The organism is Nocardia sp. NPDC050630 (assembly GCF_044457245.1).
In the GTDB taxonomy this organism is placed as follows: domain Bacteria; phylum Actinomycetota; class Actinomycetes; order Mycobacteriales; family Mycobacteriaceae; genus Nocardia.
Genome location: NZ_JBITGN010000007.1, coordinates 334,686 through 391,744, shown reverse-complemented (window position 1 = coordinate 391,744; position 57,059 = coordinate 334,686). Strand labels below are relative to the sequence as shown.

50 protein-coding genes and 5 pseudogenes (1 of these 55 only partly in view) are annotated in these 57,059 nt (G+C 63.1%); 24 read left to right on the top strand and 31 right to left on the bottom strand.

Annotated features, from left to right (window positions below):
* Window positions 1-492: 492 nt before the first annotated feature.
* Complete coding sequence (locus ACIBG0_RS21090) at window positions 493-2,310, top strand: AAA family ATPase (RefSeq protein ID WP_397034628.1); 1,818 nt, start codon at window positions 493-495, stop codon at window positions 2,308-2,310.
* A 527-nt stretch (window positions 2,311-2,837) separates the two neighbouring features.
* On the opposite strand, the gene ACIBG0_RS21085 is transcribed toward ACIBG0_RS21090, so the two are convergent.
* From ACIBG0_RS21085 to ACIBG0_RS21045, 9 genes are all read right to left on the bottom strand, one after another.
* The gene (locus ACIBG0_RS21085) at window positions 2,838-3,422 is read right to left on the bottom strand and encodes a hypothetical protein (protein WP_397034627.1); all 585 of its coding nucleotides are present in this window, start codon (window positions 3,420-3,422) and stop codon (window positions 2,838-2,840) included.
* Window positions 3,413-3,721: a PadR family transcriptional regulator gene (locus ACIBG0_RS21080; protein ID WP_397034626.1), complete on the bottom strand. Its 309-nt coding sequence runs from the start codon at window positions 3,719-3,721 to the stop codon at window positions 3,413-3,415. Before ACIBG0_RS21080 ends, ACIBG0_RS21085 begins: the two co-directional genes overlap by 10 nt.
* A gap of 1,148 nt (window positions 3,722-4,869) precedes the next feature.
* Window positions 4,870-5,313: a hypothetical protein gene (locus ACIBG0_RS21075; RefSeq protein ID WP_397034625.1), complete on the bottom strand. Its 444-nt coding sequence runs from the start codon at window positions 5,311-5,313 to the stop codon at window positions 4,870-4,872.
* 1,121 nt (window positions 5,314-6,434) lie between these two features.
* Entirely contained in the window at window positions 6,435-8,024 is a 1,590-nt protein-coding gene (locus ACIBG0_RS21070) for an AMP-binding protein (protein ID WP_397034624.1), read from the bottom strand.
* An 83-nt stretch (window positions 8,025-8,107) separates the two neighbouring features.
* Window positions 8,108-9,286, bottom strand: a complete 1,179-nt coding sequence (locus ACIBG0_RS21065; protein WP_397034644.1) for an MFS transporter — start codon at window positions 9,284-9,286, stop codon at window positions 8,108-8,110.
* 92 nt (window positions 9,287-9,378) lie between these two features.
* Window positions 9,379-10,332 (bottom strand): alpha/beta hydrolase, encoded by a 954-nt coding sequence (locus tag ACIBG0_RS21060; protein WP_397034623.1) that lies wholly within the window; start codon window positions 10,330-10,332, stop codon window positions 9,379-9,381.
* Complete coding sequence (locus ACIBG0_RS21055) at window positions 10,329-11,231, bottom strand: SDR family NAD(P)-dependent oxidoreductase (RefSeq protein ID WP_397034622.1); 903 nt, start codon at window positions 11,229-11,231, stop codon at window positions 10,329-10,331. Before ACIBG0_RS21055 ends, ACIBG0_RS21060 begins: the two co-directional genes overlap by 4 nt.
* A complete protein-coding gene (locus ACIBG0_RS21050) occupies window positions 11,224-12,801 on the bottom strand; it encodes a flavin-containing monooxygenase (RefSeq protein WP_397034621.1) in 1,578 nt (525 codons plus the stop codon). Before ACIBG0_RS21050 ends, ACIBG0_RS21055 begins: the two co-directional genes overlap by 8 nt.
* 100 nt (window positions 12,802-12,901) lie before the next feature.
* Window positions 12,902-16,114, bottom strand: a complete 3,213-nt coding sequence (locus ACIBG0_RS21045) for a bifunctional cytochrome P450/NADPH--P450 reductase (protein WP_397034620.1) — start codon at window positions 16,112-16,114, stop codon at window positions 12,902-12,904.
* 155 nt (window positions 16,115-16,269) lie between these two features.
* Between ACIBG0_RS21045 and ACIBG0_RS21040 the strand changes: the two genes are divergently transcribed.
* Window positions 16,270-16,911, top strand: a complete 642-nt coding sequence (locus tag ACIBG0_RS21040; protein ID WP_397034619.1) for a TetR/AcrR family transcriptional regulator — start codon at window positions 16,270-16,272, stop codon at window positions 16,909-16,911.
* 86 nt (window positions 16,912-16,997) lie between these two features.
* On the opposite strand, the gene ACIBG0_RS21035 is transcribed toward ACIBG0_RS21040, so the two are convergent.
* Window positions 16,998-18,047 carry a LacI family DNA-binding transcriptional regulator gene (locus ACIBG0_RS21035; protein WP_397034618.1) on the bottom strand — a complete coding sequence of 350 codons (1,050 nt, stop codon included), beginning with the start codon at window positions 18,045-18,047 and terminating at the stop codon, window positions 16,998-17,000.
* Window positions 18,048-18,098: 51 nt separating this feature from the next.
* Here ACIBG0_RS21035 and ACIBG0_RS21030 point away from each other — a divergent pair, with 51 nt between their 5' ends.
* Both ACIBG0_RS21030 and ACIBG0_RS21025 read left to right on the top strand, forming a co-directional pair.
* Window positions 18,099-19,016, top strand: coding sequence for a dihydrodipicolinate synthase family protein (locus ACIBG0_RS21030; RefSeq protein ID WP_397034617.1), 918 nt, complete (start codon window positions 18,099-18,101; stop codon window positions 19,014-19,016).
* A 195-nt stretch (window positions 19,017-19,211) separates the two neighbouring features.
* Window positions 19,212-20,579 carry an MFS transporter gene (locus ACIBG0_RS21025; protein WP_397034616.1) on the top strand — a complete coding sequence of 456 codons (1,368 nt, stop codon included), beginning with the start codon at window positions 19,212-19,214 and terminating at the stop codon, window positions 20,577-20,579.
* A 280-nt stretch (window positions 20,580-20,859) separates the two neighbouring features.
* Here the strand turns inward: ACIBG0_RS21025 and ACIBG0_RS21020 are convergent, their stop codons facing one another.
* Window positions 20,860-21,537, bottom strand: a complete 678-nt coding sequence (locus tag ACIBG0_RS21020; RefSeq protein ID WP_397034615.1) for a TetR/AcrR family transcriptional regulator — start codon at window positions 21,535-21,537, stop codon at window positions 20,860-20,862.
* Window positions 21,538-21,696: 159 nt separating this feature from the next.
* Between ACIBG0_RS21020 and ACIBG0_RS21015 the strand changes: the two genes are divergently transcribed.
* From ACIBG0_RS21015 to ACIBG0_RS20990, 6 genes are read left to right on the top strand one after another with little or no spacing between them, the layout of a single operon-like run.
* Window positions 21,697-23,079: a flavin monoamine oxidase family protein gene (locus tag ACIBG0_RS21015; RefSeq protein ID WP_397034614.1), complete on the top strand. Its 1,383-nt coding sequence runs from the start codon at window positions 21,697-21,699 to the stop codon at window positions 23,077-23,079.
* Window positions 23,076-23,555 carry an SRPBCC family protein gene (locus tag ACIBG0_RS21010; protein WP_397034613.1) on the top strand — a complete coding sequence of 160 codons (480 nt, stop codon included), beginning with the start codon at window positions 23,076-23,078 and terminating at the stop codon, window positions 23,553-23,555. The genes ACIBG0_RS21015 and ACIBG0_RS21010 overlap by 4 nt, the downstream gene beginning before the upstream one ends.
* Window positions 23,542-24,351, top strand: coding sequence for an SDR family NAD(P)-dependent oxidoreductase (locus tag ACIBG0_RS21005; RefSeq protein ID WP_397034612.1), 810 nt, complete (start codon window positions 23,542-23,544; stop codon window positions 24,349-24,351). The genes ACIBG0_RS21010 and ACIBG0_RS21005 overlap by 14 nt, the downstream gene beginning before the upstream one ends.
* A complete protein-coding gene (locus ACIBG0_RS21000; RefSeq protein ID WP_397034611.1) occupies window positions 24,348-25,790 on the top strand; it encodes an aldehyde dehydrogenase family protein in 1,443 nt (480 codons plus the stop codon). Before ACIBG0_RS21005 ends, ACIBG0_RS21000 begins: the two co-directional genes overlap by 4 nt.
* Window positions 25,787-26,740: a carbohydrate kinase family protein gene (locus ACIBG0_RS20995; protein WP_397034610.1), complete on the top strand. Its 954-nt coding sequence runs from the start codon at window positions 25,787-25,789 to the stop codon at window positions 26,738-26,740. The genes ACIBG0_RS21000 and ACIBG0_RS20995 overlap by 4 nt, the downstream gene beginning before the upstream one ends.
* On the top strand, window positions 26,737-27,399 hold the full coding sequence (locus ACIBG0_RS20990; RefSeq protein WP_397034609.1) for a class II aldolase/adducin family protein: 663 nt from the start codon (window positions 26,737-26,739) through the stop codon (window positions 27,397-27,399). Before ACIBG0_RS20995 ends, ACIBG0_RS20990 begins: the two co-directional genes overlap by 4 nt.
* Window positions 27,400-27,464: 65 nt before the next feature.
* On the opposite strand, the gene ACIBG0_RS20985 is transcribed toward ACIBG0_RS20990, so the two are convergent.
* Together ACIBG0_RS20985 and ACIBG0_RS20980 are read right to left on the bottom strand one after the other, a co-directional pair.
* Window positions 27,465-27,692 (bottom strand): hypothetical protein, encoded by a 228-nt coding sequence (locus ACIBG0_RS20985; protein ID WP_397034608.1) that lies wholly within the window; start codon window positions 27,690-27,692, stop codon window positions 27,465-27,467.
* Between the two features lie 187 nt (window positions 27,693-27,879).
* A complete protein-coding gene (locus ACIBG0_RS20980; RefSeq protein ID WP_397034607.1) occupies window positions 27,880-28,947 on the bottom strand; it encodes an AraC family transcriptional regulator in 1,068 nt (355 codons plus the stop codon).
* Between the two features lie 394 nt (window positions 28,948-29,341).
* On the opposite strand from ACIBG0_RS20980, the gene ACIBG0_RS20975 reads away from it, so the two are divergent.
* Window positions 29,342-29,827: a hypothetical protein gene (locus ACIBG0_RS20975; protein WP_397034606.1), complete on the top strand. Its 486-nt coding sequence runs from the start codon at window positions 29,342-29,344 to the stop codon at window positions 29,825-29,827.
* Here ACIBG0_RS20975 and ACIBG0_RS20970 read toward each other — a convergent pair.
* Window positions 29,805-29,972 (bottom strand): annotated as a pseudogene (locus tag ACIBG0_RS20970) (transposase); the annotation flags it as partial. The gene ACIBG0_RS20975 and the pseudogene ACIBG0_RS20970 overlap by 23 nt on opposite strands.
* A 719-nt stretch (window positions 29,973-30,691) precedes the next feature.
* Between ACIBG0_RS20970 and ACIBG0_RS20965 the strand changes: the two are divergent.
* Window positions 30,692-31,006, top strand: a complete 315-nt coding sequence (locus tag ACIBG0_RS20965; RefSeq protein WP_397034605.1) for a hypothetical protein — start codon at window positions 30,692-30,694, stop codon at window positions 31,004-31,006.
* Window positions 31,007-31,158: 152 nt separating this feature from the next.
* Window positions 31,159-32,361, top strand: coding sequence for an MFS transporter (locus ACIBG0_RS20960; RefSeq protein ID WP_397034604.1), 1,203 nt, complete (start codon window positions 31,159-31,161; stop codon window positions 32,359-32,361).
* Between the two features lie 187 nt (window positions 32,362-32,548).
* Here the strand turns inward: ACIBG0_RS20960 and ACIBG0_RS20955 are convergent, their stop codons facing one another.
* Window positions 32,549-33,154 carry a TetR/AcrR family transcriptional regulator gene (locus ACIBG0_RS20955; RefSeq protein ID WP_397034603.1) on the bottom strand — a complete coding sequence of 202 codons (606 nt, stop codon included), beginning with the start codon at window positions 33,152-33,154 and terminating at the stop codon, window positions 32,549-32,551.
* 164 nt (window positions 33,155-33,318) lie between these two features.
* Here ACIBG0_RS20955 and ACIBG0_RS20950 point away from each other — a divergent pair, with 164 nt between their 5' ends.
* The 4 genes from ACIBG0_RS20950 (at window position 33,319) to ACIBG0_RS20935 (ending at window position 36,832) form a co-directional block, all read left to right on the top strand.
* On the top strand, window positions 33,319-33,519 hold the full coding sequence (locus ACIBG0_RS20950; protein ID WP_397034602.1) for a hypothetical protein: 201 nt from the start codon (window positions 33,319-33,321) through the stop codon (window positions 33,517-33,519).
* A 334-nt stretch (window positions 33,520-33,853) separates the two neighbouring features.
* Complete coding sequence (locus ACIBG0_RS20945) at window positions 33,854-34,594, top strand: lysophospholipid acyltransferase family protein (RefSeq protein WP_397034601.1); 741 nt, start codon at window positions 33,854-33,856, stop codon at window positions 34,592-34,594.
* The gene (locus ACIBG0_RS20940) at window positions 34,591-35,340 is read left to right on the top strand and encodes a PIG-L deacetylase family protein (RefSeq protein WP_397034600.1); all 750 of its coding nucleotides are present in this window, start codon (window positions 34,591-34,593) and stop codon (window positions 35,338-35,340) included. Before ACIBG0_RS20945 ends, ACIBG0_RS20940 begins: the two co-directional genes overlap by 4 nt.
* Window positions 35,333-36,832: a CocE/NonD family hydrolase gene (locus ACIBG0_RS20935; RefSeq protein WP_397034599.1), complete on the top strand. Its 1,500-nt coding sequence runs from the start codon at window positions 35,333-35,335 to the stop codon at window positions 36,830-36,832. The genes ACIBG0_RS20940 and ACIBG0_RS20935 overlap by 8 nt, the downstream gene beginning before the upstream one ends.
* On the opposite strand, the gene ACIBG0_RS20930 is transcribed toward ACIBG0_RS20935, so the two are convergent.
* Both ACIBG0_RS20930 and ACIBG0_RS20925 read right to left on the bottom strand, forming a co-directional pair.
* Window positions 36,816-37,685, bottom strand: a complete 870-nt coding sequence (locus ACIBG0_RS20930) for a hypothetical protein (protein ID WP_397034598.1) — start codon at window positions 37,683-37,685, stop codon at window positions 36,816-36,818. The two genes, ACIBG0_RS20935 and ACIBG0_RS20930, sit on opposite strands and share 17 nt — an antisense overlap.
* Window positions 37,685-38,782 (bottom strand): glycosyltransferase family 4 protein, encoded by a 1,098-nt coding sequence (locus ACIBG0_RS20925; protein WP_397034597.1) that lies wholly within the window; start codon window positions 38,780-38,782, stop codon window positions 37,685-37,687. The genes ACIBG0_RS20930 and ACIBG0_RS20925 overlap by 1 nt, the downstream gene beginning before the upstream one ends.
* Window positions 38,783-38,894: 112 nt before the next feature.
* Here ACIBG0_RS20925 and ACIBG0_RS20920 point away from each other — a divergent pair, with 112 nt between their 5' ends.
* Complete coding sequence (locus ACIBG0_RS20920; protein ID WP_397034596.1) at window positions 38,895-39,785, top strand: alpha/beta fold hydrolase; 891 nt, start codon at window positions 38,895-38,897, stop codon at window positions 39,783-39,785.
* 237 nt (window positions 39,786-40,022) lie between these two features.
* Here ACIBG0_RS20920 and ACIBG0_RS20915 read toward each other — a convergent pair whose 3' ends face one another.
* The 4 genes and pseudogenes from ACIBG0_RS20915 to ACIBG0_RS20900 all read right to left on the bottom strand — a co-directional run.
* The gene (locus tag ACIBG0_RS20915; RefSeq protein WP_397034595.1) at window positions 40,023-40,706 is read right to left on the bottom strand and encodes a tyrosine-type recombinase/integrase; all 684 of its coding nucleotides are present in this window, start codon (window positions 40,704-40,706) and stop codon (window positions 40,023-40,025) included.
* A complete protein-coding gene (locus ACIBG0_RS20910; RefSeq protein ID WP_397034647.1) occupies window positions 40,700-41,362 on the bottom strand; it encodes a hypothetical protein in 663 nt (220 codons plus the stop codon). The genes ACIBG0_RS20915 and ACIBG0_RS20910 overlap by 7 nt, the downstream gene beginning before the upstream one ends.
* Window positions 41,362-41,493 (bottom strand): hypothetical protein, encoded by a 132-nt coding sequence (locus tag ACIBG0_RS20905; protein WP_397034646.1) that lies wholly within the window; start codon window positions 41,491-41,493, stop codon window positions 41,362-41,364. The genes ACIBG0_RS20910 and ACIBG0_RS20905 overlap by 1 nt, the downstream gene beginning before the upstream one ends.
* Window positions 41,494-41,542: 49 nt before the next feature.
* A pseudogene (locus ACIBG0_RS20900) lies at window positions 41,543-41,764 on the bottom strand (PadR family transcriptional regulator); the annotation flags it as partial.
* A gap of 120 nt (window positions 41,765-41,884) precedes the next feature.
* Here ACIBG0_RS20900 and ACIBG0_RS20895 point away from each other — a divergent pair.
* Window positions 41,885-42,300, top strand: a pseudogene (locus ACIBG0_RS20895) (nuclear transport factor 2 family protein).
* Between the two features lie 142 nt (window positions 42,301-42,442).
* Window positions 42,443-44,278 carry an acyl-CoA dehydrogenase gene (locus ACIBG0_RS20890; protein ID WP_397034594.1) on the top strand — a complete coding sequence of 612 codons (1,836 nt, stop codon included), beginning with the start codon at window positions 42,443-42,445 and terminating at the stop codon, window positions 44,276-44,278.
* Window positions 44,279-44,441: 163 nt separating this feature from the next.
* Here the strand turns inward: ACIBG0_RS20890 and ACIBG0_RS20885 are convergent, their stop codons facing one another.
* Both ACIBG0_RS20885 and ACIBG0_RS20880 read right to left on the bottom strand, forming a co-directional pair.
* The gene (locus ACIBG0_RS20885; RefSeq protein ID WP_397034593.1) at window positions 44,442-44,669 is read right to left on the bottom strand and encodes an acyl-CoA dehydrogenase family protein; all 228 of its coding nucleotides are present in this window, start codon (window positions 44,667-44,669) and stop codon (window positions 44,442-44,444) included.
* A 207-nt stretch (window positions 44,670-44,876) separates the two neighbouring features.
* Window positions 44,877-45,683, bottom strand: coding sequence for an NAD(P)H-binding protein (locus tag ACIBG0_RS20880; protein WP_397034592.1), 807 nt, complete (start codon window positions 45,681-45,683; stop codon window positions 44,877-44,879).
* Between the two features lie 817 nt (window positions 45,684-46,500).
* On the opposite strand from ACIBG0_RS20880, the gene ACIBG0_RS20875 reads away from it, so the two are divergent.
* Window positions 46,501-46,905 carry a spore-associated protein A gene (locus ACIBG0_RS20875; protein WP_397034591.1) on the top strand — a complete coding sequence of 135 codons (405 nt, stop codon included), beginning with the start codon at window positions 46,501-46,503 and terminating at the stop codon, window positions 46,903-46,905.
* 563 nt (window positions 46,906-47,468) lie between these two features.
* Here the strand turns inward: ACIBG0_RS20875 and ACIBG0_RS20870 are convergent.
* Entirely contained in the window at window positions 47,469-47,594 is a 126-nt protein-coding gene (locus ACIBG0_RS20870) for a hypothetical protein (RefSeq protein ID WP_397034590.1), read from the bottom strand.
* A 563-nt stretch (window positions 47,595-48,157) separates the two neighbouring features.
* Here ACIBG0_RS20870 and ACIBG0_RS20865 point away from each other — a divergent pair.
* Entirely contained in the window at window positions 48,158-49,276 is a 1,119-nt protein-coding gene (locus ACIBG0_RS20865; RefSeq protein WP_397034589.1) for a 2OG-Fe(II) oxygenase, read from the top strand.
* 179 nt (window positions 49,277-49,455) lie between these two features.
* Here ACIBG0_RS20865 and ACIBG0_RS20860 read toward each other — a convergent pair.
* From ACIBG0_RS20860 to ACIBG0_RS20830, 7 genes and pseudogenes are all read right to left on the bottom strand, one after another.
* Window positions 49,456-51,012 (bottom strand): annotated as a pseudogene (locus tag ACIBG0_RS20860) (FAD-dependent monooxygenase); the annotation flags it as partial.
* 112 nt (window positions 51,013-51,124) lie between these two features.
* Complete coding sequence (locus tag ACIBG0_RS20855) at window positions 51,125-51,676, bottom strand: flavoprotein (RefSeq protein WP_397034588.1); 552 nt, start codon at window positions 51,674-51,676, stop codon at window positions 51,125-51,127.
* 4 nt (window positions 51,677-51,680) lie between these two features.
* Entirely contained in the window at window positions 51,681-52,028 is a 348-nt protein-coding gene (locus ACIBG0_RS20850) for a hypothetical protein (RefSeq protein ID WP_397034587.1), read from the bottom strand.
* Window positions 52,029-52,182: 154 nt separating this feature from the next.
* Window positions 52,183-53,301, bottom strand: coding sequence for an alpha/beta hydrolase (locus ACIBG0_RS20845; protein ID WP_397034586.1), 1,119 nt, complete (start codon window positions 53,299-53,301; stop codon window positions 52,183-52,185).
* Window positions 53,302-53,334: 33 nt separating this feature from the next.
* A complete protein-coding gene (locus tag ACIBG0_RS20840) occupies window positions 53,335-54,360 on the bottom strand; it encodes a zinc-dependent alcohol dehydrogenase family protein (protein WP_397034585.1) in 1,026 nt (341 codons plus the stop codon).
* Between the two features lie 30 nt (window positions 54,361-54,390).
* Entirely contained in the window at window positions 54,391-54,681 is a 291-nt protein-coding gene (locus ACIBG0_RS20835; RefSeq protein ID WP_397034584.1) for a cyclophilin-like fold protein, read from the bottom strand.
* 3 nt (window positions 54,682-54,684) lie between these two features.
* Window positions 54,685-55,935, bottom strand: coding sequence for an MFS transporter (locus tag ACIBG0_RS20830; RefSeq protein WP_397034583.1), 1,251 nt, complete (start codon window positions 55,933-55,935; stop codon window positions 54,685-54,687).
* A 167-nt stretch (window positions 55,936-56,102) separates the two neighbouring features.
* Here ACIBG0_RS20830 and ACIBG0_RS20825 point away from each other — a divergent pair, with 167 nt between their 5' ends.
* Together ACIBG0_RS20825 and ACIBG0_RS20820 are read left to right on the top strand one after the other, a co-directional pair.
* Window positions 56,103-57,032, top strand: coding sequence for a helix-turn-helix transcriptional regulator (locus ACIBG0_RS20825; protein WP_397034582.1), 930 nt, complete (start codon window positions 56,103-56,105; stop codon window positions 57,030-57,032).
* Window positions 57,033-57,057: 25 nt separating this feature from the next.
* Window positions 57,058-57,059 (top strand): annotated as a pseudogene (locus ACIBG0_RS20820) (cupin domain-containing protein); its annotated part runs 238 nt beyond the window's last position; the annotation flags it as partial.

Genomic DNA, 57,059 nt, shown 5'->3' with positions numbered 1-57,059 from the left:
GATCCAGATGTCCGCCGATCCGGAGAAATCATGTCCGCCAGCCCGGAGCCAAATGTCCGCCCAGCCGGATTATCACGTGTCCGCTAGCAGGTGTGGCGGCCTACGTTGTGTTCGTGCGCCCATCCGGCGTCACTGCGTGATTGCTACGCACCCCTCAACCCGGAGCCTCTCGCATGAAGGGCAGAGCCCTTATGGGGCAGGCGGTAGCAAGCCAACCTTTCGTGAACCCACCCACCACCCAACAGGGCCCCTCTGCGAGTGCGCCCGAGAGGCCAACTGCCAGTCAGGATCCGCTAGAGGTGGAAAAATACTGCCGCATGTGGATCGCGATAATCACCGCCGCGGCTGCCAACGATCAAGAGAGACATCCGCGACCGTCTGAGCGATGTGCAGAGTACTCGAAGCCAAAGTTGGTAAGACGCATGTGTACTCCAGTAGAAGTGACTGATGTGAGATCATTATGCGAAAAAATGATTCGGGAGGAATTAAGACTTGGACAGTTTCGCTGGCTTCGGTATTAAGGGTTACAAAAGTTATGGGGGCGACTCAATCGAAACTGTTGGCCCGATGGATCGAATTCACCTTCTTGTTGGCAAGAACAACGTCGGGAAGTCGAACACGCTCAAGGTCATGCTCGACGTCATTGATGCTTTTCGTGCAGATTCGGTCGGTGGGATTCACCCGCAGAAACTATACGACAATACACCGGAAGGCCAGCCGGCTGCTTCCGTGTGGACTGTTCGCTTGGGGTTCCGCTTTACAGACGAGGTGCTGGCACCATTTGCGGACCTCCTTCAGAGGAATGCTGGCAGACATTATCCTGTGACCATGTTGGATCTTTTTCGGGCTGAACCCTATTCGCTGGGATGTTCTGATACCTTCTGGCTCGATTTTGAAGTTCAGCAGGATGAGCGGAGATCGAACGCAAGTAAGATCGCGATCTCTAAAGGACAGTTCAATGCTGCAATGGCGAGGTTCGGTGAAGCTGAATCTCGCGCGATTTCCGAATGGCTTCGACAGGTGAGCATGCCGAGTGGTATTGTCGATCGGTCTCCTTTCGACTTGTTTAACTCTGTGATTCGGCGCATTCCTCTCGTGAATATAATTCCTCTGGTCGAACGAGTGGACGCAATCCGCGAGGCTACTGCGGATTCTGGCGACTCGAATTCGCTGCCATTCGCTAATGGTCGGGGAATTATTCGTAGTCTCGCAGCTCTCCAGCGTCCATCACGGGAGAGGTATAGGAAAGATACGGTGCGCTACCAGGCATTCAATCGCTTCGTAAAGGCAGTGCTCGATGACCCCAACGCGCAAGTGGAAATACCCGACGAGCGAAACGACATCCTCGTGCATATTGGCAAGAAAGATAAGGTAGAGTCTATCGCCAACCTCGGGACAGGTATTGCAGAGGTAATTATATTGGGTGCTGCAACAACCGTGACTACTGGCAAGCTTATCTGTATTGAAGAGCCGGAGTTGCATCTTCATCCCACGCTACAGCGAAAACTAATCCAGTATCTTGCTGAGGACACCGATAACCGGTATCTGATATCGACTCATTCGGCGTCGATTCTCGATTCCACGATTGCCTCCATCTCGCACGTTACGATGGACGACGACGGTTGGACGCATGTAGATTCCGTCATTTCTAGATCAACGCTGTCGCACGCGGTGGCGGATCTTGGTAATCGCGCTTCGGATATCGTCCAGTCTAACTTTGTGGTATGGGTCGAAGGTCCGTCAGATAGAATCTATCTGCACTGTTGGATTAGCGAGCTCGCGCCTGAACTGATTGAAGGTGTTCACTACTCAATCATGTTCTATGGTGGCGCGTTGCTCAACCATCTGACTGCAGAGGATGAAGAGGTAACTGATTTCATACAGCTCGCTATGATCAACCGAAACCTTGCGATAGTCATAGACGCAGATAATAAGAGCGAGGATAGTGAGGTAAATGAAACTAAGAAGCGAGTCAAATTCGAATTTGAAAATTATGGTGCTAAAGTGTGGATCACTCGTGGATATACCATAGAGAATTATATTCCCATAGATATACTTAAGAGCGCTATTGCGGATAAATATCCTAAGAACGTTTACCTTATGCCCGAGAGTCAGTACGTGTCTCCGCTGGGTAACCCCTTCGAGGGGACGAAGAACAGTCACCCGAGCAAGATCAGTGTCGCGAAGGCGGTTGTTGCACGCAAGATGCCCATCGAATCGTGGGTCTTCGATCTTAAAGATCAGATTGATGATCTTGTGGGGAGAATCCGCGCAGCGAACGGACTAATGTCGGTGCCCGCTGAGCCTTAGGCGACCGTGTCTTAACCGAAGGAAGCGGCCAGCACCGTGGGGACCATATGGGGGACCGGACCTCATGCGCGTTGGTGAACATCCGCAAGACTCGCGCGGGTGTGCTGATAACTTGCAGACCGTGCGCGACGTGCGCGCAAATGGCCTCCACCTGAGGTCTTCCGTCCGCTCAGATTGATGTGATGCTCGGAGTCTGCACGCACGGAGCGGTTTTTCGGAGGCTGTCGGGGCTGTCGGGCTTGTTGCCCGAATTCAGCCATACAGGATCAAGAGGTGCCCCGGCGGCGCCGCGCGCCGCCGGGGCGCATTCTGGTCCAGTTCGCATGATCGGCTATCCGCTTTGGCGACGTGGTAAACGCAGACTCTAAACTCTGGTCGCTTTCTCATTCGCCGAGCAGTGCTGGACACGACGCGAGCCGTACCCGACCCAACTATGCAGTCGCCGAGGAATTCTCCGGTGCCCTGCGGGGTGGCTGGTGGCGGTTTCGTCTAGCGCTCAACGAATCTCGGCACTTCTAGCCAGACGTTCATACAAACCACTCGTAATCCTCATGGGGAGTTGTATCCGTTGGCGCTGGTTGAACCGATGACGTGAGTAACTCGTAGACGTGGAACATAAAGTGTCTCCGATCGTGTGATCGGAAACGGTATCGGATGCGTGTACGCAGGGAGGAAGACGTCGCCTGGCGAATCTCTCGAACGCTCTTTCTGTATATTTTTCCGCTTGGAATGACCTGTACGACTACCGTGTCGTCCTCGGTAGCATCTGCATCTGCGATCGCCTGAAGGGCCAACAACTCGAACACATCCAAGCTATCAATCGCCATCTGCTTCTCTTTGCGATTGATTTTCCAGCCACCATATCTCAAGCTCGTGCCTTCGAATATGACGGTCTCGAACTGCTGAGCAACCCAAAAGGGCCGCAGCAGTAGGTTCATTGCATAGAGCTCGGCTGGAAGTTCTCGACGCCTGGCATCGTCCTTGGGGTACACCTTTACCAAGAGTCGAAGTATGAATCCGGGGCAGAAGCCAAAGACTCCCACTGCCATCAGCAGCGTAGTGATGCTCTGCCAGGAAGATGCGAGTTCGAGCGCCTTCGGAATCACACCCACCCCAGATTCAGCGCCGAGAATCGACTGTCGGCGCGGGCGGCGCGCATTGTCGCGGCAAGCTCTAGCTTTCCGTGATCCGTGAGCTCGTAGTATCGTCGAGGTGGACGTTTATCGACGATCGTCGAAGGGTCTTCCCAACCATCGGTTAGCCAGCCCTCCTGGAGCATCTTGGCCAAGATCGGATACAAGACACCGGAACGCACACCAGATCGTCGACTCAAGTCGTACCCCCAATGCTTTGCATCTGGTTCGGTTAGTAGCGCAGCGGCAACTTGGATTAGAGCATGTGTCTTCCGCATTCCGGTATTCTACATAGGTAGAGTACGATCTACAACGGGCCTCGGCCATGCAGATCCGGCAGGTGCGCGACCTTCGGCCGCGTGGCCCCGGACTGTGGTGGCTGCCCGATCTGGGGCAAGTTCGCCTGCGGACTGGGTTACAACAATCATGGACCTTCGCTGCTTGCCCAACATAGGGACCACTGCGGGATTCGGACTGACCAGGCGCCTCGCCCATGCCTGGCAGTGTGGGGACCATTTGGGGACCACACGTCATGCGCGGCACTGAACATCCGCAGAACACACGAACTTTCGGACAACCGGCAGAACGTGCTAGACGTGCGCAAATAGCCGATTCCCAGTCCTGGGGGTCAGGTGGTCGCAGGTTCAAATCCTGTCAGCCCGACAGAAAAACCCCTTCTGACCTCGGTCGGAAGGGGTTTTCTCTTGTCCGGATCGGGCTGGGATTTGACCCGATCACACATTAATCTCACATTTTCGGGCCTATTCGCCCCGTGCCCACCGCTCGAGGACGTCCCGATTGTCCGGCACCGTCTCCGGGAGGTCGATGTAGTGGCCCTTCGCTACCGCCGTGGTGTTACCCAGCTGGCGGGCCGCGCTCGGGGTCGTCGTGCTCGTGGTCGACAGCGGTGGCGGCGCCCTTGCGGAAGGTTCGCGGTGTGATCCATGCGAAGGTTTCGCCGCGGGCGGCACGCCAGGTCCTGCCGAAGTTGTTCGGATTGCGCAGTGTCCCGACGCGGGAAGGAACAGCAATCCCATCGGGTTCGGCTGCCCGGAGGTCTTCAGGTGCTCGATGGCCTCGCGGATCGACTCGATGGTGTGTGGCGGCAACAAGATTCGGCGCCATCCGTTTTCGGTCTTCGGCGCGGGCTTGCGGACCCATCCGCCGGTGCCTTTGCCCTTCTGCTCGACCAGGGTTCCGGTGATGTCCAGTCGCGTAGCTTGCGCATCGCGATGGCGCCGGTATATCCGTCCAGCAGAACGAACTTCGCCCGGGACCGCACTGCGCCGGGTGTCCGACCGAGCTGTGCAGCGATCTGTTCATCGGAAGCTGTTGTCGCCAATGCGGCGAAGAACTCCTGGTAGTCCTCCCCGGTCCACAGACTGCCTCGCCGGTCCTCGCGCTCCCCCGTCGATGTCATGTTCGTCTACCGCTCCTGCTCCCGCTCGTGGCGGGACTCCAGCGCCCGGGTCAAGGCGTTGCCGGTCACGCCCTCGAGCGGGCTTCTGGGAAAGCTTCGGGATTGGTTCTGGTCCAGGGCTTCTCGCTCACGTACAGCCTCGGCCAGTTCCCGGTCGATCGCCTCCAGTCGTTCGGCGCGTTCGGTCGCGTGGCGTTGGCGAGCCTCGGCGGCCGCGGCGACGTCGGATGCGATTTTCTCGTGGTGCAGGACGTTGCGGACCTTTGTCAGGGCCTCGTTGCACAGCTTGATCAGCTCGAGGCGCTTGTCGGCGGAGTACAAGCCCTGCCGCTTACCGAAGTCGCTGACCAGTATCTTGGTGTGCTCGTGCAGATCGACCGCCTCCTGCCACGTCCGCACATGTCTGGCGTCCTCGATCACGTCGAGAAACAGATCCTTCAAAGTGGTCATCCCATCGCCTCCACACCCAGACCGACAACCCATTACGGCCGACAATAGGTCAGCCCGCCACGGCACCGAACCGGAACAGCAAGACGCAACACACCTGTACCCGACGAATTACATTGCCCTGACGCGTGTTCCAGCTATCTGGCGGTGTGTCTCTGAAACACCAACACGCAGGACGAGGCTCTTAAGGATGCATAAACACCTTCAGCGTGGGTCCTACGCTTGATCCGACGAAGTAGCGCGCCGGTCGCCTGGCACAGAGGAAAGGCTGAGGGGCGCCGTAGATGCACGCGTTCGTGGACGAGACCAAGCAGAACGGGTTGTTGATCGTGTCCACCCTCGCCGAGGTCCGCCACATCCAGCAGTCGTGCAAGGCGCTCCAGGCTCAGCGCGCCAAGGGGCAGAACCGGATCGACTTCAAGAAGGAAGACGACTCGCGCCGACGCGCGATCTGTTCGACGCTGTGCACCCTGCGAGGTGCAGGTGACCGTGTACGACGCCACCGGCATCCGGGACTCGGCCGAGGCTCGAACCGGTTGCCTCACCGCGATTGTCGAGGACCTGGCCGCCGTCGGCGGCCGTCGGTTGACGATCGAACAAGACGATTCGCTGGTCCACGGCGACAGCCGGACCCTCTATGCCGCCGTACGGAAGTTCGACGTCGTCGACACACTGGCCTATGAGCACATGCGCCCGAATCAGGAGAGCCGCTGCTGTGGGTGTCGGACGCGGTGGCCTGGTGCGTCGCCAAGGGCGGTGACTGGCGCCGGCGTGTGGACTCATCACGCAGGTCCGCAAGCTGTCCTAGATACGCGAAACCCGGCTCACCAACCGCCCGGATGGCTGCCGGGTCCACTTCAAGGACGCTAATGCATCCTGCAGCACCGATGAAACAGCGCGCCGTTCCATATGGAACAGGAAGCTATCGAGCTTATGGTTCGAGGGCGTGGGTAGGCACGCGCCCACCACGTGCGATTCCGACCTGCTAAGTCGCGGTGATCGGTACGCAAGAGTCGTCGATGCTGCTGGGGCTGCGATCCCGGATATCCGTCAGATCGGCTCGGCCGCCGGGCGGAATCGAGTCGCGGACGAATGTCCGGGTGATGGTGCAGACCTTCTATCGGCTACGCCGTTGCGGACGAGCGCAAATCCTTGCGGAGGATTTTGCCGGATGCTGACTTTGGGACGGCGTCGATGAACTCCACAGCTCGCACCTTCTTGTGTGGAGCGACTTGACCGGCGACGAAGTCGATGACCTCCTCGGCGGTAAGGTCCGCTGCGAGCTGTCGTACGACGAAAGCTTTCGGGATTTCCTCGCCGCTGTCGGCATCGATGACTCCGATGACCGCGGCATCTGCGATCTTGGGATTGGTCAGCAACAGCGCTTCGAGCTCGGCCGGCGGCACCTGATACCCCTTGTACTTGATGAGCTCCTTGAGCCGGTCGACGATGTAAACGGCACCTTCGGAGTCGACCGTGGCGATGTCACCGGTGTGTAGGAAACCTTCGGCGTCGACGGTCTCTGCGGTGGCATCCGGATTATTGAGGTAGCCGACCATGACGTTGGGCCCTTTGACCCACAGCTCGCCGGGCGCGCTCATTCCCGTTGCTAGCGGATCGATCTCCGTGCCGGTGTCTGGATCGACCAGCTTGTTGACTGTGTTGGCAATCGGTAAGCCGACCGAGCTGAGGGCTATGTCGTCACGATCGAACGGGATCACGTGGCTGATCGGGCTCAGCTCACTCATGCCGTAGCCCTGACGTACCCGGACGTTGAGCCGCTTCGCAACGGCCTTGCCGAGTTCCTCGTCGAGCGGGGCCGCACCGGAGAACACAGTACGAACGCAGGATAGATCGTATTGTCCGATGGCGGGGTGCTTGGCCAGGGCCACCGCGACCGGCGGCGCGATGAACAGGTAGGTGAGCCGGTGCTCATGCACAACTCTCAGGAAATCATTCAGTTCGAACTTCGCCATCGTGGCCAAACGGGCTCGGAGCTTCATCGCAATATTGAGCAGAACGGTCAAACCGTAGATATGAAAGAACGGTAATACCGCTAATACCGCATCGTCGGATGTGATACCGAAGTGTGACTCCATTTGCGCAATGTTGGCGACGAGGTTGCGGTGCGTCAGGATGACGCCCTTCGGTTTACCTGTGGTGCCCGAGGAGTAGGGGAGTACCGCAATGTGTGTCGCGGGGTCGATCGATACTTGAAGGGCTGGCGCATCATCAGCGAGAAGAAGTGACAAACTCGGATGGTCGCGAGCTCCATCGATGACGATCAACCGGTCGGCGGGAATGCCCGCTCGATTGGCGGCGGTCTCGGCTTGCGGGAGCAATGCGGAGACGGTGAAGAGGAATTTTGCATCCGAGTCGATCAGCTGTTTGGCAATCTCTTCAGCGGTGTAGAGCGCATTGATGGTGGTGGCCGTCGCACCAGCACGCAGAATGCCGTGGAACACTGATGCAAACGGCGGGATGTTCGGTGAGTGCAGGCCGACGACGTTACCGACCTCGAGGCCACGCGCCATGAGTGCCCTGGCGACACTGTCGATCTGATCGACAAGGGTCCGGTATGTGGTGACCGCCCCCGAGGTCCCGTCGATGAGTGCGGGCCGGTCGAGTTCGGACTCGGAGATACCGGCGAAAAGGTAATCGTAGACGGTTTGATCGGGTATATCGACATCGGGGAATGGCGAGGCAAAGCTCATGAGTATCTCCTTCGCGATTGTTTGCAAGGTTTAGTTCTGCATGCCGTCGGGGCCACTGAAAATTCTGCGCTCGTTCAATGCGCCTAGCTCACCGAACGAATTCGTAGTACCGCGAGACCTCCGAGCAAGGTCAGAATCCCGGCAGTGATGAATAGTTCTGTGAAGCTACCGTCGAAGAGTTCCACGATTCCCGCTGCGAAAATCGGGCTGACTGCGGGAGGTACAGTGAGTGCGACGTTCATAACGCCTAGTTCTTTGCCGCTATGGTTGGCGTCGGGCAGGACGTCGGCGCCGAGCGCCTGGTCGATACCCATGTAGCAGCCGTAGCCGGCACCTACGACGGCCACCGCTGCCGTGGCGGTCCAAAGGGATCCGGAGAATACGAACATTACTGCGGAGAGGGTTTGCAGCATTGCCGATCCGACAATGAATGGTTTGCGACGTCCAAAGCGGTCGGACAACCATCCTCCCAGGACCGACACGCTCAGTACGCTGAGGATATAGGCAACGGTGAGGATCAACAGTGCGTGACTGGGATCATCGATGTGCAGGTGGAACTGCAGGAAGTAGATCAGCAGGCATGTTGTCAGGGCATTTCCGAAGTTGACCGTGACGCGGCCGATCAGCGCCCATCGGAAGTCGTGATGCCGCAACAGCCGCTTTATTGACCCGGATGACGATGGCGGCGACAACGCCGCCGGACGGTTGATGGTGGCAGGCTCGGTCGCCGACGAGAGAACAATCGGCGACACACACAGTATGAGAAGCACCGCGAGCAGCGGGTATGCGGTGTCGGCTGCTAATGCGAGCGCCGCCACCGACCCCAGCCCGACAATGAGCCCGCCGGCTTGCGCCATCGACATCCACCCGGAAACGGTGCCGCGCTGTTCGTGCGGAACCCGGTCTTTGATAAGTGCGGTGAGAGAAGCTGCGATAGCGCAGAATCCGAGCATGGCGACACACCACCACACGGCGATTCCGAGCGTGGTGTGCTGGTTGGCCAACATGGCCAGAGCAGATGCGAGGACAACGCCACCTATGGCGACCCACGGGCGGCGCCGGCCGAATCGCCCGTGGGTACGGTCGCTCAGCGCGCCTGTGAGTGGTAGCCCGATGGCCAAGCAGACTGCTGATAGTCCGGAGATGATGCCGAAGTCGAGCGCGCTCGAACGCCAACTCGACTGGTCTGTCACGATCGTGGAGCCGAGCGTCTCGTTGATCTGGACCGGAAGCAGGTACTGGAACGGCGTTAGCTGAGCCATCCACACGCCCGTCCACGCGAGTCCGAATGTGAGGCACCACGTGGTGTTCACCCGCTGCGTTGCGGGGACGATCGGGGTATCGGTGAGCTCGGTCATTGTTGGCCAGTGACCAACTCGCCGGGTGCGGTGCTGTCGCGCAAGATCCCGATCGCATCGATCAGGATTTCCCGTGCGTGGCCCGCGCTGGCCACGGTATCCGCTAGATCCAGCCAACCATGAATGAGGTGAGGGAACGGGAGATACGTGGTGGGCACGTCGGCCGCGATGAGCCGTTGTGCGTACTGTATTCCGTCGGTTCGAAGTGGGTCGCAGCCTGCCGTGGTCACCAGTGTGGGTGGTGCGGGAATCGGGTCGGACGCGAGCAGCGGCGCGAGGCGGGCGTCGGGCTCGCGGTCACCACGATAGGAGGCCCAGAAGTAGTCGATGTCGCTGCGATCCAGCCCCATTCCATCAAGACTCGTGTCGCCGCCCTCGGTCGGCACATTGAGGCCGGGGTATATCAGGATTTGCGCGTCGACAGGGTTTCCGTTGGTCGCGCGTTGGGCGCTCACCGAAGCGGCTAGGTTTCCGCCGGCGCTGTCGCCACCCACTGCTAGCCAGGTCGCGTCCTCTGCGGCGTGTGCGACGACGAGTTCGCAGTCGTTGAAGGCCGCAGGGAATGGATGTTCCGGTGCGAGCCGGTAGTCAACCGAAATCACGTGCAGTCGCAGCCGATCGGCTATCGCCCGGGTGAACCGATCATGGGTCGCCGGGTTGCCCAGTACCCAGCCGCCGCCGTGGAAGTAGACCAGCACGTGGCCGGAGTCGGCTGCGCTGTCCGGTCGGTAGCGACGAATCGGGACTGCATGATCGTGTCGACCGGTTTGGATCAGTTCGTCGGTGACCGTTCCGGCGAACGCGGGTTCGTCCCTGCGGAACATTTCCACGAACTCGATGTACTCCGTGCGCTGGTCCTCGGGGTCCATAGCGGTGCGGTCTGTCGGAGCGAGTTGGGATAGTAGTGGGTTGAGGTCGGCGGCGGGCACTGGGCGATGGGCGGCGCTCATCGTGCTACCTGCCCTGCGGTTTCGGTGCTCGTGGAATCGCGCGATTCGGTGAATGAGGAAAACCACCCCGATGCTGATTCCACAGCATCGACCACGCGGTGATAGTGCGAGGGGAACAGTCGCGCAGCGATGTCGGGAATCTTCGCGCTCGCTCCGATGAGCACCCGTCGGCGCCGATGGGCGATGCCGTCGACAATAGTTCGTGCGGCTTCTTCAGCAGTGATGGTCAGAACCTTGTCGAATTCGATGTTGTCTTTCTCGGCGGCGGCCCGCTCGGGCGGTGTCATTGCCGATCCGATACGCGCTCCGAGCGCGATGTTGGTCTTGATACCTCCCGGGTGAACGCATGTGACGCCGATGCCGTCGGGCTCCAGTTCGGCGCGCAATGCCTCGGTGAAGCCGCGGATGCCGAACTTGCTGGTGGCGTAGGCGACGTTGCGGGCTGGGGCAACGAGCCCGAAGACGCTCGACACGTTGACGATATGCGGATTCCTGTTGCGCCGCAGCACCGGCAGCAGAGCACGCACGAGATCAATGGGCGCTATCAGATTCACGGCGAGCAGCCAGTCGAAGTCGTCCTTGGAGTACTGCTCGAAGGCTCCGCTGAGCGCGACGCCGGCATTGTTCACCAGCAATCGGGTACCGGGGTGGTTTTGGACCAGCTTCTCGCCGAGTTCGTGTACTTCGTCCCTATTGGTGAGATCGGCGACGTAGCAGGTGAACTCGGCTCTCGGGTGGCTGGTTCGCAGCTCTGCCAGGGCGGAGTTCAGGCCTTCTGCGTCGCGGTCGACCAGGACGACGTCGGATCCCAGGTCGGCGAGCTGTGTGACCAGTGCTCGTCCTATGCCGCCGGCCGCGCCGGTGACGATGGCGGTCCCGGTAAAATCGAACTCAGGCATTCAACACTCCTTTGTGTTCGGCGACGTGCTCGTCGCCAGTTGGCTTGGGGGCGGTCGCAACCGGGTTGTGCCCGAATTGGAGGGCCCGATCGTTGGTGAAGTCGCTGCGGAACAGCCGCAGGTCGAACAGGTAGTTTTGATGTAGTCGCCAGGGTGTACGGTCGCCCTGCTGCGGGAATGCGTCGATGCTTCGCTGGACATAGCCGGAGTGCAGATCGACGAACGGGCGCGCGCCGGTGACCTCCGAGCGTGGTCTGACGTGGTCGTATCCGCGGCGGTCGAGGTAGGCGAGCAGGCGGGCGGCGCTGCGGCTCACCAGGTCCGCTTTGAGCGTCCATGAGTTGTTCGTGTAGCCGATCACCAGATTGAAGTTGGGTACACCCGACAGCATCATGCCCTTGTAGACCACGGTGTCCGGCAGTGACACCGACCGGCCGTCCACCGACAGTGTCAGCCCGCCCAGCGGCACCATCTGCAACCCTGTTGCCGCCACGATGATGTCGGACTCGATGAGATTGCCTCTGCTGGTTCGAATTCCCGAGGAGACGAAACGATCGATGGTGTCGGTGACCACCTCGGCGCTGCCGGCCCGGATCGCTGCGTACAAGTCCCCATCGGGAACCACGCACACACGCTGGTCCCACGGGTTGTACGGCGGGTTGAAATGTTCGTCTACGTCGACATATTTGCCCAACGCTCGTTCGGTGTCTCTTCGGATGAGCCACCGGGATAACGAGGGAAAGCGTCGTGCGGTCTCGTAGGACAAGACGTTGCCTATGACGTTCTTCCAGAACATGATCCGGCTGGTCAGCGCGGTGGGAAGCGATAGCCTCTCGAGTCGTTCGACCAGTGCGTCCTCACCGGGCATGGACACGATGTAGGTCGGCGTCCGCTGCAGCATCGTGACGTGCTCGGCTTTGCGGGCCAGCGTCGGCACCAGGGTGATAGCCGTTGCGCCACTGCCGATTACGGTGACCCGTTTGCCGGTCCAGTCGAGGTCACGCGGCCAGGACTGCGGCGAGAGGATCTCCCCGTCGAATGATTCCTCGCCATCGAAGTGGGGCCGGTGCCCCTGGTCGTAGCGATAATAGCCGGCGCATACTGACAACCAGCGGCAGCTGACCCGCACGGTTGTAGTGCTGTCTGCGTCCGGTCCCGTCGACTCCGCGGTCACGATCCAGCGGCCTCGGCTGCTGTCCCAGGAAGCGTCGATGACCCGGTGGCCGTAGCGGATATGTTTGTCGACCTCGTATTCAGCGGCGGTGTCGCGCACGTAGTCGAGGATGGACTGCCCGTCGGCGATGGCACGGCGGTCGCTCCAGGGACGGAACGAGTAGCCGAGAGTGAACATGTCTGAGTCGGAGCGAATTCCCGGATAGCGGAACAGATCCCAAGTTCCACCCAGATCGCTGCGCGCCTCCAGCACTAAATAAGTGCTGACAGGCCGCTCACGCATGAGGTGGCAGGCGGCGCCGATACCGGACAGTCCGGCGCCGACGATCACAACATCAACGAAGGCGTCCGGGGGTGGGGTTGCGGGGTCGCCGAAGGAGGCGTAGTTGTCAACCACAGTTGTTCCTAATCAGTTCTGGGAGTGAGCCATCCGGCAAACTCTTGGTGGTAGCCGGCCAGCGGGTGAGCGCTCTTTCAAAGGCGGGTCGAGTTGGCTGTCACCAGACGTCGCGCGCGTAGCGTCCCTGATCACGCAGGTTGTCCAGCCACTGTCGTGGGGCGCTCCCGCCGTCGTCACTGTTGTCCGAACAGCGACGGTGGATCTCGAGAAGCGCGGCTTCCACGCCCGCGCCGAGGCGAGTGGCGTCGCCGCACACCCGGATATGCGCCCCTTGGTTGATCAGGGACCAGAGTTCATCGCGTTCGGCAATCATGCGGTCCTGGACGAACTTGTGACCGTCGACGGGCGCGAAGGCGTATGTCGGGCGTAGCGAGACGACTCCCTGACGTTCAGCCTTCTGTAGTTCTTCGTGGTGGAGATAGTCGACGTCAGGATGGTCGCAACCGAAGTAGGTGATGAGGGGTGCGGAACTCGCTTGGGCGACGCGGTCACCGATCATTCCGCGGAACGGGGCCAACCCGGTGCCGGCGCCGATGAGGATGGCAGTTTGGTCAACGCGTAGGCGAAAGGCATCGCTGCAAGGGACGATTCGAGCCAGGATTGTGTCGTCTGGACGCAGCTGTGCGAGGTGGTTGGACGCCATGCCGCAGTACCGGCGCTCCTCGCCGTCACTAGAATCGCGGTGGGGCGCATCCACGACCGAGACCATGAGATCCACCGCGGCGGGGTCGGAGATGTTCGACGAGGAGACCGAGTACCGCCGGGGACTGATCGCTGGCAGGCGCATCAGAAACGACTCGAAGGTTAGCTCGACAGAACGGTAGCGCTCGAGCAGGTCCAGGATGCTGGTGCCGACCGCGGACACCCGCTGTTCGAAGTCGGGGGGTTCGAGGTTTGCCAGCTCGTCGAGCGGCTTTCGTTCCGGTGGGCAGGCGCAGTGCTCGGCGAGGAAGCGAATATCGTCGGTGGTTGCCGGTTTCTGCAATTCGACGTACTCACGCAGGATCTCGCGGATGGTGAGCGGGCGATCTGCGGGCAAGAAGTGCCTCAGCCTCCGCGAGGCACGCACGCGTACCTGATGGTCCAGATCGAGACCGAACCGAGCGCCGACACGGTCGATGAGCTCGCTGTCGTTGCTCGCCAGCACCGCCAGGTGATCACCGGTACGGTAGCTGACACCATCGGGCAGCCGTATCCGTAGGAAGCGTTTGGATCGCCCGAGCGGATGGGCGAGGTCGACCAGCTCTCCCGATTCGACCACCGTCATCCGCGTCATGCCATGCTGTTCGGCCCGCTCGGTCTCGCGGCTTTCGACCGGTTCGATGGTGAGCTGGATGCTTTGGCCGAAGTCGGTCGTCGAATCATCGGCGGCGATGTCATCGTCCGCCATCCCGATAGCCGCCAAGAGGCTATCGGACCAGGCGTCGACAATTCCGCCGAAGTTTCCGCCGACATCCACCGCTCCTCGTTCCACGATGCGTGTCGCGCCCGCAGCGGTGAGTTGCTCGTCGATCAGAGTCGGAATGCGCTGGTAGGTCGCGGAATACGTGCGGTCACCGACACCGAGGATCGCAAACGACAGTCCGTCGAGTGATCCGAGCTGCAACGTTGCGATCCAGTCGATGAACGCAGCCGCATCGTCGGTGGGGCGACCGTTGTATGACGACGCGACGACGACTACCAGCGTATCCGGGGAGAGATCGCCCAGCTTGCCGACCGCGTCGTCGAGCGGCGCGACGGTCGTACGGTATCCTTGGTCCCTTGCGGCAGCGGCGAGTTCGCGGGCAACGCCCGCCGACGTGCCGAGGTTCGACCCGTGGAACACGGCCAGCGCCGAGAACCGGTCAGCCACCGATGCAGTTCTGGGCTGACGCTGCGGGGCCGCGGGCGGATCGACACGACGCTCAATGGGCGTACGCAGTCCTGGATGCAGCTGAAAACCATCCGGCTTGATCGTGAGCGTCATTCCGATGTTCAGCTGGTAATTGGCGCGATCATCGAGATGGAACCGGTGTACCAGCATGGCGAGCACCAGCGTCGCCTCATGCAGTGCGAATTGTCTTCCGATGCAGGCGCGTTCGCCGTTGCCGAAGGGCTTGTAAATATGTCCGGGGCGGGAGTCGATGGCTTCCGGCGCGAACCGGTCGGGATCAAAACTGTGTACGTTGTCTCCCCATTCCGGCTGCCTGTGCAGTGCCGGAATGAAGATCTGGATACTGTCGCCGGGACGGAATGTGTATCGCCCGCCGACAACGGTTTCCTCGACCGGTGTGACCGCATATCCCGGAGCTGTCGGCCAGAGACGAAGTGCTTCATCGAGGATCTGACGGATGTAGGTGAGCTTGCCGACATCCTCGTAGCTGGGGTCGATGTCGTCGGCGGAGCCCCACAACGTATCGACTTCGCGTTGCGCGCGGGACAGTACGGTCGGATGTTTGACGAGATAGTAGAGCGCGAAAGACAATGCGGCACCAGTTGTTTCGTGACCCGCAATGAGGAATGTCATCACCTGATTGCGGATGTTCGCGTCATCGAGCGGTTCGCCGCTGATCGGGTCGGGCGTATTGAGCATCCGCCCGAGTAGATCGTCGATGCGACCAGGGGCTTCCGCACGCCGGCGTTCGATCAGCGAGGTGATGAGATCCTGCATCGCCTCGATGTCGCGCGCGTATGCCTGGTTGCGGTGGAAGCGCAGCCGGTTCACGAATGCTGGCAACGCATTCAGATCCTGGGCATAAGTCAGTGTGCGGACCATCGACGCTACGAACGGATGCAGTTCTTCTTTGGAGAAGGAGTCGAATTCGAATCCGAAGCCGCACATTCCGATGGTGTCGAAGGTGAGGCGAGTCATATCTCGAGGAACATCGACCGTCAGCCCTCCGCGGGCTCTACGTTCCCAGTAACCGACCAGATTGCGGGCGGCCGACACCATCTTGGCGTGATAGTCGTGCATGGCCTCTCGAGTGAAAGACGGCATCAGGATGTTGTGAGCCTTACGCCAATTCGGCTCCTCGTTGTATGCCGTGAAGAGGCCGTCCCCGCCGATGTCCCGCAGTTGCACGAGATCCGCGTGCACGCTCTTGGCGAATCGGTCGACGTCGGACAATTCGGCAACCAAATCTGATCCGGCAACGAGAACCTGTTCGGTGCCGAAGAAGCGAAGCCGGAAGATCGGACCCAGTTCCTCGGTCTCCGTCAGGAGATAGTCAATCAGTCCTCCCCCGCGGGGGATCCCCAGCGCATGCCCTATGAACGGCAATCCTGCACGTTCGGGGATCGCTTGTGACGTTGCGGTGGGGCGGTTGCCCATCAGCATCTCCCTTGATGTGTCGTGTGTCTCACCCCCGCTCACAAGTGCGACCATACCACCAACTTGTTCGACTGACTATGTCACTCGAACAAGTCAGTCGAACAAGTTCGCTAGCCGATGGAAACAACCTGGTAAAAGCCTTCTAAACTGTGAGCATGGCCCACGTCCCAGCCCCACAGCGCCGAGCTCAGTTGATCACCGCCGCGATCGAATTACTGATGCGTGAGGGACCCTCAGCGGGCAGTACGCGTGCGATCGCGGCCGAAATCGGCGTGCCACAGGCGACCGTGCACTACGTGTTCGGCACCAAAGAAGAGCTCTACCGCGCCGTCATCAGGCAACTCACCAACGACCTTGTCGAGTACGTCCGGAGTGTGGAGATTCCTGCCGCCACCGACTTCGAAGGCAGTATCGCCAAACTCGCTGAGCGCCTATGGCAGACCGTGATCGAGCAGCCCGGCAAACACCAACTGCTCAGTGAGCTGTCCATGCTTGCTCTGCGCTCACCGCAGTTCCGTGACATGTTCGAGGAACATCGCTGCACAGTCGATCAGGCGACCGCATCGCTCATCGAGGAGACCGCCCAGCACTTCGAGATCGAGCCCGCCGTCGACACGCTTTACCTCGCCCGGTACTTCCTCGCGGCCGTCGACGGTCTCATCAACCAGCACCTGACGAGCCCCGACGCCGACTCCGAGGCTTGGTGCCTCGATTGCGTTGTGCGATCGACGACGGCGCTGGTGAATGGCCGCGGAGTCATGGCAGGCATATCGACTCCTGGCCGCGTGGTGAGTTAGCGCACGCTCAGCCCCGATGCCTACAGCAGAGGTCGGAGATGGCGCGGGTTGGTTCGAAGTCCCTGGCGCTGAGCGGTGCTCGATGTCTAGCGTGGTGCTTTGGTCGAGCTGCGGGGGATAACTGTCGGAGTGGCGACCAGGGTGCGCGGGGGGCTTGCGGCATCTCGATCGATTAGGAGTCCGATTGCGCCCGTGGCGATTTGCTGGAATGGCACGCGGACGGTGGTCAGTGGCACTGGGAGCCTGCTGACGATGGGTATGTCGTTGTAGCCAACGACGGCGAGATCTTCGGGCACGCGTAGCCCGAGCGCGTGGGCTGCGGCCATGGTGCCGATCGCTGTGTTGTCGTTCACCGCGAAGATGGCGGTGGGTCGGTCCGGTCGGTCGAGGAGTATTCGGCCCGCGACCTGGCCGGATTCCATGGAAAAGGAATCACCGGTGATCATCGACTCGTCGAGTCCGATCCTGGACTCGGCAAGAGCCTGTTCGTAGCCCTTTCGGCGCCTCTGGGCGCTGGAAGCGTATGCGGGGCCGCTGACCAACGCGATCCGTCGGTGGCCGAGATCGATCAGATGCCTAGTCGCGAGGTAACCGCCGAGGTGGTCGTCGCCGATCGATGCGGAGCTAACTCCGTCGGTGCGCAGAGCCAAGGCGTAAGGCACTGGGAATCGGGTCGGATCGTTGTCTCGGTCGATACGTGCAGTTGTGAGGATCAACCCGTCGACACGTCTCTGGAGGAGGGCTGCGACAGCGACGTGTTCGGTTTCTGGATCGTCCCCGGTCGTGGCGACCAATGCGAAGAGGCCACGGCCAGTGGCCGCAGTGGCGATTTCCTCGTAGAGCATCGCCATCACGGTGTCGGTCAGTCGAGGCACGACAACGCCGACCGTGCTGGTGCCGGTGCGGCGCAGTCCCGAGGCGAGCGGGTTGCGCACGTAGCCCAGTTCGGCAGCGACTCGGCGTACGCGCTCCGCGGTAGGACTGTTGGAGCGCGGCAGACGTTCGTCCAGCACCCGCGACACCGTCGATTTACTGACGCCGGCCTCCCTCGCCACATCCAGAATGGTCACCACGGCCACGAGATTACCGTTCCGCGAGCCGGATTCAGTTGCGCTATTGACCTGATGGGTGGGCATACCCCATCCTATGGGAACGTTCCCGCAATCGTTCCCACAGGAAGTCAACGTATGTCTCTCGATCTCAGCGGGCTGGTGCCAGCGCCAGTCACCCCGTTCACCACGCAGGGGGCGGTCGACCACACCGCGCTCGCGACCTACGGCAAGTGGCTGTCCGGATTCGACGGGGTGAAGGGCCTCGTCTGCCTCGGCCACGCCGGTGAAGGCACCTTCCTCACCCAGGAGGAGCAGGTCGCGGTGATCCGCACGCTCGTCGATGCAGTCGGCGGCACGGTGCCGATCATCGCGGGAATCACCGGTGAAGGTACCGCAGTCGCCGCGGCCGAGGCTGTGCGCGCGGTGGATGCCGGTGCGGCCGCGGGCTTGGTCTACCCATCCCACGGTTGGTTGCGATTCGGCTTCCAGCCGGGCGCGCCCCAGGACCGGTATCGCGCCATCCACGAGGAGTCCGGCCTGCCGCTGATCCTGTTTCAGTATCCCGATGCGACCAAGGCCAGCTACGACCTGCGCACCCAACTGGAGATCGCCGCACAGCCGGGAGTGTTCGCGACAAAGAACGGCGTGCGCAATATGCGGCGGTGGGATACCGAGATCCCCGTCCTCCGGGCCGAACAGCCCGACCTGCAGATCCTTACCTGCCACGACGAGTACCTGCTGCACACCATGTTCGACGTCGACGGGGCCCTGGTGGGCTACGGTGGCCTCGCCCCGGAGCCTCTGATCGATTTGATCGCCGCAGGGAAAGCCCGCGACTACGTCGCGGCTCGCGCTATCCACGACCGGCTGCTGCCTGTGACGAAGGCCGTTTACCACCGTGGCTCGCACATGGAAGGCACCGTCGCGCTGAAGCTCGGCCTCAAGGCCCGAGGCATCTTGCCGACGGCGACCGTCCGGTCCCCTCTGATCGACCTCTCGGCCGAGGCCGAGGCCGAGATCATCGCAGCTCTCGAGAGCGCCGCATTGATCTGAGCCTGCGGCCATTTACCAGGACCAACCGGGCCCCGGACGGCCGATGACCATCCAGGCCCGGCAGGATCGGCGGTTAATGGACTGCCGATCCTGCCTTTCGACCACCGGCGTGCGCCGACTTGCGAGCGCCCGGTTCGGTGACAACGCAGTCCCGACCAACTCCATGGCTCGACGTGGAGCGCGAGGAATATCGACATGACGACCCTGCCCACTACCGTCACCACCGCAGATGTGCTGGCCCGGCTCGAGCGGCTACCGGTGACCCGCCGACTGATGCTGATCCGTGTCATCATTGGCTGCGCAACGTTTTTCGACGCCTACACCGTTCTGGCCATCGCCTTTGCCATGCCGCAATTGGTGTCGGAATGGGATCTGAGTCCGACGCAAGTCGGTCTGATCCTCTCGATCGGCTATCTCGGCCAACTGCTCGGCGCCCTCATATTCGGTTCGCTCGCTGAGCGATTCGGGCGGCTACGGATTCTCTTCATCACCATTCTGTTGTTCGTATCCATGGATATCGCCTGCCTGTTTGCCTGGAATGCCGCATCGATGGTGCTCTTCCGCTTCCTGCAAGGCATTGGAACCGGCGGCGAGGTGCCGGTGGCGAGCGCCTATATCAACGAGTTCATCGGCGCCCGCAAACGAGGGCGTTTCTTCCTGCTCTACGAGGTGATATTCCCGGTCGGCTTGATGTTCGCGGGTATCATCGGATACTTCCTGGTGCCCGTTTACGGTTGGCGGGCAATGTTCGTCGTCGGTCTGGTCCCTGCCGTACTGACGATTCCGCTGCGGTTTCTGATGCCGGAGTCGCCACGTTGGCTGGCGTCCAAAGGCCGACTCGACCAAGCCTCTGCCGTTGTATCGATGCTGGAGCGCGACGCCACGAAGCGCGGACTGCTGCTGTCGGAGCCAGTGGTCCGACCGATCGATCCGGTCGCCTCGAAACGCTCCGACTGGCGTGAGCTGTTTCAGGGGATCTACCGCAAGCGCACCCTCATGATCTGGGGCCTGTGGATCAGTGTCTATTTGATCAACAACGGCCTGATCACGTGGCTGCCGACGCTCTACAAGCAGGTGTTCAAGCTACCGCTGCAGACCAGCCTGGCCTACGGCTGGATAACCTCCGGCGTCGGTGTGTTCGCGTCGATAATCTGCGCGTTGTTGATCGACAAGGTCGGTAGAAAGCGCTGGTACTCAACGGCATTCCTGCTCGCGGTTGCGCCACTGCTGACTCTGACCGCGTTGGGAGCCACCTCGGCCGTGCAGGTTGTCATCCTGGCGACGGCGACCTATGCGATCCTGCAGACCGTTTCGTTCTCGCTGTACCTGTACTCCGCTGAGCTGTACCCGACACGGCTACGCGCGATCGGTACCGGTTTCGGCAGCGCCTGGCTGCGCGCCGGTTCGTCGATCGGACCCATCCTTGTCGGCTGGATCGTCGCGGACTTCGGAATCCGCTACGTATTCTCGGCTTTCGCCGCGGTAGCGCTCATGGGCGGTTTGGTAACAGTGTTCTTCGCAATCGAAACCAAGGGCCGAATCCTCGAAGAACTGTCACCATGACCATGGAACTACCGCGCAGCTGGATCGTTATGGCGGCGCCGTACTTCGCCGCAACACCGAGTGTCACACGGAGGCTCCGGACTGGGCCTGTCGTCGATGTCTGTCAACCGTTTCGACCGGCCAGTCGTGCCTGGCATCGCAAGCAGATGGTCTTGGCGCCGATGGCCGTGGCCTACCTAACCTCCGCACAACGCACGACACACCATTGATTGTGACTTGGGTGTGCACGCAGTCGGATCAGCACTTCCGTAGCGTGATTGCGGCGACGAATCATCGTCGTTTATTGCGGCTCAGGAACTGCTTGGCTCTCGTGCATTGTCACCGTCGATGTGCCGACGTAGGAGTCGAGGACTCGAATCATAAGGTCGCGCATCGCTTGGTCGCTGTCCGGATCGTCTGGTCGTGCGATTTTTTGCAGGGTGAAGCCATCGATGAGAGCGCTGAATTGCTTGGCCGGAATGTGTGGATCAGTAACACCGAAGGTTTCGAGTGCCTTTTCTGTCGCGTCTTCGATCACTCCCAATATGCGCTGGACGGGTTGGCTCAACTCGCGTCGCCGTCGGACGGCGAGATAGGCCTCGAACTGGGCGATGGAATCGTTGTTGTCTTGGTTGGACACCAGCTCGATGATGCTTTCGGCCAGTTGTTCGCGGGTGATCGCGCCGGAGTGGGCTGCCTGTAGCAGGCTGGTGACCTTGCCGGTGATGGTCTCCGCGACGCGGGTGATGGCGGCGTCGATCACCTCGTCCACCGAGGCGAAGAAATAGCTGGTCGTGGAGGCGGGATAGCCGGCGTGGTCAGCGACCGCTTGGAAGGTCACGCGCTCGAGCCCGCGTTCGGCGATGATCACGATCGCGGCGTTGATCAGTTCGTCCCGCCGCTCGCGGCCTCTCGCATAGTGCGTTCGACGTCCGTTGCTCATGGGAAGTACGGTACCGACTTTCTGAAGTCTGGCCATTTGGCCAAAGTTTGGTTACAGTCGTGCGCAGACGCGTTGCACCGCCCAAATGGCAGGACTGATTACGCGGCCTATTCCCAAACTCCGAGGAGTGTCCATGTTTTCTTGCTATCGCTACTTCGTGACCCCGGCGGATACCGCGATCTCCCAGGTGGCCTGATGATCAGCAACACTGACGTAATCGTGGTCGGCGCGGGGCTGGCCGGGCTTACAGCTGCTCGCGCTCTGCGTGCGAAGGGGCTTGATATCCATGTCCTCGAAGCTCGCGATCGGGTCGGTGGACGTACGGTCAACCACGACCTCGGTGGTGGCCACGTCGTCGAAGCTGGTGGGCAATTCGTCGGTCCAACCCAGGACCATGTCTTGAAGCTGGCCGCCGAGCTCGGTGTCGGCACCTTCCCCGCCTATGACAGTGGCGCCAACACCTACGTGAAGAACGGAAAAGCCCGCCGGTTCAGCCGCGGCGTGCCACCGGACGTGACCGCGTTGCCCGATATCGGCAGGCTCATCGCCCGCTTGGACCGGCTGACGCGAACGATTCCCTTGGCAGAACCGTGGCGTACGCCGAATGCTCGGGAGCTCGACGCCGAGACACTCACTACGTGGGCTCGCCGCGGCGCGCTCACCGACGGTGGACTCGATCTGCTCAACATTCTGCTCGGTTCCGCGTTCGGCGGGACGGCGAACGAAGCCTCGGCGTTGTTCGGCCTCTGGTATTTCGCTGGTGCGGGCAACGAGCACACCCCGGGCACGATGGCCCGGATCACGAATGTGTCCGGCGGTGCGCAGGAATCGCGGTTTGTCGGTGGGTCGCAACGACTTTCACTCCTGCTCGCCGAGGGACTCGGTGACGCGATCACGTTGAGCGCCCCGGTCCGGGCGATCGACCAAACCGCGACGGAGGTGGCAGCACATACCGACGGCGGCACCTGGACCGCGAAGCGGATCGTCGTCGCCGTACCACCGCATCTGGCCACGCGAATCACCTGGAGCCCGCTGCTCCCCGCGCCACAGGAGGCGCTGTTTCAGCGGATGACGTTCGGCACGCTCGCGAAGGTGGAGGCCGTGTACCCCGAGCCGTTCTGGCGCGAGGCCGGCCTGTCCGGCCAGGGTGTGTTTCGAGATCCGGCCTCCCCGGTTTGCTCCATGTTCGACAACTCCCCACCCGAGGGTGGACCCGGCGTGCTGATGGGCTTCGTCGGCGCACGCCAATGGCGCAACTGGGCCCCGAAACCGGCCAAAGAGCGCCGTGGCGCGGTCCTGCGCGCATTCAGCGCGGTAGTCGGTGCCCGGGCGCTACAGCCGTCGAGCGTGATCGAAAAGGACTGGACGGCAGAGGAATGGACCCGGGGCGGTCCGACATCGGTGCTTGCTCCAGGAGTTCTGACCGAGTTGGGCCGATGGCGTGACGTTCCTTTCGGCCGCGTGCACTGGGCCGGCGCCGAGCATTCCGACTACTGGAACGGATACATGGACGGCGCGGTCCGTTCGGGTGAACAAGTCGCCTCCGAAATCATCGGAGCAGAAGGAGCTCTCTCGTGACAGAACGATTCGTCATCAGCGCCCACCGCAACCTCGTGGTCACTCCCGAGGAGGTTTGGGCCGTTACCAGCGATACCAGCCGCTTCGGCGAATGGGTCAGCAACGTATTGGAGGTGAAGACGCATGAAGGGCACGCCAAACCAGGTGGCGTGTTCACCGAGCGGGTCAAGTCGGTGGGCCCGCTCGTCTCCCACCCGACATGGACGGTTCGGACGGTCGAGCCGATGAGTTTGCGCATCGATTCCGCGGAGGGGCTCGCTCCGCTGCGCGAGGTGATCAACGTCTTTCGGTTCGAGCCCCTAGGCGAGGGCAGCGCCACGTCGATGACCTACGAGTTCCACTTCGACATGCGTCCCCGTCCCTTCGGCTGGCTGGTCTATCGTCTGCTGTTGCCGATCATGACCGCAGAGTTCGACACATCGATGCGCGCGCTGGAAACCCTCATACTGTCCGAGCGATCCAATGCCGAGAAATGACCTCACCGGCAAGGTAGTTCTGGTGGTGGGCGCGTCTTCGGGCATGGGGCGCCGCTTCGCCGAACTCGCCGCCGCGGCGGGAGCAACCGTAGCGGTCACCGCTCGTCGTGCGGAACTGCTGGATCAGATCGTTGCCACGCAGCACGCCCAGGGCTACCGGTGTTCCGCGCACCCAGCGGATGCGACCGACGCCGCAGCCGCACGCTACGTTGTCGAGCAGGTCGTCGAGCTGCACGGACGCATCGACTCGGTACTGCTCAATGCTGGCGGTGCGCCCGCGCTCGACCTGAACACCCTGACGGCCGAAGCGATCACCGGCTACATGCGCACCAACTACGATGTCGCGGTCAACTATCTGGTGCCCGTGCTCGCACACATGCGCGAGCACGGCACCGGGACGGTCGCACACACCAACTCCCTGGCGGGCTGGTATGGAATCCCGCTACAAGGGCCGTATTCCGCAGCCAAAGCCGCAGTGCGTGTGCTGCTCGATACCTACCGGATCGAATACGCCGCCAGTGGCATTCGTTTCGTCTCCATCTACCCCGGATTCGTCAGAACAGAGGCCACACTCGGCGACGGTATGCCCGCTCCCGGCGAAATCGACGAAGACACCGCCGCTCGGCACATGATTCGCGCCGTAACCCACGCGGGCGAGTCGTATTCGTTCCCGTGGCATACCGCCGCGCTGGTGGGCGTCGGACGCGTTGTCCCCACTCGTGCGCGGCGCACGATCCTCGGCTGGGCGCTGCGCAGCCAGCGGCACTCCGACCAGACCGAGGGACAAACACAATGACGGCACCGTCACCGGTACTCGAACTCCGAAACACATTCCAGCGCGGGATAACTCGGCCTCTCAGGTGGCGCCGTGATCAGCTTCGCGCGCTGCGGCGTCTACTGCTCGACAACGAGGACGCACTCACCGCTGCCTTGCACGACGACCTGCACAAGAGTGCCACCGAAGCACTCATGACCGAGATCGGCGTAGTCGTTACGGAGATCGAGCACACTCTCTCGCACTTGCGACGATGGCTGCGCCCTCGCCGCGTGCTTGTGCCAGCCAAGCTCCAACCCGCCCGGGCTCGCATAGTGCGGGAACCACTGGGTGTGGTGCTGGTGATCGCGCCGTGGAACTATCCCGTGCAGCTTGTTTTGGGTCCGCTTGTCGGCGCTCTGGGGGCGGGAAACACCGTCGTTCTACGTCCCAGCGAGCTTGCCCCGGCTACCTCGCGGGTCCTGGCCGATCTTGTGCCTCGGTACCTCGATCACCGGGCCGTCCGGGTCGTCGAGGGAGGCGTGGATGCCACGCAGGCGATGTTGAGTGAGCGCTTCGATCATATTTTCTTCACCGGCAGTGGTCGTGTCGGCCGGATTGCGCTCGAGGCGGCAGCCCCGAATTTGACTCCGGTGACTCTTGAACTCGGCGGCAAGTCGCCGCTGTGGATCGACGACACCGCGGACCTCGAGGTCGCGGCACGCAGGATCGCGTGGGGTAAGTTCGTCAATGCCGGGCAGACTTGCGTCGCACCGGATTTCGTGCTCACCACACCCCAGTGTCGGCCGGTCCTCGAAGCGGCTCTCACCGAGGCGATCACCCACCTGTTCGGCCCAGATCCCCAACGCAGCCCGGACTACGCGCGCATCATTTCCGCGGATCACCTCACGCGGTTGACGAAGTTCCTCGACGACGGCACCGTCGTGGCCGGCGGGCTGGTAGATGAAAGCGATCGTTATCTGTCGCCGACGGTTCTGAGCGACGTCGACCCGAACTCCGACATCATGGAGCAGGAAATTTTCGGGCCGATCCTCCCGATCGTGGAAGTAGCCGATGTCGATGCGGCGATCGCCTTCATCAACGAGCGAGACAAGCCTTTGGCGCTGTATGTCTTCACCGGATCGGCATCGACTCGTCGACGATTTCAGGAACGCACCAGCTCCGGCGCCATCGTTTCCGGTACCACCATCCTGCATCCCGCGGTCCCGGCGCTGCCCTTCGGCGGTGTCGGCTCCAGCGGCATGGGCGCCTACCACGGTGAGCGTTCGATCGCGAATTTCAGCCATGACAAAGCAGTATTCGACAAGCCGTTCCATCCGGATCTCACCCGCCTGATCGAGCCGCCATACAGCCGGTTCGGCCGCTGGCTGGTCCGACTGCTCTCGACCATGCGACTCACCCCTTCACGTCCTGCGGCCACAGTGGCGCGCGGCGGCTTCAACACGAAAGGTTCGCGATGACAGGCAACGACGCACAAGTCCGGGCGTTCACTATCGGAGCACATGTTCTGGACACCCTCGTGCACTCGGTCGAGCAGATCCCGCCGGGACAGGGTGCGACGCTGGTCGAACAGATCGCCATCAGCCCGGCAGGCACCGCCGCAGCAGCGGCCATGGTGATGTCCAAGCTCGGCGCAAACGTGCGCACATGCGGCGTGATCGGCGACGATCAGTCCGGCGCGATGTTGACGAAATTGCTGCAATCCCACGGTGTCGACACCACGCTGCTGCACCGTATCTCTGGAGTGCAGACCTCAGCATCGGTGTTGCCGATCCGACCGGACGGATCACGCCCCGCCCTGCACGTCGTGGGCGCGAACCAATACCTTGCCCAGCACATCCCCTGGGAGGCGATCGACGACGCCGACATCGTCTACCTGGGTGGACTCGAATTCTACGGTGGTGAGCTCGCCGCGAAAATCCTGCGCCGTGCCCGTGAGGGCGGGGCCTTCACCGCGGCCGACAGCTTGTCGCCCGGTTTCCCTGGCACATTGGCCTACTTCGAATCGGCGCTGCCCGAGCTCGACTATCTGTTGCCCAACGACGAACAGGTCATCGGTTGGACTGGTGCGTCCACGCTGCATGAGGGATGCCGTCGGCTCGTCGAACGCGGCGTTCGCTGCGTCGTCGCGACTGCGGGCGCCGACCCGACCGTGGTCGCCACCGCCGACGGCATTACCGAGGTCCCCGCATACGCCGTCGAAGTCGTCGACACCAGCGGTTGTGGCGACGCCTTTTCCGCCGGGTTCATGCGCGGGATATCACTGGGTCTGCAACCCGAGCGCGCCGCCCTTTTGGCTAACGCCACAGCAGCCCAGGTCGCGCAGGGGCTCGGCAGCGACTTCGGCGACTACAACCTCGACAGCGTGCAGCAATTCATCATCAGCCGTGAGCAGGAGGCAAACAGGTGACAAGTAGCGAAATAGAGAACGCACGCGCCGCCGTCGCAGAAACCAGCAGGCAGCTCGCTGCGCACAAGTTCGTTCTCGGCTCAGCCGGTAACGTCAGTGCGCGCGTCGGTGACCTGGTCGCGGTCACGGCCAGTGGCGTCATTCTCGCCGACACCACAGTGGAGGACGTCACGGTTGTCGATCTGGAAGGCGGTCACCATGCTGGAGAACTGCGACCGACGTCGGAGCTGGAAATCCATCTCGGCGTCTACCGCTCATCGCAGTCCCTCGCCGTCGTCCATACACATTCTCCCGCGGCAGTTACGTTGTCACTGGTCGCAGACGAGCTACCTGTCATCCACTATCAGCAGCTGTTGCTAGGTGGGCCGGTGCCGGTCGTACCCTTCGCTGCGTTCGGCAGCGAGGAGCTGGCCTCGGCGACGCTGGCGGTCTTGCAGCATAAGAACGCCGCGATCCTGGCCAACCACGGAGCGGTCACAGTCGGTACCTCGCTCGACGCCGCGCTCGACAACACCGTGCTCTTGGAGTGGTCGAGCCGGATCTACTTGGACGCTGCTGCGGTGGCACCGCCGAGATCACTCACGGAAGCGCAGCTTCAAGACGTCGTTGAAGCTGCCATCCGCAGTGGATACGGCAGCACCCATCCGATCGGCACCTGATCCGACTATTCGCGTTCCGCAACAAGAATCTCAGGCCGCGTGGGTCGGTGCCCGGAAGCTGGCGCTCATCCGCGATCTGCCGGGACATCCGCCGGTGCAAGCCCAAACTCGTACTCGGCAACGAAATCCACCAAAGTGCCGTAATAATGCGCCAATTCGGCATAGGAGCGTTTGATATTCGGGTCAACCAATCCAGCCACGCTACTCCAGTCCGCAGATCGGAGGGCACCAGCCATTCGCAATGCCACCCTTTTCGGCGGGTTCGGCAGCGAGTATTTCGCCGTGACCTTCATGTGTGACGCCGGCCAGCTCATCATTTTTCGCTCGGCTCATCGCTGAGATCGAGCGCGTGCTCGATTAGGGCGCTATATCGGGCAGTCCCTGAAAGCGTGCTCGACGAACCGCACACCGGGTCGCGAGCAACTATCCCCGGGCGTAGCCAGCCGACCCGGAAAGTCAGAGCCGCGTTGGTCGGAAGACTCAGGCGGCGGGCAGGCGGCCTATACCTACGTGGAGAGGGGCGGCTTCTCGGCGCACCGCGCTGGGAGGCCGCCCCGTCCAGCGAAGGTACGCCCGTCGAAATTCGCGCGCGTCGCCGAATCCGACTTCACGAGCCACCATGTCGATAGTCATTGTCGATTCATTGAGCAGGTGGGTCGCGTGTTGTTCACGGACGCGGTCGCGTACGGCGCTGAAGCTCTCGCCCGCGACAGTGAGCTGGCGACGGAGAGTTCGTTCGGTGATGTGCAGCTGGTCCGCCACCTCAGCCATCGACGGCGGGTTGCGGATATTCCGTCTCAAAAGGGATTCAACGGACACACTCACGCCTGATCGGTTGCTCACCGGTAACAGAAGGCGACGACAAGCGTCGATCGCAGCCGTCCGGATGAGTGCGTCGTGGGTGGGGAGTCGGCGGCGCAGGAGCGCGGTCGGAAACGACAGCCGGTGGGCGTCGGACTCGAAACGCACCGGGCAGCGGAAGAACTGCCGGTACTCGGGCGCGTATGCGGGCGCGGGATAACTCAGTTCGACTGAGGTCAAGTTTTGTTCCGCGCCTACGAGCGACCTCATGAAAACCACTGCACTGCAAAGCGCTTCCTCGATGAGAAACACAGTTAGCTCGGGGTCGGGCGTTCGCTGGTGCACTGAGAGGGTGACTTGGTCCTGGTCCGTCACGGCCTCGATCTCTACCAGGGCCCCGGACGCACGTTGCAATTCGAGCGCGACCTGCAATGCCTCGGCTCCGCTGGCGCACGCCCGCATGGCCACACCGACCAGTCCGAAGGATAGGAACGTATCCCGTCTCCCGACCTGCATGCCGATCGGTCTGCCGGCCATGTCGCGTACTGCTCGCCGCAAGATGGTTGTGGCTTGCTGATAAGACACCAGAATGCCGGCGCCGTCGTTCAGCACTGCCGAGTCCAAGCCTGTTCCTGCGAACCAGGACGACACCGATCGCCCTTCCCTCCGAGCGACTTCGATGACACCTGTCAACACAGCCGGTGGGATGGTCGCAGGGTCGAACGGCGATTCGATCTGCTCGGTCAAGTAAGTGCTCCCTTCGCAGGCCGAATCTGGGACATGCTTCCGAAGTATGCGGGCTGAGTCCCCCCAGATACTGCCATGTATAGACCACTGTCTTGATACTTTTCTCCAAATAATGCGGACGTATGTCCGGATTTAAGATACGGCCTGCTGAAGTTCTTCGGCGGAGCAGTGGGCGGCGTACGAATGGCAGGCCGGACGGCGACCCGTTACCGGTCGCCGTGAGGCGTTCGGTTTCCGGGAGTTCACCGAGGAGGGGCAGGAGAACCTGGCCGGGTGGCTGACTGCGGAGTTGTGCGGGGTGCAGATGTCCCGTGATCGACTGGCGGAGGCGGTGGTGGTCCGGTGCCGCAACGACCATATCGAGCCGCCTGCCCCGGGGAAGGTTCGGCGCCTGGTGGCCATGGCGGTCAAGGACTTCGACCGCAGTTCTGCAGCAGAACCCGTAGATCGGCTGACCCACGGGACACGATCACGGCTGGAGGACTTGGTGGCCGACAGCGGGGCTGGTGACGACCTGGTGTGGCTGGTCCCGGGGACCAGGCTGTGGCCGGCTGGGTACGGTCGTTCTTCACCGCCTCAAAGCGGACCGGGGGCGCCGGGACTGGAAAGCCTGTTCGCGGAGGTCGACAAGCTTCAGCGGGTGCGGAAGCTGGAGTTGCTCGCGGATTTGTTCGCGGATGTGTCGGATAAGCAGGTGGGCGCCTGGCGGGCGCGGGCCTCGAAGGAGTACCCGGCGAATCTGGCGCGGATGAAGCCGCCGATGCGTCTGACGCTGCTGGCGGCCCTGTGCCACGTGCGGCATACAGAGATCACCGACTCGCTGGTGGAGCTATTCATCCAGCTGGACGGGCGCGGTCGCGCCCGACAGCCGGGGCAGTGACACCGATCGACGGCGGCAGGTACCGCCAGACACATCCGCTGGTCAGGACATACACGATGGCAGTGAACACAGCCCGGTCGTCCACCGGTGCCGTGCCACCACCCTGCGGGCGGGCATTAAACCGCGGAATCAGCGGTTCTGCCAAGTCCTAGAACTCATCAGGCACAAGCCGACGCGAAAGCTCATCCACCACAACGGGTTAGACAACGCGGGCTAACGAATCACAATCACATAAGATGCGCTCTTATCGAATTCGAACCGTGGAGCGCGTCCGCCACCCGAGGTACGTGGCGCAATGGACGAGTCCCCGTTATAGATCCCCGCAGGTGTCGGATGCGACCACCGAATTTCTACCTGCAGAGGTTCGGTCATAACACTGCGCGGGTATGAACCCGTTGTCACCATACGTCCCGGTGAGAGTATTGCCGTGACGCTCGGAAACGACCTCGACTCCCTGTCCGGTATGCCCCCCGTGGTGTCCGGTTTCGCCCTTCTTTCTGACTCCACCCTGTTATTGAATTCTGAGTGAATTACGAGACAGCCCGGGTGGACTATTTGGCCGGGTGGCATCTGATCGGGTCCGCCCGCCTCGGTCGCATTCAATCTGCGGGCGTCGCATTCAGTTATTTGGGAGCATCAATGAACAACTCTACTCGATGGGTCGCGGCGGCGGCGATGGCTGCCACTGTTATGACGGCCACAGCGCAAGCTGCACTGGCGGATCCAGACATCACGAGCGATACAGTGTCGGTGACTGGGGGCGCTGTCGAAAATCGGTTCGACGCGGTAGGCGGGTGGAACCTGGATCAGCATGTCGTCGCCGCGACAACCGATCCAGTGAATTCCACATCGGGCGGAGCGCCGGTGTCGGACGATAATGACAAGGCTCAGACAGACATCAACAACGCGCTGAGCCAGGCAGCCAACGAGTTCATGCTCGGAGTGACTGTTGGGACAATGGCGGGCGGCGTGGTGGGACTCGTCGGTGGCTGTGTCGTCGGAGCAGTTATCGGTGCGATCGGCGGATGCATTCCCGGTCTCGCGATTGGTGCCGGAGTTGGGCCGATCATCGGGGGGGTCGTTGTCGGCGTTCCAGCTGGCATCGCGGCGCTCGTGCAGGCATACAACACATTGCATGCTGCCGGTGAGATCAGCGCTCCGGCGCCCGCATCCCTCTGACACCAATCAACTCTGGCGGTTTCCGGAACAGCGCTTCGTCTACAAAAGGCAATCGAAGAATGGATAGTTCGACTCCGGTCGCAAACGAATCGGGAATCCGCCCACCGGCCGCCGCAAACTCTGTCCCGTCACCGGCGGGACAGAGGAGCCGGGTGTCTGCGCGTTGGATCGCATTGTTCGCCTTGGCGTGGATGGGCATCTGGCTGGCCCAGCTCACGGCGTTTCAATTGCTGCTTCCCCAGCAGATCAACGACAGCCTGGGCATCGGTGAAATACTCCGCGAAGACAACTGGCGTCGGAGTGTCACCGATTTCGGATTGATCTCGGGTCTATCTGGCATATTCGCAGCGGTCGGATTTCCGCTTACTGGTGCATTGAGCGATCGCACCACCAGCCGTTTCGGGCGTCGGCGGCCATGGATTTTCACTGGTTCCATCGTCTTCGCGTTGTCGCTGGCCGCGCTCGGTGATCAGCGGACCGTGGTCGGCATTGGAATCTGCTGGTGTTTGGTGATTTTCGGGTTTTCGATGGTCTCCGCGGCACTGACCGCGATGATCGGGGACCGTGTGCCACACGGGCAGCGAGGTGTGGTGTCGAGTTGGGTGTCCGCGCCGCAGGCGATCGGATTGATCGGGGGCCTTGCCCTGATCACGATGCTCTCTCCCGGGCGGTTCGCCGGGTATTTGGCGTCTGCGGCGGTCCTGCTCGTCTGTGTCGTGCCATTCATCTGGGCAACCCCCGATCCAGCAGTGAGGGTCCCACCTCGGGAGCGTGAGTCGGCTTGGGCACTGTTGCGGGTTGGCGATTTCAGCTGGACGCTGGCCGGTCGGATCCTGGTCAATCTCGGAAACGCGTTGGGCACCTCGTTGCTGCTGTTCTACATGCAGTTCGAATTGCGAATATCGGACGTCGACGCCGCGCTTCTCGGCCTGACGGTTGCCTACATGGTCTTCGCGATCGCGGTATCGATCGTGGGAGGGATACTCTCGGACAGGACCGGCCGACGCAAACCGTTCGTCCTCGGCGCTGTTGCTCTGCAGAGTTTCGCATCGGTTGTCATCATTGTTTCCGGAAACCTCTGGGGGACAATGATTGCCGGAGCTCTAATGGGTGCCGGTTTCGGTTGTTTCATGGCCATTGATCAGGCATTGGCTGCCGACGTGCTGCCAGGTGGGGAACACAGCGGTCAGGAACTCGGCATCATGAACGTAGCCATGGCCGTACCCCAAGCACTCGGACCTCTGATCGGTGCGTGGGTCGTCGATGTTTTCGGATTTCGCGGGCTGTTCGTGGCCGCCGGGGTCGCCGCAGTCGCGGGCGGCGCTACCGTCCTGCGGGTGAAAAGCGTTCGGTAGTCACTGCGTCGACCGATGAGTCCGCAGCCCAGTGGGAGCCGACGCAGCGCCAACGGGGGAGAAGTGATGCGTAACCACGTAGCAGTGCGACGTCCTGGCTGGATCGCGGTAGGAGACGATGCGGAACACATGGTTGCTAGAGCCAGCCGACCCAAAGGTACCAGGCTCGCCGAGGCTGAGCCTGGCCTCAGTGGTTGTCTTCCATTGCGAAGACATGGAATTGACTGAGCAGCGCTTCGCGCAGCACCTTACGGTCGGCCGCGCCGCGGGGCCAAGTCAATCGGTGCAGGTCGAGACCATCCATGAGCGCCACCACGATGGGGGCTCGGGCCCCGGGCCGGGCGATTCCCATGGCTCGAAGGGCTGTCTCTGCAACGCGCTCGACACTGGCCATCACTTGATGTGCGCTTGCCTGGAGTTCAGGCCGACGCACCGATTCGAGGTACAACTCGACTTGAGCGACAGCTTCGGATCGAGGTGTGGCGAGTTGCTTTTCGACAAAACGATCGATGGCTGCCTCGGCCGTCAGGTTGGATTCGTCGATCTCTCTGATCGCGCTTTCAGTGCGCGCAACAACTCGGTCAGCGACCAATTGCAGGGCTGCGGCGATCAACTCATCCAGCGAACTGAAGAAATAGCTGGTGGTCGATAGGGGAACGCCGGCCCGGCTAGCGATCGCACGGTGTGTCGCCCCGCTGACACCCGATTCGGCGATAATTTCGATGGCCGCTTCGAGAAGTATCGTCCGGCGTGCGGAGCTGCGTTCTCGGTGCTTGGTCGGTCGGGTAGCCACTCGTAAGAGTCTATTGCCTGTTCTCGGACATTTGTCCGACAAGTGGTGTGGGGCGTGCGTCCCCGCGTGGCGGCCAATGTCCGGCGGTGACCGTCGTAGATGCCTCGGTCAGCGCTGGTCCATTGATTTGTTCCGCTGCGGAGTCTTCGATTCGGAGGAGGGGCGTGATCAATTTGGACGCCAATGGCACTGCGTCGGGATCCGAGTCGTCTGGCGATGAGCGGTGTGGCGATGCCGTGGAACGCGGCAACTCCGCGGTCCGGGTCCGCATCGCGGCGGTGTACTGCTCGAACTCCGGCACCCGGCTAATCGGCCTGCTCCGGGGTGCGTCGGCGACCTCACCACAGATCAGCCACGCTCGCTAGGAGTTCAGGTTCGGGGACACGGTGGTGCGCGGCTGGGCGAGGAACTCCGGCGGCACTGCTGATCTTCAGTCGCTCGCTCCGACTCTCGGGTCTGCCCGGGCACATCATCGATTTGCCACGACAGGCTTGCGCCGTACCGATCGGGGATGGATCGAGCCAGCCCCGATGCATGTCATCGTCCGAACTGCCTGGCGGCACAGGATCGTCGTGATTTGCCACCTGGCAAGCGTCCAACTCCCAACCGCTTCTGGCGCAAAACCGCAGAGGAAATCCTCGAATCACTCTCTGAATATCTTCAACGCATTTCAGGCGCAGGACACTAGATTGTCACGGTATGGGTGATGTCATCTATCCCGCAGTAGTTCTTGCTGTCAGGGTGGCGTCTCGCGCGCTGGGGCTGCGGATCCGGATCCGTGGCGAGGTGAACATCCCCGCAACGGGCGGCGCGGTGATCGTCGCCAATCATGTGTCCTACCTGGACCCGTTCGCAGTCGCCTTGGGCGCAGCCCGGCGCTGTGTGCGGTTCCTGGCGTTGCAGGAGTTGTTCGACCACCGGGTGTACGGGCCGATGATGCGCGGCCTGCGACAGATTCCGATCCGGCCCATGAGCGGAGGTGCGGCATATGACGCAGCCACGGACGCACTGAAGTCCGGCGAGGTGGTCGGCGTGTTCGCCGAGGCCACTATTGCCCAGTCGTTTACCGTCCAGCGGCTGCGGACCGGCGCAGCCCGACTGGCAGGCGCGGCTGGCGTGCCGCTGATCCCTGTTGCGGTGTGGGGAACGCACCGGTTGTGGACCAAGGCTCGGCGTGAGCTGATCCAGCCACTGCTGCCCATCACCGTCGTCATCGGCGAACCATTGCGCCCGACATCCCAGGACGATCCCGAGGAGGTCACCGAGCAACTGCGGGTAGCTATGCAGGCACTACTGGACTGCGCCCAACGCGAGTACCCGTGCTCTGGTACCGAGAAGTGGTGGCAGCCTGAGCATCTCGGCGGCACCGCACCCGGCCCTGAGGAGGCCGCGGCGCGGGACGCCGATGAGAACGCTACGCGCCGTGGGCAGGTCTCGTGAGCTCGACCTGCGTGTTCCTGCACGCCCATCCAGACGACGAGTCCCTGTTGACCGCGGGCACGATGGCGCGCCTGGCCGCCGAGGGCCATCGGGTCGTCCTGGTGGTCGCCACAGACGGTGAAGCGGGACTCACGGATTCGCCTGCCGGGACCGAACTCGGCGCGCGACGGCGGCGGGAAACGATGGACTCGGCTGCCGCCCTCGGCTGCGCGCGGGTGGAGTTCCTCGGCTACGGCGATTCCGGATCGGATGGTGCCGCACCGAACTCGTTCTCCGCCACGCCAGTCGAGCAGGCTGCGGAGCGGATCGCCGCACTCTTGGTCGAGGAGCGCGCCGAGCTGGTCACGTCCTACGACCCGGCGGGGGGCTATGGGCATCCCGACCACGTTCATCTGCACCACGTGGGTTCACTCGCGGCGAGGATCGCGGGCACCCCAGTACTGCTGGAAGCCACCGTCGACCGCGACATGTTGCTTCGGGCGATCCAGATCGCCGCCCTGTTTCGCCTGACACCGACCGGGCTGACGCCGGACCGGCTCGCCAGCAGCTACTCGCCCGGCAGCGCGATCACTCACCGGGTGAACGTACGCGGCTACGCAGCAGGCAAGCGGGCGAGCATGGCCGCGCATGCCAGCCAGGCAGCTGGCGGTGACGGAGTGCGCACGTTGGCCGCTCTGCTGCGGTTGCCGCAGCCGGTGTTACGATGGGTACTCGGCACGGAATGGTTTGTGCGGCGCAGTGTTTGATCTCCGCATCGAACGCGATCTGTCCATCCCGATGGCTGACGGCACGCTCTTGCTCGCCGATCTCTACCTGCCTGCCAACAGCCCGGCACAGGCGACAATCCTGGTTCGGTCGCCGATGGGCCGCCGCCCGATGGGCATCCTCTACGGCTGCTACTTCGCTCTACACGGCTTCCAGGTCGTCGTGCAGGACGGAAGATCCTGCGACGAGGTGTTGCCTTTGAGCACCGAGCGCGAAGATGGCCTTGCCACGGTGGCGTGGCTGCGCGGACAACCCTGGTTCCGCGGGCCCCTCGCGTTGCACGGTATGAGCGCGATGGGGTTCGCACACTGGGCTATTGCCGCCGACGTGACCGAATTACGCGCGATGTCAGTGCATGTGGCGTCGTCGTCGATCGCTGACACGATCTTTACCGGCGGGTCGACCGCGCTGGAGTCGGTGCTCATTTGGTGCTCCAACCACAGCTTCACCACCGCACTGCTCGCACCCAGGCGGGCGCGCCGCGCCATTGCGTCCGGTCGGCCCGCAGCCGAACTCGACGTGGCGACCGGAGGCAGAGCGGTACCGTTCTACCAAGCAGTCATCGCCGACGGAGGGCCAGGCAGCCCGCTGCGAGCAAGATTGGATCACAGCCATGCGCCCCGATCCGGCGTCATGGCATCGGTGCATCTGGTCGGCGGATGGTATGACATCTTCCTGCCCGGCCTGATTCGCGACTTTCTCGCGCTGCGGGCGGCGGGCGCCGCCCCACACCTGACGGTCGGGCCGTGGGGGCACTATCACCCTCAGCTGTTTCTCACCGCGAACCGCGAAGCACGGCAATGGTTCCGGGCGCATCTGTGCGGTGACCGCGCGGGTTTGCGGGAGCTTCCTGTCCGGCTGTTCGTCACCGGGGCACGGCAATGGCGCGACTACGCTGACTGGCCCCTGCCCGGAACCCGCCTAGTTCCATGGTTTTTGCGCACGGGCGGGCGATTGGCCGGAAATGGCCCTGACGAGTCTGGTGGTGACCGTTACCGCTATGACCCCGCCGACCCGACCCCGGCACCGCGAGGGCCGGTGATCGTCGGCCGATCTCGACCCGAGGACTGCCGGAGGATCGAGACTCGCGCAGACCTGCTGACCTACACCAGCGAACCGCTGAGTGCTGCGGTGGAGGTAATCGGCACTGCGACGGCGCGGCTGTATTTCCACAGCAGTCCGCCGACGGGCGCAGACTTCGTGGTGCGGCTGTGCGATGTGCATCCCGACGGTCGCTCATACAACATCTGTGAGGGCGTGCGCCGGGTCGGCCATGAGACAACGGGCAAGGTCGAGGTCGAATTGTGGCCGATAGCCCACCAATTCGCGGCAGGTCATCGACTCCGAGTGCATGTCTGTGGTGCCGCGGTGCCGCGCTTTGCCCGCCACCGCGAGGTCGTAGAGCAGAAGGTTTTCCACGACCCGCAAAGACCGAGCGCGGTGGTGCTGCCGATCGTCACCACCACGTCTTGAACGTCTCGAACGCTACCGCCTCGTTGTGGCCGGAGCGATTCACCGTGTGATGCAACGCTCCCACGAACGCACCAGTGGATTCGAGTGGCGTGCCGCTCGCGGGTACCACGAGCCGCGATACTCGCCGCCGGGCCAGATGCGCCGAGATCCACACATCATCCTGCCATCGCACCTCGTCGGGCCAACCTTCGAAATCATGCACAGCCTCGTCCAGCGATCCGGGCGGAATCAGATATCCCCACATGCCCATCAAAACGTCGACCGGGACGTGCTCGAGTACCGCCGTCCCGCATACATGCCCGAGATACCTTGGGTCACAACCAAACCGGACATGCTGGCCGCGCAATCCCAGCGCTGCGGTCGAATCCTGGCGATGGGCGGCGAGCAGGTCCTCGAGGAAGGTCTCAGGGTAGATCGCGTCGTCGTCAACGACCACCAGCACCGCGTTCGGCTCCGCCCGCAGCGCGGGCAGCAACTTCGTCGCCGGACCCTCGTCCTCGCACCGCACAATGTCCACCCCGGCGGGCAGCGACGGCGGGTCGGGGTAGGCAGCCCCCGACCGGAGCGAGTGCCGCGGCCAGGCCAGCAGCAGCCGATCGGCGGGGACGGTCTGGTCCAGAAGGCTGCGCAGGACCGGGCGCAGGTGCCTGCGTCGTCGCGGCACAGTCGACAGTGTCACGACGACGCGTTCGGCACGTGCGGGCACCATTCGCGCAGCCGGGTCGTTCCGCAGTAGTCGGGCCGCCCGGGTCACATCGCGAGTCAGGCTGGCAAGGGTGGCGTTACCGAACCGTTTGCGCAGATGATCAACGTTGCTCCAAGAGATCCGGGCGACATGCACAGGCGAAATCATCAGGCGGCCTTCCCTGCCGCCGTAGCTCGGGACATGCACGCTCGACGTTCCGCCTCGTCATAGCAATGGCGAAGCCGATCCAGCACGACCGGCCAACTGTGTTCCGACGGTGCCACCGTGCGGTTGTGCGAGGTCATCCGGTGGTGCAGCTGCATATCGCGCCCGAGCTGCACCAAGGCCGTCACCAGCTCGGCGGACGTGTTGCCCAACAACCCCTCGCGCCCGTGCTCGACGAAATCGGCCACTCCTGTACCGGATCGGGCGACCACCGGCAGCCCCGCGGTGCGCGCTTCCAATGTGGCCAGCCCGAACGCCTCGCGACTGGTCACGTTCAGGTAGACATCCGCGGTGGCCAAGATGTCACCGATGGTGCGCTGATCCTGTACCCCGACCAAGTGCACCCACCCGGTCATGCCATGCCGATACAGGTACCGCCGCATCGCGTCCGTGCGTGGACCGGCGCCGACAACGGTGGCTTGCACCGCGACCTCACCATCGAGCCGTTGCTGGGCCATCCGAAGAACTTTCAGCAGGATCAACGGTTGTCGACGGGTCACCAACCGGCCGACGGAGACGACATGTAGTTCTCCCGATAGGCGAGAGGTGTTCTGCTGCAATGCCGGTGAGATGCCATTGGGAACAACAACGGTCGCGGTCCCAGGCAACGCGCGCGCGACCTGGTCGGCGACCACTGTGCTCACCGCGGTCAGCACGAACCGACGTCGCCAGTCACCGGCCCTTCCGATCAGGCGATAGCCCGCCCGCACGGGCGCGTCCCACATACTGTGCACTGTCATCACGGTCGGAATCCGGAGCAGCCGTAGCTGTCTCGCGGAGCGCAACGCGAACGGTGAATAGACGCTCAGATGCACATGCGCCACCTGTGGTCGTAGGCGCAGCAGCAACGAACGCAGGTGCCCAGCCCGGGTGATGCGATGCACCCTGTAGGGCATTGCCATATCGTCGTCGGTCCCGCTGGTCACAGTGATCACATGGACTTCCTCGCCCGCAGCTGTTTGGGCGCGCGCCAGCCGCTCGATCTGAACCTCGATGCCGCCGACGCGGGGGGTGAAGACATCAGTAAGGTGCACGATCACGCGTCAACCCCTCGACTGGATCCAACGCACCCACTGTGCGCCGAGCATGAATCATAGCGAAGGTAAATTATAATGATCAGTGTTCTTGCGGCACTGAGGCAAAGGTGGCGGCGTGAACGAAACTCGGGTGCTCGCCGACGATGGCACCGGACTGCATGTCGAGCTCGATGGCGATCGCGACGCCAGGCGAGTCATCATCTTCGTCAGCGGGATCAACACTGCACTTGTCTACTGGAGTCGGCAGCGCAAGACACTCGCGGATCTGGGCACGATCGTCCTATTCGACCATCGCGGTCACGGCCGCTCCGACGAATCTCCGGTCGACAGCGCTACCGTCGGCCAACTCGGCCTCGACATCGCCGCGATCATCGACTCCGTCGTGCCCGATCGACCGGTAGTCTTGATCGCGCATTCGTTGGGAGGTATGGCCGTATGTGCCTTGGCTGCGCATCGGCCGGAGCTCTTCGGCACCCGCATCGTGGGCGTCGCATTGTTGGACACCGTCCCATCACGATGGGGTGAAATCGCGCTGCGGCTGCCCGGTTTCGTGACCCGCGTGTTGGTCCGAGCGCTCTGGCGGGTGGTACCTCCGCTGCGCCGGCTGCTCACCGATACCAGCGAGCGACGACACCCGACATACGACTCGAGCAGCCAGGCGCGTACCGGTCCGCGTATGCGGCTCGCGCACATCGACCGTGCGCGCCGGCTCGTCACGTCAGTGCGAACCATGAGTCTGCTGGCATTGATCGCCGACACCGCCCTGTGCGACCACAGCGCAGGATTGGCCACACTCGGGACCACTCCCGTGTTGGTGGTTGCGGGAGATGGTGATCGGTTCATCCCGCTTCGGCACAAAACCGATGCCGCCGCGAGTATTTCGGGTGCACAGCTCGTAATCATTCCCGACGCAGGACATCTGAGTTCGATCAAGAAACCCGAAGAGGTCGACCTGCACCTGCGTGCTTTCATCACGAGTCTGGATCTCGCAGAGTGCCGGGCATGAATAGACCGCCTGTCTCGTCCTGGGGCCGGAGAGCAGTGGGACGCGCATGTTGGCGCAGGCGTTCGTGGCTGCGGGCTGCTTCGGGGACGGCGGCAGCGGCATTACGGGGGGACGCGCGAAGACCTCCGGATCGGTGAATGCGTTTGCTTGGCAGCTCCCACTTCACCCGGAGGTCTTCGCCACGCCGTTACCAACGTCGATGGCAGAACACCTGGGCGGTGCTCCGGTATTTGTTGCCTAGGACGAGCTTTCGTGACTGTCGGCGCGATCGATGACCAAGACGGCAATTCGCTGAAATGTTGCTGGTGCTGAAACGGTTCGGCGTGTTGAGTTCTGACACGCCGAACCCGGTCGGGAGCTGCGGGGCGCGTCTGATCGCAGAACCGTGCGGCCCGACACGCGGAGGGCGGATATGGGTCTGGTGGTGCTTGCGTCGGTATCCAGATCGCGGCGGTCCGGATGCAAATACCGTTCGGTGGTCCGGCTGTCGGCGTGCCCGGCGATCTTCTGGAGCACGTGCAGGCTCACCCCGGCCTCGGCCATCCACGTCAACCCGGTATGGCGTAGATCGTGACGGCGTAGATGCTCGTAGCCGAGTTTGGTGACGACCTCATCCCAGTGTGTGGCATCTCGGAGGACACCAGTAGCGATCCGACCACCACGCGGTCCCCGGAACAGTCGAGCGTCCGGGTTGTCGCGGCCGACGATCGCGAGTCGGCGGGTGACCAGCTGCCGAACTTCCTCGATCAACGGCACGTAGCGCGCTCGGTTGCCCTTGGTGCCTTTGTCTTCCAACCCACCCGGTGACGGGGTTGTCTGTCGCCGTACTTCCCATGTCCAGGTATCGGTGTCGATATCGCCGACTCGACAGCCGGAAACCTCACCGATCCGAGAGGCGGTGCACGCGGCGAAGATCACCACGTCACCCAGCCTTGATACTGATCTGCCGAACGTTTCACCAACGCGTCGGCGAGGGTGAGCAATGCCGAGTAGTCCGACAGTGCCAGCGAACGCGGGTCATCGAGTTCGTCCTCGATCTGCTGATACAGCTTCTGCGAGCCACGCACCCGCGCCGGGTTGGATTGCCGAATATCGTCGCGCACGGCCTGTTCCATCACCCGCGCCAGTACCGCGAGGGTGTTCTTGACCGTCGACTTTCCGGCGCCGTCGCTGATCCAGCCGACCACAGCCCGATCCGCCGCGCCATTGGTCAGCGTTGCCACCGGCAGATGCCCCAAGGTCGGCACGACCCGTTTTCGCCAGCCCGTCAGGTACGGGTCGGTGGTCTTCTTCTCCAGGCCCCGCAGCGCCAGGTCCATATTCGCGTCCCCGTATTCGGCCAGGCGCATCGTGGCCGTCTTGGGGTCGATCCCTTGCGCGGCTTGGCGTTCCAGTCGCGCAATCCACTCTTCGGCTTCCTCGCGGGTCTCGAATGGTGCCGATACCGAGGGACGCTTCTTCGTTCCTGGCTCTGTCCAGCGCACGCGCGCCTTGAACGGCCGACGACCGTAGTCGGAGCGTTCCTCGATGTCCGACGAAAGTCGAACGCCCACCGGCATATTGACGCGTCCGGGCATCACGCCACCGCCGCGAGGGGATCGGTGCGCGCTGCCCGCAACCATGCCTCGATATCTTCGGCCGCGTACTTGACCACCGGGGAGAGACCCGCACGAAGGCAGGCCCGCACGGAGGGTTCGCCGTACGCCACCGCCGCAGGCTCGACGGATCGATGCCGAGCAACAACGCCAGTTCCGCCGTCGAATACAACTTGCCATCGACCAACCGCGTATCCATGGCCGCTCCTGTTCGACTCGCGTCTCGATGAGCCCGTCGGTGGCCATCTTCTCGAGTTCCTTGTACAGCTGCTGTGGCGTGGATATCCAGAAGTTTGCGACCGAGGCATCGAAGCCTTTGGCCAGGTCGTATCCGGACGCCTCTCCCTCGAGAAGTGCGGCCAGCACCGCGTTGCGTAGCGACATCGGGTCAATCGGTCACGAAGCTGTCTAATGAATTAGTTGTCTATCAATGGTCTGGACATGGAAGCAATGCGGGGCTACGGTTCCTCTCAATACTCAACTAATTGTCTATAGGAGGTGTTCATGCATCCGTTCCGTGAAGCGGTCGAGGCACGCGATCCCGCGGCCAACGAGGCGCTGCTGGCCGACGACGTCGTGTTCACGAGCCCGGTGGCTCACAGGCCGTACCGGTAAGGCGCTCACCGCGGGGATTCTGCGCGCGGTGAGCGAAGTCTTCGAGCACTTCGTCTACGTGCGTCAGATCGAGTCCGAAGACGGCCACGAGCACGCCTTGATCTTCGAGGCCGCCGTCGACGGCAAACAAATCACCTGTTGCGACTTCTTGCATTTCGCTGACGACGGCAAGATCGATGACTTCATGGGTGATGGTGCGTCCGCTCTCGGCGGCGCAGGCGCTGGCAACGCGCATGGGGCAAAAGTTCGAACGCATCAAAGCCGAGGCCACCGCATCGCTCCTGCAGGAGACGACCGACGTCTGAGTCGAGGGCGGGCGTCGATCTCGCTCACCTGATCGTAGCCGCTCGGCACGGCCGTCGAACTGCCAGGCTTCTCCTTCGCTCGCCGTCGGCAAGCAGTTTCACAAAGTTATTCGGTGCCGCAGTGCACCACGAAAGGTTCCCCATGGGTCACTACAAAAGCAATGTCCGCGACCTCGAGTTCAATCTGTTCGAGGTGCTCGGCCTCGACGCGATCCTGCGATCCGGTGACTTCGCGGGCTTGGACTCCGACACTGTTCGCGCCATGCTCGCCGAAGCGGCGCGCCAGGCTGAAGGGCCGGTGGCTGAATCGTTCTCGGACGCGGACCGCCATCCTCCGGTCTTCGACCCGGTGACCCATACGGTCGCTATACCGGACAGCTTCAAGAAGTCGGTGCGGGTCTGGCAGGACTCGGAGTGGTTCCTGCTCGGGATGCACAAAGACCTCGGGGGTTCTGCGGCGCCGTGGCCGGTGACCTGGGCGCTCAACGAGCTTCTGCTCGGGGCCAATCCCGGCGTGTTCTTCTACATGCTGGGGCCGGTGATGGCCGATGTACTCTACCGCGTCGGCAACGACGAGCAGAAGCGGTGGGCGAAGCTCGCGGTCGACCGCCGGTGGGGCGGGACGATGGTGCTGACCGAGCCGGACGCGGGCTCCGATGTCGGCGCCGGCCGCACGACGGCGTGCAAGCAGGACGACGGCAGCTGGCATATCGACGGTGTCAAGCGTTTCATCACCGGAGCCGAGTCGGACGACTTGGCGGAGAACATCTTTCATCTGGTCCTCGCTCGCCCCGAGGGAGCCGGGCCGGGCACCAAGGGATTGAGTTTGTTCTTCGTGCCGAAGTTCCATTTCGACCCGCGAACCGGAGAACTCGGCGACCGCAACGGGGTGTTCGTCACCAATGTCGAGCACAAGATGGGGCTCAAGGTTTCGGCAACCTGTGAACTGACATTCGGCGGTCACGGTATCCCGGCCAAAGGCTGGCTGGTCGGTGACGTGCACAGTGGAATCGCCCAGATGTTCAAGGTGATCGAGAACGCGCGCATGTCTGTCGGCACGAAAGCGATCTCGACACTGTCCACCGGATACCTCAACGCCCTCGACTACGCGAAGTTCCGCGTGCAGGGCCCGGATCTGACCCGGATGACCGACAAGACAGCGCCACGAGTGGCGATCATTCGACACCCCGATGTGCGCCGCAGCCTGATGATGCAGAAGGCCTACTCCGAAGGACTGCGCGCGCTGTACATGTACACCGCCGCGCACCAGGATCCGGTCAGCGCGGCACAGGTTTCCGGCGCGAACCCGGACATGGCCCGGCGCGTGAATGATCTGCTGCTGCCGGTGGTGAAGGGTGTCGGCTCCGAGCGGGCCTACCAGTACCTGACCGAATCGTTGCAGACTTTTGGTGGTTCCGGGTTCCTACAGGATTACCCGATCGAACAGTACATTCGTGACTCGAAGATCGACTCCCTCTACGAGGGCACCACTGCGATCCAGGCCATGGACTTCTTCTTCCGCAAGATCGCCCGCGACCAGGGCGTCGCCTTGGCCCATCTGCAGGCCGCGATCTCGGACTTCCTCGAATCCGACAGCGCGGACCCACGCCTGGCAGACCTGCGCATCAGCTTGGCGACGGCACTCGGACATGTCCAGGCGATGACCGAAAGCCTTTTCGCTTACCTGATGGCTGCCCAGGAACGACCGGAGGAGCTCTACAAAATCGGCCTGGCATCGGTGCGTTTCCTGATGGCGTTCGGCGATTTGTTGATCGGGTGGCGGTTGCTCGAGCAAGCCGAAATCGCGCTCACGGCCCTGGACGGCCGGCCCTCCGACCTTGATCGCGAATTCTATGAGGGCAAGGTCGCCGTGGCCGACTTCTTCGCGACAACCGTCTTTCCAGAACTCGCCGCGGCCAGACAAGTGGTGGCGTCGGTGCAATCCAATCTGATGGAGCTTTCCGACGGGGCGTTCTGAGGCTCACCCGCAGAGCACCTGCACCTGCGCGCGAACCGCGGATGCCATCGGCGAGCAGCGAGATTCGACCACGCGGGTCATCAACGTCAAGATGGTCAACGAGGGCGTGCCCCAGAAGGTGCGCTCCACCCAGGCGAGAATGGTGTGGCGTATGGGTTTTGGCTCAGCCGGTGATGTCGCGCCCGATCAGGTGCCGGGCGATTACCCACTGCAACACCTCGTTTGCTCCCTCGAAGATCTCCAAGATCTTGGCGTCGCGGTAGATCTCCTCCAGTCGGTACGTTTCGCCGGTGGCCGAGACCTGGCGGGCGAAGCCGTAACCGCCGTAGATCTGGATGGCGTCGCGGGCAATGTCGTTGGCCAGCCGGGTGGGTTCACTCGCCTCCGGCATTGCATCCTTTGGCATAGCCTCACGACCGCCACCGGAAGTGAGCCGGAGCCGTTTTCGGCTCTGTCCCATTTTCGGATGAGTGCTGCGGGATGGCGAGGCGTTCAGATCGTCATATCGCCCCGGCATCGGATCGGCATGTGACATCGATCGTTGTTCGCTGGCAACGTCGGCGCCCGAAACCATTGGGAGAAGCAGATCATTCAGCGCTCAGAAACGATCTTTGTGTTCTGTCACCCATTCCGCGAAAGTGCGGGCGGGCCGACCGAGTATCCGCTCGACGGTGCCATCCGGAATCCGCGCGGACTCCGGCGGATCGGCGTACCAGCCGACGACGTACTCCGCGTCGGCCCGCGACACCCCTGTCTGCTGTAACCGCTCGATGGCCTGCTCATTGCCGATCTGTTCGAATGCGAGGTCCCGGCCTAGCGCGTCGGCGACCATCGCGACGCGCTCACTCGTGGTCAGCGCCTGAGGTCCGTTGAGGTTGTACGCCCGGCCAGAGTGCCCGTCTTCGATCAGGGCGGTCGCGGCCACCGCGCCGATATCGGCCTCGTGCACAACCGCACTGGGGAAGTCGAAAGGCTCACGCACCACGGCCTCGGCTCGGATCGAGTCGACCCAGGTGAGTGCATTGGACATGAACTCCTGCGGCTCGAACCTCGTCCAGTCCACACCCGAGTCCGCGACCGCGGTTTCCGCGGGGCCGACGTACCCGCCCCAGAGGATGGTGATGCGCCCGACGCCGGCGGACACCGCCCGGCGGACCAACTCGGGTCCGGTCTCGGCCACTCCGGCGGTCACGGTGATGTGCAGCGCGGTGACGCCGTCCAGCGCGGCGTCGAGTGTGCCCGGCTCGGTGTGGGTGCCCGCCACCAATTCCACATTCGCGGGCAGCAAATTCGCGGCGCGCTGTGGATCGCGGGTCAGCGCACGCACTGCTCGACCCCTCCGCAGCAGCTCGGCCACCACCTGCCGTCCGGTGTTTCCCGTTGCGCCCGTTACCAATATCGTCACAGTGAGCTCCTTTCCGAGCGCGACGCTATAACCTCAACAAGCATTGAGGTCAAGCGATGCTCGCCGGCGATACCGCGTTCGGGCGCGTGTGACTACTTCGCTACCAGTCATCGGCTGGTGCGGCTGGTTTGCTGGCTCAGCTGCCGATGGGGTCGGTCGGGCATTCCGGGGGTGGAGGCTAGAGCAACCGTCTGTTGTCCTCGTCACGGTCCCGCCATGGCACATCGAACGGGCAGGGTCCGCGAAGTTCGGCAGATCGGGGATGTCGTGACTGTCGCGGGCGGCGGAGTGTTGCCACTGATGGCCGGTCGACAACCGGACATGCACTGCGGCGGCGGGTACGGTGACACCGATGACGAACGTCAGTCACAGGGCGCCCGCACCGTATCCGATCAGGACTTCCCGGATTGTGGACGTGGTCCAGTTGATGTAGCACCAGTGCCCGAAAAGTATTGGGCTGCCCCTCTGTCCAGCCCTGCCCCCAACCCTCCTTGATCAGATCCGCGCCGAGACAGATCGTCGGTCGGCCCGCACGGCGGATGGTGACAGCATCCCTGCTGGCGTCGCAGATCGCGACGACAAACTACTGACGCAGATGGAATCACTCTCGGGCGGTGCGAGTCGGTTGCGGTCGTCCGATGCTTCCACGGACAGCCAGAGGGGAACGGGAAATTTCGAAACAGAGTGAACCATCATGTGGTGCATAGCGTTTCTTCTCGTAAGCCCTCGACGGTGTGTCAATAGCGTCGAGCGCGGTTCGGAGATCTTGCGCTACCCGCGTACGCGAGACTGCACGTCGAGAAGAAGAGGTTTCTACGTGATCAACGCCAAGAAGACAATTGCCGTGTGTGCGAGCGTAATCGGAATCACTGCCGGGATGGCGGTATTCCTCCCCGCGACGGCATCCGCGGCAACCTACGGTGGTCAGTGCGGTAAGGGATATGACGTGATCGATTCGCACGACATCGTCGGTGGCACTGCTTTTCTGACCTTCAACGGTAAGAACAATTGCGTTGTCACCGTGCGGAACCAGCCGGGGAAACCCGTGCGGATGGGCGCCGGGCTCCGGCGGTCAGGGGATAGTCGCGCCGTAGTCGTCGACGACGCCGAATACACCGAGTTCGCGGGTCCGGTGAAGGTCGAGGCAAAGGGCGAATGCATCGACTGGGGCGGCCTCATCGGTAATGACGAGTGGCAGGTATTCAAAGTGCACTGCGGCTGAACGGCACGTGCCCGTACCTGCTCATACCAGGCCGGTACGGGCTCGTGCGCGGGGGTCTGGCGGCAGCACCAATGCGTACTAGCGCCGTCGCCGAGAAGGCGGTGGGCTGAACGGGAGTGTGCTACAAGGTGATTCGCTTCTCGTCGGCGCAGGGGGCCGAAAGACTTCACCCCGAGTTGGTGAGCGGTCGTAGGCGCAACGACGAAACTGGTTGCAGTCCATGGCAAGTGACCGAGGTGGTGCCGAGTGGTCGACGGGGCCAACTGACAGCGCTCTACCCTGGCTTGGAATCCCGTGCCCCGAACACAGATAGGGCCGTTGTGCCTGGTTGCATGGCTGCGCTGGAAGAGTCAAGGGGGAGTGGATACATGGGTTACTCATTCCTAACCCGATCCGCGATTCATCCCCGACCTCCATGAAACCCAAATCCCACATTTTCGCCACCGATCTTGTATCGGCGGACGCCTTTCCTGCGACGAATCCGCAGATTCAGGCCTCGTGACCGCTCCGTGCTTTTAGACGTCGGGGACAACCGGCAAGATCCGCCCGAGGGCGACGACCCGCTAGTGGAGTTCGAGAGATCTGGGTGTGCCCAGCGGCACCTCGGCGATCTCGCGCCATTCGTATCGGTGGTTGTCCCGGTTCAGCTCGATGAGTGACACCGCCGTGACGTGTTCGACAACCTCCATGCGGCTCAACTGATTTCGCGTGACCAGGTGGCGGAGGCCGAAATGCTGTCATCATCTACGTAGAGGGCGGACCGAGGGGTTGCAGTGCTGCTCTGCCACCATGGCTGGCCAGCCCGTTGTGGGACCAGTTCGCCGCCCTGCCCGACTGTGGCGAGTTCGATCCAACACATCCGCTGAGCTGCCAGGCTTACCTGCGTACGGCGTAGACCGGCCCGGAGCCCGGCCGACTCACAGTTCCCGATGTTCCGAAGGTGCGACATCGGGGGCTGGATCGTCGGTGGGCCCTGAGAGGATGCCCGCGATCGTTGTCGAACATGGGAGAAGTGCATGACGGACAAGACTTTACGGGTGATCGGCGAGCTCATGGGTTCGGTGCCGCCGGCGGGTTCATTTGCTGCGCGTCGGACGGGTTCGGCGGAGAACCTGGTGATCGAGGTAGATGGGGTGGGGCCGATCCGGTTGCCGGTGACGCCGGCTCAGGCGCGGCGACTGTGCGAGGTCGCGCGGCCGGCGCGGTATGGTCTGCGTGAGCAGACCTTATTGGACGCGAATGTGCGCGACACATGGGAGGTTCCGCGGGACCGGGTACGGTCGACGAGCGGCAGTGGCGCGAGACGTTGCTGCCAATGCTGGACATACTGCGGGCCGAGCTAGGTCTGGCGCCGGACTGCGAGTTGTCGGCGGAGCTGCATTCGATGCTGGTGTATGAGGCGGGACAATTCTTTCAGCGCCATCAGGATTCAGAGAAGGCCGACGGCATGATCGGCACGTTGGTGGTGACTCTGCCTTCGGCGTTCACCGGCGGGGAGCTGGTGATCGAGCAGCAGGGGACGAAGGTCACCGACCAGGGTTCGCCGGAGGAGCTGTCCTTCGTCGCGTTCTATGGCGACTGCGAGCACGAGGTGCTGCCGGTCACCGCCGGTTTCCGGATCACGCTGACCTACAACCTGGTGGCGAAGGGGCGTACCGGCCCGGACGCCGCCGCGTTCGCCATGCATCCGTCGGTCACGTTACTGGCCGAGCAGTTACGCGCGCATTTCACCACACCGATCGAATTGTCGACGTGGCCTTTCCACCGCGAGCCGGCGAAACGCCCACCTCATCAACTCGTCTATCTGCTGGATCATCAGTATTCCCAGCACGGATTCGGGTGGGATCAGCTTAAGGGCGGCGATGCTGCCCGTGCTGGGATGATGCTCGCGGCGGCGGACATCGCGGGATACGACACGTCGCTGGCGCTCGCGGAGGTCGAGGACTCCTACGAGGAGGACTACACCTCGTGGATGGGGATCTATCGTCAGCGTTGGGAGCGTGTTGAGGATGGGTGGAGATGCGTCGAAAGCGCTGACATGGAGTTCGATGAAGACGGGGAAATGGTGGAGCCTGTGCGCGATGACCCCGCGAGCCTTCCGGTGTGCTCGAGCCTTCCTTTGGTCCCGGGATCGGAAGATCTCGGCGAGCTGCGCTTGTCGACCATCACATTGACGTGGCTGATCGATCGGTCAGGCGCGGCCGGTGAGCCCGCTGTGCGGGAGGTTTGGGATGAGGAGTTGTGTACGGGCGCATCGAAGTTGACGCTGGAGCCGTTCGCATCGGAAATCGAGGGTTACATGGGCAATGAAGGAAACACCGCCAATTTCTGGTACAGGCGCGCGGCGATCATCATCCGGCCCCGTCAGTAGAACGGCCTGGCAAGCAATCCCCGGCATGAACCTTCGACGCGGGACGACCTGTCAGCCCCACGGGCTGACGAGTCGGGATTGAGCGAATTCTCGTTCCGTGCGTGAGTGACGAGTGTGCCGATCACAGGGAGGACTAGGCAGACGGCAGCGATCGGGGAGATTGCGCTGCCGCTGGCCGACTACACGTCGATGGGCATCATCTCGGCATCGCGCTTCAGCGTGTTCGTTCCGCGAACGCGCGCAATGATTTCCGCCGCGTTCGCGGCGTCGGTGCCACTCCAGGCGATATGCAGATCTGGCCGTACGAGAACCAAGCGGTGGTCGTAGAGGGCAGCGAGTTCGGGATCGGTCAGCTTCAGATACCGCATCGGAACACCTGAGCGCTCGGCCTCGAGCAGTAGCAATGCCGCTTGACTGTCGTCGCCAAGTGCGTCGACGAGGGTGAACTCGGGGCCGAACCGGTCGAACAGGGTCGTCTGCTCGTCGAGAATGACATTCGGCGCGTGGTGGCCGGGGCGCACGGTGGGGACGAAACGACGACGATCCCAGGGCGGGGCGGTACTGCCGTCGGGTACGACAACGGGCGATTTCTCGTAACGGACATCCAATTCCACTCCTAGGCTGAGGTTTTCGGCGTCGTTGGCGGCGAGGAATTGCGTGATCTGCTCGCGATGGGCCTGTCCGGCGTCGCTGTCCTCGGCGATGAGCTGTGCGTCGACCATTGCTCTGTACTGCAGGTGGACGACCGCATTTTCCACCGAGGCGTTGCGGTTGCGTTCCCCGATCGGGCGCCGTTCGAGCTCGTAGCTGGCCAAGAGTTGGGGACCACCCCAGCCGTTGACTGCTGCCGCGAGTTTCCATCCGAGATTGATCGCGTCACCAAGTCCGGTGTTCATTCCGTATCCGCCGGTGGGAATTGCGGTGTGCACCGAGTCCCCGGCGAGCAGGATCCGATCCCGGCCATATGAGTCGGCCAGCAGCGCGTTGGGTCGCCATACGCCGGAGGCCAGCACCTCGTTGATGACAACGGGTCGGCCGAGTGCCCGGGCTACGAAGTCGCGAGGGTCGCCGATGGGGTCCGGATCGTCGACTGTGGCCCCGAGGTCTTGGTGCAGAGTCCATGTGTCGATCTCGTTCTGCGCGATGACCACCGCACCAGCCGGAGTGAACAAATGCCAGAACCGGCCCAGCGCATGCAGATTCGCCGCATCGATCGAGCGGAAGTGCACGAGTCCGACAGTTTGGAAATCCTTCGGCCCGTCCATCTCGATGCCCAGCTGCTTGCGGACACGGCTGGAGGCTCCATCGCAGCCGACAAGGTAGTCGGCGTGGACAGTGATCATGCGCCCGCTCTCGTCGGCCAGTTCTGCGACCACCTGCTCGCCGACTTGGAAACAGCGTTCCAGACGCCAGCCCTGCCGCACGTCGACCAAGGGATCGCGATGGGCGTGGTCCATCATCTTCGCCTCGAAGATCGCCTGTGAGCAGCGATGCCACGGCTGTCCCGGGACGCTGCCGTCGGCGACGGCAGCGAATTCCGCGCGTTGTTCGGTGACCGAGGGCAGGCTCCACCGACCGAGTTCGGGTCCGTCGAGCCCAGCGGCGAAGATCACGTCGAAGGAGTATTGGGACCCGACACCGACCGACCGCAGCTCCTCATCCACGCCCAGTCGTCGCAGCAACTCCATGCTCGCGGAGTTGGTGATGTCCATTTTCGGGAACAGGGTCGTGTGCTCGTTGCGTTCGGCCGCATATCGCGCTAAGGGAGACCGGCCAAATCTGCTTTTGCGTCATCGTCGCGGCGATAACAGCCTGAGGCCCTGTGTCCGAGGGATTGGAGACGGCGGGCTAGCTCGTGAGTGAGTTCCTCGGGTGATCCAGCAGAGCCTGCCAGGCTGATTTCCATGGGAAGAGCGGGATCTGGTTAACGCCGTTCCCTGGCTCGTGGGGCTGGCTGATGACCATGGTCACGCCCCATCGGGACAACTTCGCGATCGCGTCCTGGATTGCGGGAAAGCCGAGGTGAGCTCGATTGGAGAACGGCACAGCAACGACGGGCAGCCGCTTGCCGACAGCCTCTACGAGCAGGCCGAGTACGAGGGTGTCGGAAATTCCGGCCGCCCATTTGGCCAACGAATTGGCGGTGATGGGTGCGGCGATCATGGCATCGGCGGGTGGGAGCACGTCGGGCGTGCCGGGGTCTTTGTATTGGCTGCGCACGGTGTGTCCCGTCTTCGCGGCCAGGGCGTCGGCGTCGATGAATCGAAGGCCGTAGGGGGATGCGATGACGCATACATCCCACCCCTCGGCTTGGGCCAACTCGACTAGCGTGCCCACCTCGTGAGCGGCCGGCGATCCGGTGACGATGGCGTACAGGACGGGCTTTCCCTCGTCGTTCATCGCTTCATCGTGTCAGCCTGCCCGCAATGGCGGCTGCGTGCGGGGTGGCTATGCCTGGGACGGCGCCGATCCGTTGAGCAAGGCGGTCCGGGTCGTCGGTTGTCAGGTCGCGGCGGGACCTACCCGTCATGTGCCCGACCAGCTCGCGGACGATGTTCATGCTTGGAACATGCTGCGGGACAATATGTTCTGCGCGCAGCAGTGTATTCAGGCAATGTCGATAGCCGCGTTGTAGTGCGTGGGCCCGTCCGACTTCGACAAAGTACTGCGCCGTGCGGCTAGCCGCCGACTCCAGGGACAACGCCAATTCGAGAACGTGGCCAGGTTCGCGCTGTTCCATCGCCGCGGACATGCGCCACAGCTGGAGGTTCGCGGCCCGAATGTGGGATCGCGCAGGATTGATGTCCCCCAGGTCGGCATCGGCGAGTCTTGGTTGCTGCGCTCGCGGATACGGCTGGGTCCGGCGTGCCATCACACGCCGGACCCACCCGGTTAACGAGTGCTGGTCAGGGCAGGTTCTGAGTGAAGAAGCTGGTCAGCTTGTCGAAGGGGATCAGGTCGGTGCGGTCGTAGAGGTCGACGTGACCGGCACCGGGCACGATGACCAGTTCCTTGCGGTCACCGGCGAGACGGTAGGCCTCTTCGCTGAATTCGCGGGAGTGGGCGTTCTCGCCGGTGATGAACAGCATCGGGCGGGGGGAGATGGTCTCGATGTCGTTGAACGGGTAGAAGTTCATGAACTTGACGTTGCTCGACAGCGTCGGGTGGGTCGTCGTGTCCGGGGTGGCGCCCTCGGGGACGACCGCGCCGCGCTGAGTGCGGTAGAAGTCGTAGAACTCGCGCTCGATCGGGGTCGATGCGGCGGTCAGTTCGTGAACGGTGCCGCCGGTGTACTCGGTGGGGCCACCGCTGAATTCGACATCACGTTGCGCGGCGGCTCGGGCGAGAATTGCCTGGCGCTGTTCGGGGGTGACGGAGTGGCCCAGCCCGTTGCGGTTGGCCGCGCCCATGTCGTACATGCTGACGGTGGCGACGGCTTTGATGCGGGGGTCGATCTTGGCGGCGGAGATGACGAAGCTGCCGCTGCCGCAGATGCCGAGTGCGCCGATGCGTTCGGGATCGACGGTGTCCAGAGTGCGGAGGTAGTCGACGCCGGCGTTGAAGGTTTCGGTGTAGATGTCGGGGGCGACGGCGTTGCGGGGTTCACCGTCGCTGCCGCCCCAGAAGGCCAGGTCCAGGGCGAGGGTGACGAAGCCCTGTTCGGCCATCTTCGTGGCGTAGAGGTTGGCGCTCTGCTCTTTGACCGCGCCCATCGGGTGCCCGACCACCATGGCGGCGGCACGGGTGCCTCGGGCGAGGTTCTTGGGGATGAACAGGTTCCCGGTGACGTCCATCCGGTACTGGTTCTTGAAGGTGACCGGTTGCATGGTGACCTGGTCGCTGGTGTAGAAGTTGTCCGCGCCGCGCGAGAGGTCACCCGAGGCCATCGGTGTCACGGGCGCGGCAGAGGTCGTGGTGTCGGCGCCGGAGCACGCCGAGGCGGCCAGAACAGCGAGGGTGGCGGCGCCGGCTCCGGCGATGCGGGCCCAGCGGCGAGGACGTCGCCGGACAGTCGTGGTGGTCATCGTGGTGCTCCTGGTGCAGAAATTTGTCGATGGTCAGAGGGTGAGCAGGGTTTTGATCGCGCGGCGTTCGTTCATCGCCTGGTAACCTTCGGCGGCATTGTCGAGGGGGAGGGTGAGGTCGAAGACCTTGCCGGGGTTGATGATTCGGTTGCAGATGCGGTCGATGAGGTCAGGTAGGAACCGGCGGACGGGGGCGGGGCCGCCGAGGAGGTGGACTTCGGCGAAGAACAGCTGGTCGGCGGGCAGGGCGACGCCTTCGTGGGCGACGCCGACGTAGCCGATGTGTCCACCAGGGCGCGCGGAGTTGATGGCCTGCATCATCGATTCCTGGGTGCCGACCGCTTCGATGACACCGTGCGCGCCGAGACCGTTGGTGAGATCCTTGATCGCGGCCACACCCTCGTCGCCGCGTGTCTCGACGATGTCGGTCGCGCCGAATTCGCGCGCCAGGGCCTGGCGGTCGGCGTGGCGCGACATCGCGATGATCCGTTCGGCACCGAGCTGTTTCGCGGCGAGCACACCCATCAGCCCGACCGCGCCGTCGCCGACCACCGCGATGGTCTTGCCGGGTCCGGCTGTGGCGGCGTCCGCGGCGAACCAGCCGGTGCCCAGCACATCGGAGGCGGCTAGGAGGGACGGGATCAGGTCGGGTTCGGGCATCGCGGGGGTGGCGACCAGGGTGCCGTCGGCGTAGGGGATGCGCGCGAGTTCGGACTGGGTGCCGATGGTGCCGGCCACGAATGATGCGTGCACACAGCGGGATTGGAATCCGGCGCGGCAGATCTCGCAGGTGTTGTCGGAGATCACGAAGGAACCGACGACGAAGTCACCGACCTTCAGGGTGCGCACGTCGGCACCGATTTCTTCGACGACACCGACGTATTCGTGCCCCATGAGGGTGTGATCGACCGGTTCGACCCCACGGAAGGGCCACAGGTCCGAGCCGCAGATGCAGGTGGCGGTGAGCCGGATGATCGCGTCGGTGGGTTCGACGATCTTGGGGTCTTCGCGGTCGACGACGCGAACGTCGCCGGGGGCGTACATGACTACTCCACGCATGGGTGTGTCCTCTCTCGGATTCAGGGTGGTTCAGCGGGCGGTGTAGCCGCCGTCGACGGGCAGTGCGACGCCGACGACGTAGGAAGCGGCGGTGATGGTGAGGGTGGTACCGGCGTTGGCGGCGGTGATCGCGTCGAGACCGCTCTCGATCTCGCCGATCATCACGATCCCGGGATTGGGGATGCGGAAGGCGTCTTCGCGGTAGTAGACGGCCAGGTCTCGGCTGGGTGCCCAGTAGCCGAGTTGCCCGGCGCGGTAACCGGATTGGCCCTGCCCGTCGGTGAGTTCACGCGGCAGCGTCCCGGCCTTCTCCCGCCGCATGGCTCAGCTCACTCCGGTCAGGACCCGCTGCGGCTGCTGGCCAGGTGGCGTCGGCGCGTTGTCGCCGCGCGGACCAGTTCGGTTCGCGGCGAGGACAGTGATCGGGACCAGCGCGGTCGCGGTGATCGCCGCACCCAGCACCGTGGGCCCGGTCACACCGAGCGCGGTGGACAGCGTGGTCGCGGCCAGTGCCGAACCGGCAGCGGTGCCGAGGTTGAACGCCGCGGTCGCGAGGGAAGACGACAGCCGGGAGCCGCGCCCGGCGAGCCGGATGGTCTGGGCGATCAGAACCGGATTCGCCCCCAAACCCGACGCACCTAGCACGACGACCAGGGCAACGACGACCGTCGCGTGGCTCGCCGTCGCAGCGAGAACGATCAGCAGGATCGACGTGGCGGCGATCGCGGTGCAGAGAGTGCCCAGCGGCCACCGGTCACCGAGCCGCCCGCCCAGCGCGGTCCCGGCCAGCGCGCCGATGCCGAATCCGACCAATACCAGCGGGACCAGCGCGGTGGGGATGCCAGCGCGGTCGGTCAGCAGAGGGCTGATGAAGCTGTAGGCGCCGAGGAACCCGGCCTGGGCCAGGGTGATCGCCGCCAGCACCGCCCACACCCGCCACGGACGTACCGCGGCGACCTCGGCGCGCACCGACACCTCGCCCGTGACGCGGTGGGAGGTCGCAGGGGCAAAGCGCAGCACGGCGACGATCGCGGGGACAGCCAGTGCGGCCAGGATCCAGAATGGACCACGCCATCCGGTGAGCTGCCCGGCGAAGGTGCCCAACGGCACGCCGGCGACGACCGCCAGGCTCAACCCGCCCGACATCACCGCCAGCGCCCGAGCGCTCGCTCCCGGTCCCGCGGCCGCCGCCGCGACGACCGCGCCGGTGGCCCAGAATGTGCCAGTCGCCAGCGCCGTCACCACCCGGGAGACGGTGACGACGGTGAACGAGTCGCTGATCGCGGCCACCGCGTGCCCAGCCGCGAACACCACCAACGCACCGACCAGTGTGGCCCGGGCGGGCAGCCGCAGGGTGGCCAGCGCCATGACCGGCGGGCCGATGATCATCCCGACCGCGAACGCGGTGACCAGCATCCCGGCGCCGGCGATGTCGACCCCGAGATCGGCGGCAACATCGGGCAACAGGCCGGCGATCATGAACTCGGTCGTGCCCATCAGGAAGATCCCGGAGGCCAGCACGTACACCAGCACAGGCAACCGGGTGCTCGGGCGGTTGAAGGTCGGTGTGCTCATCTCACCTCGTCGATGTCGAATAATTGCGGGACTCGGAGCTATCGGCTCCGCGATCCATGCAACGCGGCGCAGCGCGATTGTGGGAGGTGCAGATCAGAGGGGTGCTGGCAACACCCTCCTCACAGCACCTGGCAAACATGCAGGACACGGGCCTAGCCTCGATCACCATGGAGTCGAGCAACCGCGCCGCCGAAATCGGCCAGTTTCTGGCCTCACGCCGCGCCAAGATCACCCCCGACCGGGTCGGGCTGCCGGTCTACGATGCGGCCAAGCGCCGCGTCCCGGGCCTGCGCCGCCAGGAAGTCGCCACACTGGCCGGGTTGTCGGTGGACTACTACACCCAAATCGAACGCGGCAAGGTCAACAGCGTCTCCGAGTCGGTGCTCGACGCCATCGCCCGCGCGCTGGAACTCGACGACGCCGAACGCTCACACCTGTTCGACCTGCACCGCAACGCCCTGATCAGCCCACAACGACGCCCACGCCGCGCCACGAAGACGGTCCGGCCGGGCGTGCAGAACCTGCTCGACACCTACAGTGGGCCCGCCTTCATCCGAAACGCCCGCCACGACCTGGTCGCGGCCAACCCGCTCGGCTACGCCTTCTACAGCCCCCTGTACCGCGACCCGCTAGCACCGGATGTGTCCAAGCCGGTCAATTTCGTGCGCTTCTGCTTCCTGGATCCCCGCGCCCACGACTTCTACCCCGACTGGGACCACATGGCCGACAGTTCGGTCAACCTGCTGCGCACCGACGCCGGACGTGACCCCTACGACCGCGGCATCTCGGACCTGGTCGGTGAACTGTCCACCCGCAGCGAGGAATTCCGGGTCCGGTGGGCCAAACACAATGTGCGCCTGCACTACACCGGCACCAAATCCTTCCACCACCCCGTCGTCGGAGACATCAGCATCGGCTACGAAACGATGCCGCTGCCCGCCGATCCGGGCCTGGTCGTCAACTTCTACACCGTGCAACCGGCCACCCCATCGGCTGATGCGATGACCCTGCTCGGTACCTGGGCCGCCACCAACATTCACCTGTCCGTGCCCGCCGATCAGCCCGCCACCACGACCGGCGGAGAACCCGCTAGCTGACCGACTACTGGAAAGGCACCCGATCAT

Bases quoted from the DNA above. Each gene is read 5' to 3' on its own strand.
- ACIBG0_RS21065 (WP_397034644.1), bottom strand. From the start codon at position 9,286: ATGGCTCAGCTAACGCCGTTCCAGTACCTGCTTCCGGTCCAGATCAAC.
- ACIBG0_RS20890 (WP_397034594.1), top strand. From the start codon at position 42,443: ATGGGTCACTACAAAAGCAATGTCCGCGACCTCGAGTTCAATCTGTTC.
- ACIBG0_RS20885 (WP_397034593.1), bottom strand. From the start codon at position 44,669: ATGCCGGAGGCGAGTGAACCCACCCGGCTGGCCAACGACATTGCCCGC.
- ACIBG0_RS21030 (WP_397034617.1), top strand. From the start codon at position 18,099: ATGTCTCTCGATCTCAGCGGGCTGGTGCCAGCGCCAGTCACCCCGTTC.
- ACIBG0_RS20845 (WP_397034586.1), bottom strand. From the start codon at position 53,301: ATGACCACCACGACTGTCCGGCGACGTCCTCGCCGCTGGGCCCGCATC.
- ACIBG0_RS21035 (WP_397034618.1), bottom strand. From the start codon at position 18,047: ATGCCCACCCATCAGGTCAATAGCGCAACTGAATCCGGCTCGCGGAAC.
- ACIBG0_RS20870 (WP_397034590.1), bottom strand. From the start codon at position 47,594: ATGGAGGTTGTCGAACACGTCACGGCGGTGTCACTCATCGAGCTGAAC.
- ACIBG0_RS20910 (WP_397034647.1), bottom strand. From the start codon at position 41,362: ATGCCCGGACGCGTCAATATGCCGGTGGGCGTTCGACTTTCGTCGGAC.
- ACIBG0_RS21040 (WP_397034619.1), top strand. From the start codon at position 16,270: ATGGCCCACGTCCCAGCCCCACAGCGCCGAGCTCAGTTGATCACCGCC.
- ACIBG0_RS21060 (WP_397034623.1), bottom strand. From the start codon at position 10,332: ATGAGCGCCGCCCATCGCCCAGTGCCCGCCGCCGACCTCAACCCACTA.
- ACIBG0_RS20840 (WP_397034585.1), bottom strand. From the start codon at position 54,360: ATGCGTGGAGTAGTCATGTACGCCCCCGGCGACGTTCGCGTCGTCGAC.
- ACIBG0_RS20865 (WP_397034589.1), top strand. From the start codon at position 48,158: ATGGGAGGTTCCGCGGGACCGGGTACGGTCGACGAGCGGCAGTGGCGC.
- ACIBG0_RS20855 (WP_397034588.1), bottom strand. From the start codon at position 51,676: ATGAACGACGAGGGAAAGCCCGTCCTGTACGCCATCGTCACCGGATCG.
- ACIBG0_RS21055 (WP_397034622.1), bottom strand. From the start codon at position 11,231: ATGCCTGAGTTCGATTTTACCGGGACCGCCATCGTCACCGGCGCGGCC.
- ACIBG0_RS21020 (WP_397034615.1), bottom strand. From the start codon at position 21,537: ATGGCCAGACTTCAGAAAGTCGGTACCGTACTTCCCATGAGCAACGGA.
- ACIBG0_RS21070 (WP_397034624.1), bottom strand. From the start codon at position 8,024: ATGAGCTTTGCCTCGCCATTCCCCGATGTCGATATACCCGATCAAACC.
- ACIBG0_RS20995 (WP_397034610.1), top strand. From the start codon at position 25,787: ATGACAGGCAACGACGCACAAGTCCGGGCGTTCACTATCGGAGCACAT.
- ACIBG0_RS21005 (WP_397034612.1), top strand. From the start codon at position 23,542: ATGCCGAGAAATGACCTCACCGGCAAGGTAGTTCTGGTGGTGGGCGCG.
- ACIBG0_RS21015 (WP_397034614.1), top strand. From the start codon at position 21,697: ATGATCAGCAACACTGACGTAATCGTGGTCGGCGCGGGGCTGGCCGGG.
- ACIBG0_RS21045 (WP_397034620.1), bottom strand. From the start codon at position 16,114: ATGGGCAACCGCCCCACCGCAACGTCACAAGCGATCCCCGAACGTGCA.
- ACIBG0_RS20945 (WP_397034601.1), top strand. From the start codon at position 33,854: ATGGGTGATGTCATCTATCCCGCAGTAGTTCTTGCTGTCAGGGTGGCG.
- ACIBG0_RS21025 (WP_397034616.1), top strand. From the start codon at position 19,212: ATGACGACCCTGCCCACTACCGTCACCACCGCAGATGTGCTGGCCCGG.
- ACIBG0_RS21075 (WP_397034625.1), bottom strand. From the start codon at position 5,313: ATGACCACTTTGAAGGATCTGTTTCTCGACGTGATCGAGGACGCCAGA.
- ACIBG0_RS20830 (WP_397034583.1), bottom strand. From the start codon at position 55,935: ATGAGCACACCGACCTTCAACCGCCCGAGCACCCGGTTGCCTGTGCTG.
- ACIBG0_RS20825 (WP_397034582.1), top strand. From the start codon at position 56,103: ATGGAGTCGAGCAACCGCGCCGCCGAAATCGGCCAGTTTCTGGCCTCA.
- ACIBG0_RS21080 (WP_397034626.1), bottom strand. From the start codon at position 3,721: ATGCGGAAGACACATGCTCTAATCCAAGTTGCCGCTGCGCTACTAACC.
- ACIBG0_RS20850 (WP_397034587.1), bottom strand. From the start codon at position 52,028: ATGTCCGCGGCGATGGAACAGCGCGAACCTGGCCACGTTCTCGAATTG.
- ACIBG0_RS20835 (WP_397034584.1), bottom strand. From the start codon at position 54,681: ATGCGGCGGGAGAAGGCCGGGACGCTGCCGCGTGAACTCACCGACGGG.
- ACIBG0_RS21000 (WP_397034611.1), top strand. From the start codon at position 24,348: ATGACGGCACCGTCACCGGTACTCGAACTCCGAAACACATTCCAGCGC.
- ACIBG0_RS20930 (WP_397034598.1), bottom strand. From the start codon at position 37,685: ATGATTTCGCCTGTGCATGTCGCCCGGATCTCTTGGAGCAACGTTGAT.
- ACIBG0_RS20985 (WP_397034608.1), bottom strand. From the start codon at position 27,692: ATGAAGGTCACGGCGAAATACTCGCTGCCGAACCCGCCGAAAAGGGTG.